Raw genomic sequence first — 55095 nt, forward strand, 5'->3', positions numbered from 1 at the left:
CAAGCCGGACGGGGAGCTCGAACCGGCGTTCGTCGACGACCTCGTCACGGAGTCGTACCTCCTCGTCGTGGAGGGGCTGCCGAAACGCCTGCGGCCGGTCGATCCGGCCACCTTCGGGCAGCGCGGCGGCGACTGAGCTCAGGCGGCGCGCGTGCCGCCCGGCAGCGCGCTCAGACCGGGATGCGGCGAGCGCCCGTGCCGGTGTCGCCGAGTTCGTCGTCCGGGTTGAGGAGGGTGCAGGCCTTCATCGAGAGGCAGCCGCAGCCGATGCAGCCGGTGAGTTCGCGTTCGAGCTGTTCGATGCCGCGTCGGCGCTGTTCGAGGACCTTCTGCCAGCGACGTGAGGCCCGCTGCCAGTCCTCGTGGCTGGGGGTGCTGGTGAGTGGGACGTCGGCGAATGCTTCGGCGACGTCTTCGAGCGGGATGCCGAGGCGTTTTGCGACCGAGATGAGGGCGACGCGGCGCAGCATGTGTCGTGGGTACCGTCGCTGGTTCCCGGTCGACCGCTCGGAGGCGATGAGGCCGAGGCGTTCGTAGTAGTGGAGTGCGGAGACGGCGACCCCGGTGCGGCGGCTCATCTCGCCGACACTCAACAGCTCGCCGGGACGGTGCACGTCGCACCACCCGCCTTCCTCGATCCGACCTCAAGCCGCCTTCAGGTTCGGCCCGCTGTCGACGGTACACCAGCCCAGGGTGACGGATGGGCACCCCTCCCCATGCTCGATCCGGACCGATCCGGGCCGACGCCTGTCGCTCATCGGCGTCCCGCTGGCAGGATGGTCGGCATCTGACACGGACCGTGGGGGGACGAGATGACACAGGACGGGGACTTCCTCGAGGTGATCGCTGCCGAGGTGGCGCAGGATCCACAGAACGCGGCACTACGCGAGGACTTCGTCACGCTGCTGCTCCAGCACGACGTGGACCGCGCGGCCGAGGAGGTGTCGACCTTCGAACGGTTCGGCGGGGACCCCGCGCGCGTGCGCCTGCTCCGAGCGCGGGTGATGGCGGCACGGTTGCGCGGTGGCACGACGGGCGGTGCGCCCGCCGAGACCCCCGGGGGCGACCCGACAGCGGGCTCGTCGACGCCGAACCGGCCGACGGCGGTCCCGAACGCGTCGACACCCGACCAGGCGCCCGTCCGGATCGGGCAACCGAGCCTTTGGGACGCGGAGCGGCCCGCGATCACCCTCGCCGACGTCGCGGGTCTCGCCGACGTCAAGCAGCACCTCGACTCGACGTTCCTCGCTCCGCTGCGCAACCCCGAACTCGCCGCCGCGTTCGGGCAGAAGCCGGGCGGGTCACTCCTCATGTACGGGCCGCCCGGGTGCGGGAAGACCTTCATCGCGAAGGCGATCGCCGGAGACCTGGGCGCCTCCTTCATCCACGTCACCCTCGCCGACCTCCTGAGCAAATGGCTGGGCGACAGCGAGAAGGCCATCCAGAGCGTCTTCCACGACGCCCGCGCAGCCGCGCCCTGCGTCATCTTCTTCGACGAGTTCGACGCCCTGGGTGGCCGACGCACCTCGGGCGGCGGGTCGCAGTCGATGCGCACGATCGTGACCCAGCTGCTCGAAGAGCTCGACGGTGTCGCGAACGAGAACGACGGCGTGTATTTCCTGGCCGCGACCAACCGTCCCTGGGACATCGACCCGGCGCTCCGTCGTCCGGGGCGGATCGACAAGACGGTCCTCGTGCTCCCGCCGGACGCCGTGGCTCGGGCCGCCATCCTCCAGGGCGACCTCGAGGGCAAGCCTGCCGAGGGGGTCGACGTCATCGCGGTGGCTGCGGCGACCGAGGGGTTCTCCGGTGCCGACATCGCGCAGGTCTCACGGGTCGCCCTGCAACGGTCACTGACGGCGTCGATGGAGGCGGGCGCGATCGTGCCCGTCACCACGGAGGGGTTGCTCGAGGCCGCCGCCGGCCTCATCCCGTCGACGGCGTCCTGGTTCGACCAGGTCGCGCCCGTGCTCGAATACGGCGTGGACGACGGCACCTTCGCCCAACTCCGGACCTACCGCGTGCAGCACGGTCTCCGATGAGCGAACCCGTCGGCGTCGAACGCGAGGCCATCGAACACGACCGCGACCTCGCCTGGGAACTCTTCGAGTTCCAGCCACAGCACCCGCGGATCCCCGAACTCGCGATGAGCGTCCTGGCCCGGGCGCCGCAGTTCACCGGGATGATCATCCTGCTGTCCATGCACCGCGAGGCGTGCGGCGACGTCGAGGAGGCCCGACGGCTCCTGCGGGAGCTGCTCGGACGACGGGACCGGCAGTTCCTCGGGGCACTCCGGCGACTCCGCGACCTCGAGGCGTCCGCCGGTGACTTCACGGAGGCCATGCGCCTCGGCGAACTCGTGCTCCGAGAGGATCCCGACGCGGACTGGTTCGACCACATGGACCTCGCGGCCGCCGTCGCGATGGCCGACGACCCCGAGCGCGGTTGGACGTCGATGGACGGCGCCGTCGAACTGGCCGGTCGGACCGCGCCGGAGGCGTACGCCGGGGCGCTGGGGCTCCGAGCCCTCCACTTCCTGTCGACCGGTGCCCCGCCGGCACGGTTCCTCGTGGCCGCGCAGCAGGCGATCGAAGCGGATCCGAGCGAGACGACCCTGTCGACCGCTCTGGCCTTCGCCTACCTCTACGACTACCGTCCGCAGGAGGCGGCCGAGCTGCTGGCCCGCGTGCTCCGCGAGGACCCGACGGACGAGGTCGCCCAGGGCGGGATGATCGTCGCCCGCGGGTTCCTCGACCCCATCGAACGCGGGGCCGGCACCATGGACGACCTGCGACGAGCCGGCATGGGCGAGATCGCGTGGCGGATCCTGCGCGACAAGGTGTTCGGAGCCGGGCTCGCCGAGGCGCTCGCCGCGCTGGACCCGCTGCTGCCGGCGGAGCTGGCGGCGTCGCTGCGCCCGCCCCTCGACCGTGATGCTGCGCGTGCCAGCGGCGGAGACGACAAGGTCCTCGCCTGGCGCGACGGACAGCGTCCGGGATCGGGCGGCCTGTGGGGTGACGGTCGGCCCTTCCGACTGCTCAGTGGCGCCGAGGTCGCAGCCCTGGACGCGGCGATCGAACAGCATCCTGCGGCATGGCCGCAGTGGGACGCGGAGCACGAATACTTCACCCTGCTCTTCACCGACGATGCGGACGCCTACCTCTTCGAGGGTGCCGGTGGCCGCTTGTACCGACGCGGCGCAGGCAGCGACGACGAGGAGATCGCGTCCAGCCTGACGGACTGGCTGTGGGACCGCGTCGCCGCGTTCGGTGGAGCCGATGCCCGCCCGGGACGCTCCGCGGTCGTGACGGGCCGACCGCCGACGGACGAGTCGTGAAGCGGGAGGAGTTGACGGCGCTCGGCGTCGCGGCTGCCGACCGGGGGAACGCGCTGTTCCTCGACGAGGGCGACACGGTCGCGCCGCAGTCGGTGGTCTTCGCCCCGATGGACGGTGGGTGGACGGTCTACACGACCGACCATACGTCGAGCCCCGTCGAGACCACCCGGCGATGGTTCACGACCGAGGAGGCGGCGTTCGACGACATGTACGAGCAGCTCCGCGAGCAGTCGACGCAGCGGATCCAGCCGAGCATCGTCGAGAGCCTTCGACGCATCGGGGTGCTCGGCACGGTGACCGCCGTCATGTGGCTCGTCACGGGAGCAGGGTGGCTGTGGATGTCGCCGTTCACCTTCTCCCGGGCGGAGACACGAGGCACCGGCAACTCGGGCGACCTGGGCGAATTCATCTTCCCCGCTGAGACGGGCCTCCCGGTCGTCGCGGCCTGCTACAGCCTCGCGTTCATCAACGTCCTCCTCCAGTGGGGCATCGGGCGTCGCGACCACGGCGCCGTCCGCACCCGCGCCGTGCAGATCGCCGGTGGAACCGCCTTCTTCGCGGCGGTCGCCCTCGTGTGCATGGCGATCCGCGCCGCCGAAGTCGATGATCTGTCGTTCTGGTTCCCGCCGATCCTCGCTGTGGTGGCCGGCATCGTGGTGTCGCTCGCACTCTTCGCCGCTCGCACCGCCGACTCCGAACGAGATGCGGCACCGAACGAGATGCGGCACTGAACGGCTCGACTCGACCGGACCAGCCGCGCGGAGCCGCCGCCGGTCAGGGCACCTGAGCCAGGTCGGCCGCCGGCCACGACCAGACGACGTCCACCGCCGACTGCTCCTTCACCGCGGTCCGGCGACGGGACGCCTCGCGCTTGGTCGCGGGCTCGGACGGCCCATTCCAGATCCAGTCCTTCGGCACCAGGTGGAAGGCGAGCGTCGCCTGGCCGCGGGCCTCGTCGACCACGAGGACGAGCGCCGCGCCGCGATCGCGGACACGCCACACCACGACGCCCCGGGGTGTGGTCGTGAGCGCGCCCACCTCGGCGAGGCGTCGTCCATACGGATCCTCCTCGGGGTCGAGCGTGGACTCCCCGTGGATGAAGTCGCCGCCGTGGACGTGGATGCAGTCGCGTTGGAGGGCGGCGCAGACCTCGCGCAGCCGCTCGAGCGCTGATCGGTCCGTCGCGCTGATCGTGGCGACGGCCAGGGGAAAGATCACGAGCGCACCCCGGTCGATCGCCGGCACACCGAGCAGCGGCCAGAGCGAGGGGTGCGTCGCCGCCTGCCGAGGCGGGAGAGCCGAGATCGTGTCGAGGATCCGGAGACCGTCAGCGAGCAGTTCGAGCCCCGGCGCTTCGGCGATCGGTTCGTTGATCGATTCGGTCATCCGCCCAGGCTACCGAGCCGTCGGCGGTGTTCCGTAGGCTTGAGGGGTGAAGCTCATCGCCACCCTCCGCGACCGCGCGACCATCACCACCGAAGCCGCCGCACCCGATGTCGCGGGTCTGCGCGCGGCCGTCCTCGCCGCCACCCCGCCCGGCCACACGCTCGCAGCGTTGCACGGTGGCGGACGGGTGAACGGCGACCTCGTCGGCACCGCCGTCTACCGGCCTGTCGCCACACGGACGATCGAGGCCGAGGGTCGCGACTACCCGACCGCGCGGAAGGCGCTCGAGGCGCTCGTCCCGGAGGAGCAGGTCGTGCTCTCGGTCCACGCCGTGGACCAGTGAGGGCACCGGCATGAGCGGACACGCGTTCGCCATCGGGTCGATGGTGCGGTTCCAGGAGATCGTCTCGCCGCTCCCGCCGGCCGACACCCTGGCGGCCATGCTGTCGGCATTGCAGGCGGACGGCTTCGCCGTGGCACCCGAGTCGTTCGCGGCCGACGCCTGGAGCATCCGGTACGCCGTCATCGGCGACGACCGCGCATCGAGCCTGAGCTCCTACGCCTTGGAGCTCGTCCCGCTCCTGTCGCTCGTCGGTGTGCGTCGGCCCTATGCCCGCTGCGCGGCGCCCGTCGCGGTCCGGGCGACGGAGCACGGTTCCGTCCTCCACACGACGACGGTCTGGGGGTTCCGCGGCGACGGCGGGACGGTCGGCCTCGTCGCGCAACGGGTCGCCGCCGCCGCCGAGCGGGCTGCGCAGCTGGTGGGCGGGACGCGCAACGCCTCCGTCTCGATGATCGACCGGACCGTCCCGATCGACGGCAAGCGGTTCGAACGGCTCACCGGTTGGAAAAGCCGGGGGCGCTCCTAGGCCGCCGGATCACACCGGATCAAGCTGGATCAGGCAGGATCACACGGACCTGCGCGGCGATCTCCTCCACGATCTCGTCGACCGTCCGGGCCGCGTTCACCGTCGCCGCCATGCTCACGAACATGATCGCGGAGACGACGTGGGCGAGGGTGCCCGCGACCTCGGTGGCGATACCGCCGCGGTCGACGAGGACGTCGGCGATGAGCGCCTCGGTCTGCTGGGTGAGGTCGAGCGCCACGCGGTGGTGCGGTTCCTCGGGGTCGCCGAACACGATCTCCCGGAGGTAGGTGCGGCCGTTGTCGATCTGCTTGCGGTTGCACTCGACGACCGGGCGGATGACGGCGAGGACCCCGTCCGTCATCGTCCCGGCGGCCGCGGCAGCCTCGCGTCCCTCGGCGAGCGCGTCGGCGTACGTCGAGTTCTGCACGAGCAGCAGCAGCTCGCCCTTCGTCTTCGCGTAGAGGAACAGCGTCCCGGTGCCGATGTCCGCGCGGTCGGCGATCTCCTGCGTCGTCACGTCGTCGACGCCGCGCTCGGCGAACAGCTCGCCCGCCGCCGCCGTGATGCGAGCGAGCTTGTCGAGCTTGTTGCGTTCGCGTCGGCCGAGCGTGCGGTCGTCGATGCTCATGGGGGGTTCCTTCGGCATGGGGCGTGGTGGAGGTCCGGCCCCATTCTCCCAGGCGGTGCTGGAGCTCAGCAGCACCGTGAACCGGGCGTTCGGTCCTGCTCCGCGAAGCGCTCCCGCCAGAAGGTGCGCTCGTCGGGGACCGGGGTGTCCGGGTGCACGCGTCGGTGGTGCTCGACATAGGTCGCGTAGGCGGTGTCGCCCATGAGCGAGGTGACGAACCACCGCACCGACGCCCAGCCCCGCCGGACCGCGAGCCCCACGGCTCCCGGTCCGGTCGCCGACCCGGTGCCGGACATCAGTGCCCCGACCGTGCTGGACGCTTGTCGGCGTCCACCGTCGACCACTCGCGCTCGAGAGCCTTCTCCGCTTTCGTCGCGACGATCCCCGCCGGCGCGAAGCGACGCGACGGGAGCGCCGGGTCCTCCGAACTCGGCCCACCACCTGTGCGGAACGACCGGACGGTGTGGAGGATCGCGAAGAAGATGACGATGATCGCGAGGGTCACGAACAGGATCGACAGCACGCCCTGCACGGTGGTGTTCCGCACGACCGCCTCCATCGCCGCCCGCGTCGGCGCGTTCCCGAAGCTGTCTTCGCCGGCGGCGAGCGCCTCGCGGAACGCCGCGTTCTGCGCCCAGTAGCCGACGGCGGGGACGGGCGAGAAGATCTTGAACATCGACGCGGTGATCGTCACGACCGCGGTGAAGGCCAACGGCACGGCGACGATCCACAGCCACCGGAAGTTCCCGCGTTTCGCGACGATCGCCATGCAGACCGCGAGCGCGATCGCGGCGAGCAGCTGGTTCGCGATGCCGAACAACGGGAACAGGGTGTTGATGCCGCCGAGCGGGTCGGTGACGCCCATGATGAGGATCGCTCCCCACGCCGCGACCATCACGGCCGTGCAGATCCAGGCGCCGAGTCGCCAGTCGGGGTCGCGGAACTTCGGGATGATGTTGCCGAAGGTGTCCTGGAGCATGAAGCGGGCCACACGCGTGCCGGCGTCGACGGCGGTGAGGATGAAGAGGGCCTCGAACATGATCGCGAAGTGGTACCAGAACGACATGAGCGCGGTGCCGCCGATGAGCTGCTGCATGATGTGCGCGAGGCCGAGGGCGAGCGTCGGTGCACCGCCGGTGCGGGACACGATCGACTCCTCCCCCACGTTCGCTGCGGTCTGCGTGAGCACGTCGGGGGTGAGGTTCACCCCGGCGAGCCCGAGCGAGTTCACGAAGGCGACCGCGCCCTCGACGGTGCCACCGGTCGCCGCCGCGGAGGAGTTCATCGCGAAGTAGATGCCGCGGTCGATGGACAGGGCGGCGACGAGGGCCATGATCGCGACGAACGACTCCATGAGCATGCCGCCGTAGCCGATGAACCGGGTCTGGCGTTCCTTCTCGACGAGCTTCGGCGTGGTGCCGGACGCGATGAGCGCGTGGAAGCCGGAGAGGGCGCCGCACGCGATCGTGACGAAGAGGAACGGGAAGAGCGAGCCGCTGACCACCGGGCCGGCGTCACCACCGGCGAACTCGCTGAACGCGGGCACCGTGATCTCCGGCCGCACGAGGACGATCGCCCCGGCGAGCATCACGATCGTGCCGATCTTCATGAACGTGGAGAGGTAGTCGCGCGGTGCGAGCAGCAGCCACACCGGCAGGATCGCGGCGACGAAGCCGTAGACGATGATGCCGACGGCGATGACCGTGCGGTCGAGGGTGAACGCCGCGGCGCCCCACTCGGTCTCCGCGACCCAGCCGCCCGCGACGATCGCGAACATGAGGAGGACGAAGCCGATGATGGAGATCTCGGTGATCTTGCCCGGCCGGATGAACCGCAGGTACACACCCATGAACAGCGCGATCGGGATCGTCATCGACACGCTGAAGACGCCCCAGGGGCTCTCGCCGAGGGCGTTGACGACGACGAGGGCGAGGATCGCGACGATGATGACCATGATCGCGAGCGTCGCGATGATCGCGGCCGTCCCACCGATCACGCCGAGCTCGTCGCGCGCCATCTGGCCGAGGGAGCGGCCGCCGCGGCGCATCGAGAAGAAGAGGACGAGGTAGTCCTGCACGGCTCCGGCGAGGATCACGCCGATGATGATCCAGATGGTGCCGGGCAGGTAACCCATCTGCGCGGCGAGCACGGGGCCGACGAGGGGGCCGGCACCGGCGATCGCGGCGAAGTGGTGCCCGTAGAGGACGCGGCGGTCGGTGGGGACGAAGTCCTTGCCGTTGGCGAGGTACTCGGCCGGCGTCGCCCGCCGGTCGTCGGGGCGGAGCAGTTTCCGTTCGATGAGCTTCGAGTAGAAGCGGTAGGCGATGAGGTAGGTGCAGACCGCCGCGAAGACGAACCAGATCGCGTTGACCGTCTCGCCGCGGACGAGTGCCAGCATCGTCCACGCGAACCCGCCGAGGAGGGCGATGGCGACCCAGAGGACCACCTTGGCGGGGGTCCAGCGCGGGGCGTGCTCGGCCTCGTCGACCGCGGTGGGTGGGAGCTCCGGATCCTGGACGAGGACGGGTTCCGCCTCACCCCCACCGGCGGGCTGCTGTGCTCCGCGCCGGTTCGATCCTGCGCGTGCTCGGTCCTGTCGTCCGGCGTCGTTGCCCATGACGATTCCTCCCTCAACGGTGGTGTTCGTGCGTCGAGGGTAACAGCGACCCGCCGGTGGGCGCTCGACCGGATCCGGCCTCACCGGGCTGGAACGGGACTCGCGCGATCAAGCACTTGCAGGGTTGGTTCCGGGGTGGTTTCCAGCCGCCGGACGCCTTGCGCCCAGGGTTCGGCGCAAGACTGATCCGGTCTTTGCTGTTCCGATCGACCACCCGCCCCTTGACCACCGGATCCCCATGACCCTGACGTTCCCCGTTCCGTCGTCCGACGACAGCGTGCAACGACGTGGGTTGCGCGAGGCGCTCTCCGATGCCGTGGTGCAGGACTTCATCGACGACCTCCCGGTCCCGACCCGGCCGTCCGACCTCGCGACCCGGCTGCTGTACCCGCGCTGGCAGGTGTACTCGGACATCCACGAGGGCAAGCTCATCGCCGAGCGGGTGCGGCGCAACACGCGCCTGTTGAAGGTCGACGTGGAGCGCAACCGTGCATGGATCGCGCACGGACTCGCCACCCGACGGGCGCGGGCCGGCTCCGGCGTCGACACACCCGAGCAGGAGACGCCCGTCTCCGTCGTCATCGTGGACCCCGAGGCCTTGGCGCAGCTGCACGCGATCACCGCGAGTGGTCTGAGCATCCGCGAGGCGGTCGAACACGCGCTGCGGTCGATGAGCACCCCACCGGAGGCCGAGGACGGGCGGCGGGTCACCCCGCCGGTGGCGAAGATGCTCCCCGACCTCGACGCCCACCGTCGGCAGGCGCGGGTGGGCTGACGCCGCGCCGAGCCTCAGCCGAGCACGCCGCGCGTCAGAGGGACGAGCGCATCGCCCGCTCGAACTGCTCGACGAACTGCGCGCCGGGGTCGGACCAGTCGGCGGCCGTGATCGACGCCGAGATCCGCTTGGCGTGCTCGATCGCATCGGGACGCTCGACGATGTCGACGAGTCGCCTGGCGATCGCAGCGGGCGACAGCGGCACGTACTCGATGTGCTGGCTGTCGAGCACCCCGGTCGTGTTCGGGCTGTCGTTGACGACGGGCACCACCCCGGAGGACATGATCTCCAGCGGGAGCAGCGACATGTCAGTGAGCGACAGCACGAGGCCTGCGGCGCAGCGGTTGTACACGGCGTTCAGCTCGGAGATGTCCATGGCCGAGCGGTTCACGAACGGGAACCCCGTCTCGTAGCCCGACATGTCCCAGCCGACGAGGTTGATCGTGATGTCCGGGCGCAGCCGGTGGAACTCGGTCAGCGCGAGCTCACCGATCTCCCAGCCGCGCCGAGGCGTCGGCGGACGGGCGTAGAAGAGGATCTCGGTGCGGGGTGCGTCGTTCACGTGCGAGTAGTGTTGCTTGTCGACCGAGTAGTCGAAGTGGTCGCAGCTCATGCCGTACTCGTCGGCGACCTTCCTGGCCAACCACGGTCCGGCCGAGAACCCGTGGAACCCGAAGCGGTAGGTGTTCTCAGCGAGGACGTACTCACTGCTGGCCGGGTAGAACCACGGTTCGAAGTCCTGCACGAAGGAGAACCGCTTCGCCGGCCCCTGGTAGCGGAACGCGGGGTACGCCGTCTGCCAGTCGGAGGACACGACGACGTCGGCCCCAGGCGCGATGCCGGTGACGGGGTCGTACCGGACGATGTCGGCCTGCAGCTCCGGGTAGGCGCTGCTCGCCGCCATCATCGCGCGGATCCCGGCGATGTCGACGGCGGGCTGCGCGGACGCCTGGTACAGGTAGATCGTGAGGCGGTGACCGGCGCGTTCGAGGAACTCCATGAAGCGGAACGCGTTCTGATGCCCGCCGGAGGTGCGGCTCGGCGGTGAGATCAACCACGCCACGTCGTAGGGGCGCCGGGGGAACTCGGCGACGTTGAAGTGCCGCGGCACCGTCCAGTCGGCGGCGATCGCGTCGCTCGGGTAGAGGTCGGTCGGCTTCCGACGCATCGGGTTGAATCGTCCGTCGGCGAAGTGCGCGGCACGCCAGAGCGTCGACCGGACACCCTCGCCACGGATGGCGCGGAGCCCCTGCTCGATCATGCCCATATGGAATCCTGTCCCGTCGATGCCGTCGTCGCCGCCGTGAGGTCGGGTGTCGCCCCGAACGCGCGGACCGCGGCGACGACCCGGTCCACCTCGGCGTCGGTCATCGCCGGCCACAGCGGCAGCCGGACGAGGCGTTCGGCGAACCGGACCGCGTGCTGCGGTTCCGACACCACCCGACCGTATCGCCGACCGGCCGCACTCGAATGGAGCGGCACGTAGTGGAAGGCGGCACCGATGCCGTGCGCCTGCAGGTGGCGGAGGAACTCCTGTTGCACCTCGGCGTCCGGGAGCAGCAGGAAGAAGAGGTGTGCGGCGTGCACGCCGCCGGGCGGGTCCATGAGCGTCGCGCCACGATCGTGCGCCCACTCGGCGAGCTCGGCCGCGTACCGGTCCCAGATCCGGTGCCGGTGCGCCTGGATGACGTCGAAGTCGCGGAGTTGGGTGTCGAGCACCGCGGCGTTCAGTTCGCTCGGCAGGTAGCTGGAGCCGAGGTCCGCCCAGCTGTACTTGTCGACCTGACCTCGGAGGAACTGGGCGCGGTCGGTTCCCTTCTCGCGCATGATCTCGGCGCGGAGCAGCACGGACTCGTCGTTGATGAGCAACGCACCGCCCTCGCCGCAGTGCACGTTCTTCGTGTCGTGGAAGCTCTGCGCGGCCATCGTCCCGACCGTGCCGAGCCGGACACCAGCGCCGCTGACGCCGAGGCCGTGCGCGTTGTCCTCGAGCAGGTGCAGTCCGTGTTCGGCGGCGAGACCGAGGAAGGCCGGTACATCCACGGGGACGCCGCCGTAGTGCATGACCGAGATCGCCCGCGTGCGGGGTCCGATGGCGTCGGCGACGTGCTGCGGGTCGAGGTTGCCCGTCGTCGGGTCACTGTCGACGAAGACCGGCGTCGCCCCGGCGAGGACGACCGCGTTCGCCGCCGAGGGGAACGTGAAGCTCGGGAGGATCACCTCGTCACCCGGCCCGACGCCGATCAGCCGGGTCATCATCTCGAGCGCGTGGGTCCCCGAGGTGGTGAGGAGGACGTGCTGGGCGCCCGTGAGGTGCCGGAGTCGGTCGGAGGCCGATGCCGTGAACCGGCCGTCGCCGTGGACGTGGTCCGAGGCGAGCACCTGCTCGAGCTGTTCGAGTTCACCGGCGGCACGGTAGGGCTTCGACAGCGGGATGCGCGGCGAGATCCCGACCTCCGCCATCATCGGCCACCCAGCAGCAGCGCGACGATGAAGACCGCTGCGACGATCACGACCGCGACGATGACGATGGTGGCGATGATCCCGATGCCGACCGTCGGTGAATCCTCGACGGTGGCGCGACGCTCACCGTCCCGTCGTCTTGCGCTCACGTGTCGTTCCTCATGCTGATCCCCCCGGATGTCGATCGGGCGGTTCGCACCGACCCACCGGGCACGTTGGAGCCCGCCCGGGTGCTCCAGTATCGGTCGCGCGACGATCGGCCCACATCCTGCTGCGGGCTACTCCACCCCCGCCACCTGGCGGGTTCCGAAGCCGGACCGTCACCGCTCCATCCCGTGGGCTCGTAGGGTGAGAGTCGAGCTGAGGAGACCCCGTGATCAGAGTGGCCGTCGTCGACGACGAGGCGTTGGTGCGATCCGGGTTCGAACTCATCCTCGGCGCGGTCGAGGACATCGAGGTCGTCGCCTCGGTCGACGGGGTCGCGGCCGTCGACGCCATCCGCGCGAGTGGTCCCGACGTCGTCCTCCTCGACGTCCGCATGCCCGGCCGGAACGGGCTCGACATCCTCGACGAACTGCAGACCTGGGACGACCCGCCCGTCGTCGCGATCCTGACCACCTTCGACTCCGACGACTACATCGCGCGCGCCCTCCGCAGTGGCGCCGCGGGGTTCCTGGTGAAGGACACCGACCCGGAGCAGCTCCCCATGCTGCTCCGCTCGCTGTCGGCAGGCGGCATCGTGCTGTCGCCGCAGGTGTCCCGGACCCTCGTCGGCGGCTTCGCCAGGAGCGCCGACCGCGAGGCGGCCCGGCGATTGTCCGGCTTGACCGGCCGCGAACAGGACGTGCTGGCGGCGCTGCGGACGGGCGCGTCGAACACGGAGATCGGCGAGGCGCTGCATCTCAGCCGGGCGACGGTGAAGGACCATGTGAGTGCGATCCTCGGCAAGCTCGACGTCACCACCCGGCTCGAGGCGGCGATCATCGCGGAGCGCGCCGGTGTCCGCGTCGACGAGACGGATCACGCATGACCCGCCGATCCCGGCTCTGGTCGGTCCTCATCGAACTCGCCATCATCGCGGCGGCCGTCGTCGAGAGCCTCGCGACGCTCGAATGGGCGTCGCCCTGGGAGTCGGGGCTGGCGATCGCAGCGGCGGTCGGACTGATCTTCCGGCGACGGTGGCCGTGGATCGCGCTCCTCTTCGCCGTGCCGGCGTTCACCCTCAACCTCGCGACCCTCGCCGGCCTCGCCTCGCTGTTCTCCGTCGCGGTCCGGGAGCGCCGACGCTGGCGGCTCGTCGCGACGGGCATCGTCGTCTTCGTCCTCGCGGCCGTGCCGTGGTGGGGGTGGAACTCCGCCAACTACACGATCCTGTCCATCGTCTACGCCGGCCTGTACGCGGCGGCGCCGATCGCTTTGGGCCTGCTCGTGCGCACCAGACGGGAGCTGTTCGACCGGATCCGCGATCTCGAGCAGGTCCGCCGGACCGAGCGCGCGCGCATCGCCTCCGACGTCCTCGTCGAGGAGCGCACGCGCATCGCGAGGGAGATGCACGACGTGGTCTCCCACCAGGTCAGCCTCATCGCCGTCCAGGCTGGGGCGATCCAGGTGCAGACCGAGGAGCCGGGGACGAAGCGGATGGCGGTCACGATCCGTTCGCTCGCCTCGCGCACCCTCGACGAGCTCCGCGACATGGTCACCCTGCTCCGCGCGGAGACGGGGCATGCACCGTTGGCGCCGCAACCGACGGTCGAGGACCTCAGCCGGCTGATCGCCGACAGTGGGATCGACGTCACCACGGGGATCGAGCTGCCGGACGGGCTTCCGGCGCCGCTGCAGCGGGCGATCTACCGGACGGTGCAGGAGGGCCTCACGAACGCCCGCAAGCATGCCCCGGGAGCGCCCGTCGAGCTCCGGGCCAGTGCCTCACCCGACGAGGTCACCGTCGTCATCCGGAACGCTCGTCCGGCGCGGTCGGCGGGGACCACGTGGTCGTCGGCGGGCCACGGGCTCGTCGGCCTCACCGAGCGGGCGGAACTCCTCAACGGGACGCTCCTCACCGAGGACGCGCCCACCTCCTTCACGCTGACGTTCCGCGCTCCGTACTAGCGGGTGCTCGAGCGGTCGTCGGTGGAGAGCACCGACATCAGGATCGAGTCGACCCATTCGCCGTCCCAGCGGAGGGTGTGGCGCTGACGCCCCTCGACGACGAACCCAGCCTTGACGTAGGACCGCTCCGCGCGCGGATTGAACGAGTACACGTCGAGGACCACCCGGTGCAGCCCGAGGACGTCGAACGCGTGGTCGAGCACCGCCGTCGTCGCCTCCGTCCCGAAGCCCTGCCCGGTCCGGCCGGGAGCCAGCGCGATCCGGAAGTTCATCGAGGCGTTGTCCTCGTCGAGCTCGTTGAGCACCACTTCACCGAGGTACTCGCCCGAATCGATCGCTGTGATAGCCCAGTCGGCCCGGTCGTCCCGCGCGCCGACGGTCGCAAGGTGCCGCTCGATCGCCTCGCGCGGGATGGGTTCAGGCGTCCCGGTGAGACGCAGGGTCTCCGGGTCGGCCAGGCCGCGAAGGGTCGGCTCGAGGTGGACCGGGGCGAGCGGGACCAACCGGAGCCTCGGGGTCGTGAGGGTGTCGAGCTTCGCGAGCTTCGAGGTGTCCACCGTCGGAACGGTCATGCCTGCGACTCCTCGTCGCGCTCGTCGCCGAACAGCGGCCGCTGGAACCGGCGCTCGAACCGCAGGATGCAGCCGGTGCCCCGCACGAGCTCGTAGGCCTCGATGCACTCGGGGTCCGTCTCGGCCGCGATGCGGTACTGCTCGTACGCGGCGAGCGACGGGAAGGTGAACAGCGCGAACGCCTCGTCGTTGTCGCCCTCCGCGGGGAGGAAGTAGCCGTGGTGATCACCACCGAGCCGGTTGACGAGACGGATCCAACGCCGCCCATACTCGGTGAAGGTGTCGAGCTGCTCAGGGTCGATCCGGTAGCGCAGGTGGATGGTGATCATGGATCCCAGTCTGGCGGTTCCCCGACGACCGTCGTCATACGGGGCTTCCTGGACCGCCCGACACCTACGCTGGAACGGTCCCCAGCACGCCACGGAAGGTGATCGAGATGAGTTCCGAGTACGACGACGCGGCCGCGAACGGGCTCGCCCGCGCCCTGCGTGTGCCGGCCTCCTCGGACCGGCTCCAAGCCGCGCTCGCAGCCGGCACCACGCCGAAGCCTGCCTACATCGAGGTGCTCGTCGACCGGTGCGCCGTCGAACCCGACTTCTTCGTGCGCGACATGCTCACCTGGGCCCTCGTGCGGCACGACCCCGAGGTGACCGTGCCCCGCCTCGTCGAAGAACTCGGCTCGGTGTTCCCACAGGCCCGCAGCCAGGCGCTCCACACCCTGTCGAAGACCGGCGACCCGCGCACCTGGTCGGCGATCACCCTCGCACTCCTGGAGGACGACGAGGATCAGGTCGCCCGAGCCGCATGGCGCACCGCCGCAGGTGTCGTCCCCGAGCGCGAGGCGCCGGCGCTCGCCGAGTTGCTTGCGCGGCAGTTCGGACGCGGCGACCGTGACGTGCGACTCAGCCTGACCCGTGCGTTCCTCTCCATCGGCGAGCTCGCGGTGGACGCCGTCGAACAGGTGACGGATGCCGAGCAGTCCGAGCGCGAGGCACGGGTGCACGCCCGCGCGACCGCCCGGATGCTGCGCGACCCGGAACTCGACTTCGACGAGGCGATCCAGGAAGCCCAGCACGCCCTCCGCCAAGGACGCTGACGGCGCGGATCCGCCGCGCCGACCTCAGCGCAGCCGGGCGGTGCGCAGGGTCGCCGTCGCACTGTGCGCGGCCATGCCCTCCGAGTCGGAGATGACCTGCACCGCATCGGCCAGCTCGGGCGTCGCCGACTCCGCGATCCGCTGGTAGGTGAGCGGCTTCAGGAACCGCGACACCGACAGCCCGGCACTGTGCTTGGCACCGCCGGCCGTCGGGAGGACGTGGTTGGTCCCCGCCATGCCCTTGTCCGAGTACGCGACGGTGCTCCACGCGCCGAGGAAGATCGAGCCGTAGTTGAGCAACCGCTCGTGGTACCAGGCGTCGTCGGCCGTGATGACCTCGAGGTGCTCGGGGGCGAGGTCGTCCATGAGCGCTGCTGCGGTCTCCCGGTCCGCAGCCACCGTCACGGAACCGTAGTCGCGCCAAGCCGGCCCGCAGATCGACTCGGTCGAGAGCGTCGGCAGCTGCCGTTCGACCTCGGCGACGACCGCCCGGCCCAGCTCCTCCGATGTCGTCACGAGCGCGGCCGGCGAATTCGGCCCGTGCTCGGCCTGCCCGAGGAGGTCGGCGGCCACGAGGATCGGGTCGGCGGTCTCGTCCGCGAGGACGGCGACCTCGGACGGACCGGCGAGGAGATCGATCGCGACCGTGCCGAACAGCTGCCGCTTCGCCTCGGCCACGAAGGCATTGCCCGCGCCGACGAGCATGTCGATCGGCAGCTCGCCGAGCAGCCCGTAGGCCATCGCGGCGAGCGCCTGCACCCCGCCGAGGACGAAGACGCGGTCGACACCGGAGACGTGCGCGGCGTAGACGACGGCGTCGTTCGCGCCGCCGTCCGGCTGCGGTGGCGTGCAGGCGATGACCGTCGGCACCCCGGCCTGCTTGGCGACGCCGACCGTCATGAACGCGCTGGCGGTGAGGGGGAAGCGGCCGGCCGGGAGGTAGGCGCCGACGCGGGAGACGGGCACGTACTTCACGCCCGTGACGAGTCCGGGGACGAGCTCGGTCTCGAAGTCCTGCAGGTGCGCCCGCTGCTCCTGGGCGAAGGCGCGGGTGCGCTCGCCGCCGAGGTCGATGGCGGCTCGGAGGTCGGCGGGGAGGCGGTCGCCGCTGGTCGCGATCTGCTCGCGCGTCAGCTCGACGTCGCCGCCCTCGTACCGGTCGAGACGCTTGGCAGCGTCGAGCACGGCGTCCATGCCGCGACGCTCGATGTCGAGCAGCATGGCCGAGACGGTCTCGATGACGGCCGGGTCGCGCTGCGCCGGTGGAGCGTCGACGAGCGGTGTCTTGAGGTGGTGGAAGGAGCCGGCGAGGGACTGGAGCACGGGAGGACTGAAACGCATGCTGCGAGCGTACGAACGCGGTGCGCGGGCGACAACGGGGGACGTGCCTGCGCGAGCCATCGGGTCATCCGATACGCCGACGCGGGCTGGTGATCAGCGGCCAGCGGTCTGCGATCAGCGCCTCGGTGTCGTCGCGATCACCTGGTCGGGCTCCGCCGCCGCGAGCAGGGTGTGCTCTGCGAGTTCGGCGATCCGTGCGGTGGCCGGCGACAGGTAGGCGCCCTCGCGCTGCACGAGCGCGATCGTGTCGTAGAGCGGTTCGGCGAAGGGCGTGAGGGTCAACTCCTCCGGGAACCCGCCGGTGCGGGCGACCGTGCCGGACACGATGGTGTCCGCAGCGCCGGTCGCCGCGAGGCTCAGGGCGGTCTCCACGTGCTCGACCTCGACGGCGGGCTCGATCGACCGGCCTTGGAGACGAGCGCGCTCCAGCAGTTGGAGGCGCGTGGGGTCCCGCCACCCGGCGTAGGCGTCGTAGAGCACGAGCTTGGCGTCCGCGAACTCGTCGATCCCGACCGGTCCCGCGACAGGATCCCTGGTGGTGGAGGCGTAGAAGACCTCGTCGCGGAAGAGCGGCCGGATGGCGAGGCCCGTCACAGGCACCGGGAGGACCACGAGCCCGGCCTCGATCTCGCCGCTCGAGACGGAGTCCGCGACGAGCGCGGAGTTCAGTCCCACGAGTCGCACGCGCACGTTGGGGTACCGCTGGTGGAAGCGCTGAACGAGGTCGGAGAGCTCGTAGTAGGCGGCGTTGCGGAGGACACCGAAGGTGCATACGCCGCCGTCGAGCGAGGTGATCGCGGACAGCGCGTCGAGTCCGCCGTCGATGGCGGCGACCGCTCGCCTGGCGTGCTCGCGGAGCTCCTCGGCGGCGGCCGTCGGGACGAGCCGACGCGCACCGCGGGCGAACAGCTGGAGGCCGATCTCGCGCTCGAGGCGGCTCACGAGTTCGGACACGGAGGCCTGGCTGCTGTCGAGTTCGGCGGCCGCGGCGGTGAACGACCCGCTCTCGTAGGCGGCGAGGAAGGCGCGGAGTTGCGCGAGGGTCATGCGGTCAGCCTAGCGATGGCGGTCGGAGGAGCCCTGGGCGGTGACCGCCCCGTACAGCTCCGGCCGCCGGTCCGCGAGCACGTCGTTGCGTGGACCGATCCGGGTCGCGCCCCGGTCGATCCGGACGGTCGCGTCCACCCGTCCCCGCGCGTCCTTGGCGCCGACGGGCCAGCCGTCGGCCGGGATGATCGTGGTGCCCTCGGTCCACGGCTTGCCTGCCTCGGTGCCGGAGCGGTCGCAGCAGACGATCGGGATCGCGGACGCACGCGCCGCGGCCATCGCCTGCACGACCTCGGGTGCGCGCTCACCGACCGGTCGATCGACCAGGGGCCAGTTCGTCGGGACGACGAGGAGGTCCGCTCCCCGGAGGGCCAGACCGCGCGGCACCTCGGGGAACTCGAGGTCGTAGCAGACGAGGACGCCGAGCCGGCCGATCGGCGTCTCGACCACCGGCTGGGTCTCGCGGCCGGCCACGAAGACGGTCTGCTCCTCGTCCCACAGGTGCACCTTCCGGTAGACCCCGAGGGTGCCCGATGCGCCGAGGACCAGCGCACTGTTGTGGATCGTCTCGCCATCTCGTTCGCAGAAGCCGACGACCACCACGGTGTCTTCGGGGAGCAGCGACGCCCAGTCGGCGAACACGGGCGCGTCGCTCGGGAGTGCGACCGCGCGGGCCACCTCCGGGCCGTCCAGGTAGTACCCGCTCGTCGCGAGTTCGGGCAGGACGAGGAGCTGCACCCCGTCCGCGACGGCGTCCCGGATGGCCGCCTCGATGGTGCGGAGGTTGCCGGCGAGGTCGCCGAGGACGGGGGCGAGCTCCTGGGCGCGGACCCGGACACTCCGCGCATCGGGGTCGGTGTGGTCGATGGCGCCCGTCGGGTCGGTGCTGGTCATCCAGCGATCATACGAAGCCGCCGCCGACGGGACCATCGTGTTCCCCGATGGCTGGGATCGGGGCATGGCCGATTGTGCCCGTCCGTGGGCGGCGGATACCGTCGTCGGCACGAGCGAGTCCCCGACCCGAGGCAGACCCCGCTGCCCGTCGCACTCCTCGACCGCCCGAGCCCCGGAGGCCAGCCATGGCGACACCCGCCGCATCCTCGTCCACGCCCGGCCCAGCCGCCGGAGCAGGTGACGCCCAGCCGTCCCTCGTCGAGTCCCGCTCCATCGACTGGGTCCCGCTCGACGAGCGCCACGGTCGCCCGCGTTCCTTGTTCTCGCTCTGGTTCATGTCGAACGCGCAGGTCACGACCTTGGCGACCGGCATGCTCGGTGCGGCGCTCGGAGCGAACCTCGCGACGTCCCTCCTCGCGATCGTGCTCGGCGTGGCCGTCGGCACCGTGTTCACGGCCTTCCACTCGGCGCAGGGCCCACAACTCGGCCTCCCGCAGATGATCCAGTCGCGCGCCCAGTTCGGCTACCGCGGCGTCGTCCTCATCTGCGCGATCGTCGTGTTCAGCCTCGTCGGCTTCAACATGTTCAACCAGATGCTCGGTGCGGACGTCCTCACCATGACGACCGGTGTCGACGCCGGCGCGGGCTGGTACGTGCTCATCAGTGGTGTCGCGGTCCTCCTCGCGATCTTCGGCTACTCATGGATCCACCGCACGCAGTCCTGGCTCACCGCGCTCTTCCTCGTCACCTTCGGACTGTTCACCGTCGTCGTCCCCTTCGTCGTGCCACTCCCGGCCGACGCACTGTCCTTCGCGGAATTCAACTGGATCGCGTTCCTCGTGCAGTTCGGCGGTGCAGCGGCCTACGCACTCGGCTGGGCCCCGTACGTCTCCGACTACTCGCGCTACCTCCCGCCGCAGACCAACCCCGGCCGCGCCCTCGCGTACACCTACGGCGGCGTCTTCGTCGGTGCCGTCTGGCTGATGGGCCTCGGCGCGTTCGTCGCCAGCGCGTTCCAGGGCGCCGATCCTCTCGAAGGGGTCCGCGATGCGGCCGACGCGATCCTGCCCGGCTCGGGCACCTGGTTGCTCGTCGCGGCACTGCCCGGGCTGATCAGCGTCATCACGGTCAACATCTACGCCGCCTCGATCGAGACGATCACGATCATCGACTCCATCCGGCCGGTGCGGCCGACGCGCGCCCTGCGGGTCATCACCTGTCTCGCCATCGCCGCGCTCGCGGTGATCGGCTCCGTGCTCAGCACCGGCGAGTTCCTCGCGAACTTCAGCAGCTTCCTCGTCGTCCTGCTCTACGTCCTCGTGCCGTGGACCTCGATCAACCTCGTCGACTACTACCTCGTGCGGAAGGGCCACTACGTGGTCCGCGACATCTTCACCCCGAACGGTGTCTACGGCGCCTGGGGGTGGCGGGGTCTCGTCGCCTACGCGATCGGGATCGTCGCGATGATCCCGTTCGTCGTGACGGTGTGGTTCACCGGTCCGATCGCGCAGGCGCTCGGCGGGGCCGACCTCGCCCTGTTCATCGGCCTCGCCGCGTCCGCGGTCTCGTATGTGCTCCTCTCCCGGTCGCTCGACCTCCGCGGCGAGCGTGCGGCCGCCGAGCGCGACGTCACCGAGACGGGCCACCAGGCCGTCGCGTTCAGCACCCGGCGCCGCTGACGCGCAGGCGGGTGCGCGCCCGCTCCGCGGCACCCGATTACACTCGACGACGTGATCGGATCGGACGGAACGGGCGAGCCCGGCACACCTGAGAGCACCGACGCACCTGACGGCACCGACACCCGCATCGCGGACCCGGCCCCGAAGCACACGCCACTGTGGACCGTCCTGTCCGCCTGGCTGCTGCGCGTCGAACGCTGGCTGCAGTCCCGCGGCGGCTCCCGACTGCGGGGCGTGCTGTGGCAGCTCTGGGGGCTCGTCGCGATCGGCGGGATCCTGCTCCTCGTCGGCCCGGTCATCAACCCGCCCCTGACCCTCGACGACCTCACCGACGAGGCGTCCGACGTCACGGACAGCTGGATCGCCCGCTCCTTCTCCGCCGACTACCACGTCACCACCGACGAGGACGGTCGGCTCGTCACCGACGTCGAGGAACGCATCGACGCCTTCTTCCCGAAGGACCTCGAGGACTCCACCATCGAACGGGTGCTCGCCACCGAGTACGAGGGGCACGCCCTCGACCCGTCCGGCATCACGGTGACCCTCGACGGCGTGCAGCAGGACGTCACCCGGGAGCGGGCGGCGGTCTTCCTGCGACTCGTGGTCGAACCCGGCGAGCGGCTCACGGGAGATCACGACCTCGTCATCCGGTACCGGCTCTCCGACCTCGCCTACGTCACCCAGGACACCGCCACCGGGCAGCCCGTCGACCTGCTCCGGTGGGACGTCTTCGGACCCGACCTGCAGCAGGCCGTCGCGAAACTCGACGTGCGGGTGACCATCCCGCAGGAGCTCGACGACCGGCTCGTCCGGCAGCCGCGGGGCTCCTTCGCCTGGACCCTCGTGGGTGCCGGGCAGTGGCTCACCCCCGAGCCCGACGCGCCACCGGGCGAGGTCGCCTACAGCTTCACGGTCGACGACACGGCCCCGCCCCACTCGCAGGCGCGGTTCACGATGCCGTTCGAGGCGGGCTCGATCAAGATGCCCCCGCAGTCGTGGATCTTCTGGCTGCAGACCTTCGGGCCGGTCCTCCCGATGCTCGTCCTCGCCGCGACGCTCCTCCTGTCGTTCGCCGCCCGGGCCGTCGCGTGGGGCGACGCCCGCGGACGCCCGTGGTACGTCGCCCAGTCGGAACCGCCTGCCGGCATCTCGCCGCACACCGCCGCACACCTCCTCCGGTCGCCCGCGACGATGGAACTCGCCGAACGCCTGAAAGACGCGGCGATCAGTGGAACCAAGCAGCAGGCCAAGCGACAGGCGCGCCTCATCGCGGCGGCGGGTGCCGCCAAGCGGGCCGGTCGTCTGGGCGATCGCCCCCGCGCCCTGCGGCGATACCTCACCGGGCCGGAACGCGCCGGCCAGGTGCGCGAGGGCCTGCGGCGGGTGCCGAAGGGCTTCGTCCGCGACTGGTTCATCGCCGCACCGATCGCGCTGACCCTCCTCCAGTGGGGCATCGTCCGGCAGCTGTCGCATCAGACCGTGCTCGCGGTGGTGTGGTGGCCGCTCGCGTTCGTCGCGCTCTCGACCGTCTTCGCCGTCATCGTCCTCGCGATCGCGCTGACCGCCCGGCCGTTGACCCGCAAGGGTGCGCTCGTGAAGCAGCACCTGCTCGGCATCCGGGTGTTCGCGGAGCGGACGCAGCTGCTCGACCGCACCAGCCTCCGCGACCGGCTCCTGCCCTACGCCGTGCTCGGCGCGCCGCCCCGCGCGACCGGCCGACGGGTGGCCGCACTCATCGCCCCGGAGATCACGATGCCGGCGGCCGCGGCCGCTCGCGCCTCGCGTGCCGACGGATCGGCGACCGGCTTCCTCACCGCGCCGCGCATCGCCGTCCGCGTGCTCGCCCTGCTCCTCGTGGCCGGTGCGATCGTCGCGGTGAACATCCTCCCCGCCCCCTCGACGGAGTCCGAGACACCCCGTTCGTACACCGGTGACCTCGCCGGATCGACCCTCACGCGGCTCGCCTCGGCCGAGTTCGACGCGGTCCTGGAGCAGACCGACCGCGACGGCGCCCGGCTGCGCACGACCGAACGGCTCGGCGTCGACTTCTCCGACGAGGGTGCGGTGCCCGGACAGGTGGTCCGCGAGTGGCCCGCCGTCGTCGACGGGCAGGACCTGGGGCTCGCGGTGGACTCCGTCACGATCGACGGCGAGGATGCACCCTTCACGACGGAACGGGAGGACGGACGACTGCTGCTCCGCACGACGTTCGGCGAGGTGCTCACCGGTCTGCACGACGTCGTCATCCGGACGACCGCCACGAGGCCCGCGGTCGCTGCGTCCATCGACGGCCGCGACGTCGACCGGATCCACTGGGTCGCCCTCCTCGACGGCTGGTCGAGCAGTACCGGGTTCGACGAGGACGACCCGCCGGAACCGTTCCGGTTCAGCTTCACCGCCGACGACGCGTTCCTCGACGATGCCGTCAGCGCCGGCTGGACCCCGCCCGAGGCCGCGGCCTGGCGACCCGCGGCGGCCGAGGACGGATCCGGGCAGGAGACGGCAACGCTCGACCTCGCGCCTGACGACGGCAGGTGGCCGCTCGACGCCCGCTACGACGACCTCGGCGTGGCCCTCGACCTCCCCGCCGGCACGGTCGCCGGTACCGACGCCGGCGCTGCGGCCTGGGCCCGGACGGCGACGCTGGCACCCGGGCTCCTCACCCTCCTCTTCGCCGGTGTCTCGATCCTCGGCTGCGCGATCGGCGCGATCGGTACCGTCCGAGGGCGTGGTCGGGTGCGGGAGCCGGGGCTGCTCCGTGACGCGGTGCGGTGGCTGACCCCGGCGGCGCTCGTCGCCGCGATGGTGCTCGGCATCCGTGAGCTGGACGCCATCGACGGTGACGACCCCTTCGGCGGCCTCCTGCTCGGCGCCCTCGTCGCCGACGTCGTGGCGATCCTCGCCTGGTACTTCCTCGCCCTGCGGGGAGGGAAGCGCGCCTAACCGACGAGCGTCGCAGGCCGCGGAATAGCATCGTCGGATGTCGACCACCGCACCTCCCGAGATCCTGCGCCTCACGGCCTTCGCCGCCGAACCGGGTGGTGGGAATCCTGCCGGAATCGTCCTCGACGCCTCACAGCTGTCGGACGCCGAGATGCAGGAGATCGCCACCGAGGTCGCGTACCCCGAGACGGCGTTCGTCGTCGACACAGGTGTCGACGGCGACGACCGCCACGTACGGCTGCGCTACTTCTCCCCCGGTGCTGAAGTGCCGTTCTGTGGCCACGCCACCATCGCGACGGCCGTCGTGCTCGCCGAACGCCGAGGTGTCGGTCGGTTCACGCTCGAGACGAACGTCGGACCCCTCGTCGTCGAGACGACGAACGACCCCGAGACCCGCTCGATCACCGCGTCCTTCACGAGCGTGGAGCCGACCGTGCGTGATCTCGACCCGGAGGTAGCCGACCGGCTGCTGTCGATCCTCGGGCTCGAGCGGTCGGACCTCGACGAGCGGTGGCCGCTCCGCGAGTCGTTCGCCGGGAATCGGCACCCGGTCGTCGCGGTCCGCGAGCAGGACGTCTTCGACGGCTTCACCTTCGACCCGGCCGCGCTGCGCGGGCTGATGGACCAGCAGGGGTGGGCCGGCACCGCGACGGTCGTGCACAGCCACGGCTTCGACGACCGCGGCATCCTGCACGTGGAGGCCCGAAACCTCTTCCCCGTCGGGGACATCACCGAGGATCCGGCCACCGGTTCCGCGGCTGCTTCCCTCGGCGGCTACCTGCGTGCGCTCGGTCTCCTCACCCCTCCGGCTCGGATCCTCGTCCGGCAGGGCCACCATGTCGGCGCGCCCAGTCTGCTGACGGTCGACGTGCCGGCGACCGGCGGCATCACCGTCTCGGGGACGGCGAGCCCGATCGGGTGAACGTGACCACCGGGTAGCCGCGCTCGGCGTCCAGCGTCACCTCGGCCGCGACGCCGTAGACGTCGGCGATGAGGTCCGCCGTGAGCACCTCGCTCGGTGCGCCGGCGGCGACCACCCGACCGCCCCGCAGCACGACCACGCTGTCGCAGTACATCGCGGCCAGGTTGAGGTCGTGGATGGCGATCACGGTGGTCAGCGGGAGCGCGCAGACGAGGTCGAGGAGCTCCAGCTGGTGTCGGATGTCGAGGTGGTTCGTCGGCTCGTCGAGGAGCAGCTCGCGTGGTTCCTGGGCGAGGGCCCGTGCGATCTGCGCGCGTTGACGCTCGCCGCCGGAGAGGGTGTGCCAGAGGCGCCCGGCCTGGTCGAGCAGCCCGACATGCGCGAGCGCACGCTCCACGGCGACGTCGTCGGCCGCGGTCTCGCCGCCGAGTCCCGAGCGGTGCGGGATCCGTCCGAGCCGGGCGATGTCGCGCACGGTGATGTCGACGTCGGTCTCGGCGTGCTGGGTCACCGAGGCCACCGAACGCGCGATGCGCCGCCGCCCGACCGAGGCGAGGTCGACGCCGTCGAGCGTCACGAGTCCGGCGGTCGGCTTCACGAGGCCGTGGAGCACCCGCAGGAGGGACGACTTTCCCGAGCCGTTCGGGCCGAGGAGACCGACGGTCTGTCCCGGTTCGGGGTGCAGGGTGACGCCGTCGACGACGAGCGCACCGCCGCGGTTCCAGGTCACGTTCTCCGCGTGCAGCGTCATCCCCGCTTCCTCCTCCGCGCAAGCAGCGCGATGAACACGGGCACCCCGACGAGTGCCGTCCCCACGCCCACCGGCAGCGGTGTCGGCGAGAACGCGACCCGCGAGCCGGCGTCAACCCACACCATGAAGATGGCGCCGATGATCGCGGTCGCCGGGATGAGCCGACCGTGCCGCGGTCCGACGAGCAGGCGGGCGGCGTGCGGGAGGACGAGGCCGACGAAGCCGATCGCCCCGGCGACGCTCACCAGGGTCGCCGTCATGAGGGCGGTGGCGATGAGGAGGACCGCCCGCGTCCGCCCCACGTGGATGCCGAGGGACGCGGCGACGTCTTCACCGAATGCGAAGGCGTCGAGCGCGTGGGCGTACCGCAGGCACAGCAGGGAGCCGGCGACGACGACGATCGCGCACAGGATCACGTCGTCCCAGCGCACGCCCTCGAGTGAGCCGAGCAGCCAGAACATCACGCCGCGGGTCTCGTCGGAGTCGGCGAACGCGAAGATGACGAGCGACGTCAGCGCCGAGAACAGCTGGGTGCTGGCCACTCCGGCGAGCACGACCCGATCGGTGCCGCCGCCCGACAGCCGGGCCAGCAGGAGCACGAGTCCGAACGCGACGAGGGCTCCGATGAACGCGCCACCCGAGAGCCCGATCGACACCCCGCCGAGTCCGAGGATCCCGATGGCGACCGCGCCGGTCGATGCACCGGAGGAGATGCCGAGGATGAACGGGTCGGCGAGGGGGTTCCGGAGCAGCGACTGCATGATGACGCCGCAGAGCCCGAGTCCGGCTCCGCACGCGGCGGCGACGAACGCCCTGGGCAGGCGCTCCTCCCACACGATCGCGTCCTTCGACAGTTTCACCGGGATGTCGGTGACGCCGAGGTGGTTCGTGACGATGTCGCGCACGTTGACGAGCAGGATGTCGGCCGGGCCGAGGGTGATGGCCGCCCCCACCGAGATGAGCAGCAGCAGCACGCCGGCGAGGACGAGGACCGCGGCGATCACCGCCCGGCGGGCTCGGGGTGCAGGCCGCCGGGCGGTGTCGACGCGGGTCGCTGTATCCGGATTCGTCACCGTGTGGGGGTTCAGAGCTCGTCCTCGTGCTCGACCCACCACGCCTTGATCTTCTCGAGGCCGTCGACGAAGCGGATGGACGGGTTCAACTCGGCACCGTGGAGGGCGATGTACCGCTGGTTGCGGACCGCGTCGATGGTCTTCGTGAGTGGGTCGGACTCGAGGAACGCGATCTTGTCGGCGAGGCGGTCGCCGGGGAACCGGTCGCGTTGCAGGTCGCCGAGGACGAGCACCTTCGGGTCGCGGTCGACGAGGTCCTCCCAGGTGGTCGCCGGCCAGTCGTCGGTGGCTTCGGTGAAGACGTTCTCGAGGCCCGTGGTCGAGGCGAGGAGCGCGGCCGAGCCGAGTCCGCCGCCGACGTAGGGCGTCTTCGTGTCGGCGAACCAGAACGCGACGGTCGTGCCGTCGAAGTCGACACCCTCGGTCGCCTTCGCGGCCCTGGCCTGCAGATCGGCGACGAGTGTTGCTGCGCGGTCGGACACGTCGAAGACCTCGCCCATCTCGGTGATCTCCTGGTACAGCGCGTCGATGGTGAGCGGCGTCGTACGAGTGCCGCCGCCGTTGATGCTCGTGCCGTTGTCGCAGTCGGTGGGCGAAAGGTAGCTGGGGACACCGGTCTCGGCGAAGCGGTCGCGTGGGGCGACGCCGCCCTCGTTGAAGTGGCGGCCGAAGGAGGCGGTGACGAAGTCCGGGTCGGCTCCGAGGACGACCTCGTAGGTGGGGGCGTTGTCGGCCAGGCGTGGGACGTCGGCGTTGGCGGCGGCGAGGGTGTCGAGGACGGGGTCCGTCCAGGAGGCGGTGCCGACGATGCGGTCCTCGAGGCCGAGGGAGAGCAGGATCTCGGTCGAGTTCTGGTCGAGGGAGACGACCCGCTGTGGTGCGGCGTCGATGGTGACCTCGGTTCCGCAGTTGTCGAGCGTGAGCGGGTACTCGGTCGCGCCCTGCCCTGCGGCGGCGGTCGACGCCGGTTCGACGGCTTCGGAGGCGCCACAGGCGGAGAGTCCGAGGGCGAGGACGGCTGCGAGGGCGAGACTGCTGGCGGCGCGCTGGTGCACGTCGACTCCTTCGTTCAGGGCGGGGACCTAGGAAGGATAGCCTTACCTGACTGGTGGGGGCGAATCGGCCCTGTACGGTCCTCCGAGCACCCGACTGAGCGGGTCGACGACCCCCGGGCTGATGCCCAGCACTGACCGCTCCTCCAGATACGCTCGCGGCATGACCCAGGCACGTTGGCAGAAGCTCACTGAATGGCCTCTCGTGATCGCTGCGGTCGTCTTCCTCGCGGCGTACTCGTACGAGGTGATCGCCGAACCCGGCGGAAGCGTCGCCGAGGTCATCATTGCGGCGACGTGGGTGGTCTTCGTGGCCGACTACGCGGTCAATCTGGTGCTCGCGAGACCACGATGGCGATGGTTCTCCACACACCTTCTCGACCTCGCGATCGTCGTCCTCCCGATGCTCCGGCCGTTGCGCCTGCTCCGGCTCGTCACGCTCCTGGCGATACTGAACCGGACCGCCGGCGCCGCCTTCCGAGGACGGGTCATCATCTATGCCGCGGGCGCGTCCACCCTCCTGGTGTACGTCGCAGGTCTTGCGGTCCTTGATGCCGAACGCGGCGGTGACGGCTCGATCCAGACACTCGGCCAAGCCCTCTGGTGGGCATTCGTGACCATCACCACCGTCGGCTACGGCGACTATTTTCCCGTGACGTACACCGGACAGTTGGTTGCCGTCGGAGTCATGATCGGCGGGATCGCCCTCATCGGTGTCGTCACTGCCACCCTCGCCTCATGGATCGTCGAGCGCGTCGAGCAGAAGGAGGCCGCATCCGAAGCGATCACCAGTGCGCACATCGAAGCACTCACGACCGAGATCGCGTCGCTTCGGCAGCTCATCGAAGGGACAGTGAGCGAGACGCTTCCGGACGACGCATCATCGAAGTAATTGCAGACCCACTACATTCCTTCTGAGAGCGCGCAGCATGAAGAGCCCAGAGCAACGTGAAGAGTGGCGCCGCCAAGCGCGCGAGCCAGACCCCAGCGTCCGCTGGAACCTGACATCCCGCGAGAATCTCCCCGAAGAGATCTTCGCCATCCTCACCGCGGACGATGACTTCATGGTTGCGTCAGGTGTGGCCCACAACTACACCGCTCCCGCATGGGTGCTCGACGAGTTATACACACGCGCAGGTCTCCACGAGATCGCTGCCACGAACCCGAACGCACGGCCCGAGCTCAAAGACCAAGCCCCCATCGGTTCGTTCAGTCGAAACTCGATCGACCGGTACCTCGAGCAACGCAACGCCTCGCTCGCTCGTCGACGCCAACTCACTAGCTTGTACGAGCACGGCGTTCATCCCGGCGGCCCGCTCCTTGGGACGGTCTGGGCCTCGATTCATGGGCAATCCGTTTTCTCAGAAGACTGATACCGGCACCCTGCCCAATGGCGTGAGTCATCGGGCACATCTGAGACGTGTCGGAAAAAGCAACAGGTTTACAAGACACACGGGGCGTCGATGACTGCGGCGAGCTCAAGTGCAGAAAGCTACAGATCTCAGCGGTGGTCACTTGTCTCAAAAACTTGTCTCAACTCTTGGTGTGTCTCATCGAGACTCGCACCGATTTCTGAGACAGGCTGACGCCATGAGGCAGATCGGGTACACCAGAGTCAGCACGGCCGGCCAGGGCGCGCAGCTGCAGCTCGACGCGCTCATCGATGCCGGCGTCCAGAAACGTGACGTGTTCGCGGACGTGACCTCTGGCAGCAAGACCGCAATCGAGCGTCCGGGCATGACGAAACTGCTCGAGTACGCCGAAGCAGGCGACACCGTGATTGTTTGGCGCATCGACCGCCTAGGCCGATCTCTCATCGACGTCCTCAACACCGTCGAGCTCCTGCGCGGCCGCGGCGTCCACGTACGATCACTCTCCGATGGAATCGACCCCGCGACGTCGACGGGCCGACTGATGCTCCATATGCTCGCCACGCTGGCCGAGTATGAGCGCGAGCTGATCGTCGAGCGCGTGAACGCGGGCATCGCCGCGGCGCGCGAATCGGGCACCCGATTCGGACGCCCGCCGGTGAACCCTGATGTGATCGCCGAGAAACTCGCGATCGTTGCCGAAGCCCGCAGCCGCGGCCGGACCGCCGCAGAGGCGGCCTCTCTCGTGGGCTGGAGCCGAGCGACGCTCTACAGACATCAGGTCGGCTTCAGAAACGAAACTGCTCACTCTGCTGAGGCTTCGAGTGGCTCGGGTTTCCGCGACTAGTTCTAGCATCCGACGCACGCAGGACGCCCTACCGGCTGGGGCCGCTCGGAAGGTACCGAATCCTGCAGTCCTCGCTCGCGCTCATGGCACCACCGTCCTGTGCTGAATATCGCCTACCAAAGCGATGGCCACACCCTTTCGCGCGACCACGACAGGCCGGCGCCGCAAACAGGAATGCTGCTTTCGCAGATGACGTGCTTTTTTGAGAGCCGCAGGGAAGAATCGACATCATGAGCGTTATCTATCGGTCCCTATGGTCAGACCAAATCGAATCAGATCGGGGAACTGGCGTTAGTCGGCTCAAGCTCCGTGTTGCAGCCTGGACCCAGGAGCGGACTTCACCAGCAGAAATCCCGGAGGGGCAAAGCTCGTACGAGGTCTCTCAGGGGAGACAGCGGTCGGTTTTTCTAAGATCCTTCGCCGACGACTCATTCGAATTGACAGCGACCGACCATATTCCGACCGACCCCACGGAGTGGATAACGACCGTTCGAGTTGTTCGAGATGGCAGCAGCGTTCATACATCTGTCGAGCTGAGCATGTCATCCGACGATCTCGCCCTGAGGGTGTCGGTTGGCAGACCCCGGATCGTTCATGAATTGCTGGACGCATCGAAAAGACCCCACCTGGGAGCGAGTCGCATTTTGCAGGAGCACCTCTCGGTTCCAGAGAACGGGATTGGGATCCTCACGGATTTGCTTGCGAACCAAGATCGCACGCTTCCGGTCATCGTTTGCGCCGAACCGGCCCATTCGAAGGACGATACGTGGCTGCTTCTCGCAGCGAAGATCGCCGCACGAGCCGAAGGTATCGCAACCGTGGTAACCATCAGTGACAGCGCCGCAGCAGCGTTCAAGAGCGAGTTCGGCTCTCTCGCAATTTGGGATGGAGGTGTACGTATCTACGCCCCCGGCTCGGTGACCAAGGAGTCGGAAGGTTGGCGACACCGCTACTACGTTAGGTCCCGAGTGGAGTCGGCCAAGCAGCAGACCATCGATCGCATCGTCTACTCCGTCGCACAGCTGTCAGCTAGACGTCGTGTACCCGAGGTGTTCCGGATCTTCGGACATCAGTCGGAGGTACCGTCGGGCACACCGGACGGGATGGTGCCTGAGAGCGAGCTGCTCAGCGCGCAGGAACGGTGGGAATTTGACCTCGAAGTTGCCAGGGACGAGCAGAGTGCGCTCGAGCGCGAACTCTCCAGTGCCAATGGTCACCTAGCGCGCCTAAAGGCCGCCCTCATTGACGGAGGCCACGCCGATTTGCTCTGGGGAACCGAGCATGAAGAGTTGACCTCGATTCCAGACTCCGTCCAGTACACGTCCGAAGCGGCGATGGCAGCTCAGGCCTACTTGTCTGAGTGGCTTACTCTGCCTGACTCGGCAATCCGCGAGCTTGAGGACGTGGACAGCGCCCCGGAAGCCTACAACTGGGGAAACAAGACCTGGCGTGGACTCCGCGCTCTGGCCGCGTACGCTGAGGACCGTGCTGGCGGTTGGGACAAGGGTGGATTCTGGGAGTGGTGCGCGTCGGGGCCACTGCTCGGCTGGCCGGCGACAACCAAAAAGCTGTCTATGACTGAGAGCGAGTCCGTTCAGAACAGTGACAAATTGAAGCGCGCACGCATTTTCAAGATTGATCGTGCCGTCCATGGATCCGGCGAGCTAAAGATGCTCGCCCATCTGAAGATCTCGGAAGGTGGGGGAAGTTTGGCACCCAGAGTGTACTTCCACGACGATACCGGTGGGCCCACGAAGAAGGTTCATATCGGACTCGTCGGTCCGCACTATCTTGTCCCGAACAAATCAACCAACTGACGCCAGTTCGGTAGTCGGCGCTTGCACATGGCCAAAGCGAAGATGCAGGCGAATGCGTCAGCGAGCATGGGGTGGGGTCGGCGAACTGACGGCACGCAACAACATTCGTTCGAGTGTTCGACCTCCGGAGGCTAGGAGCCAGCACCCGTCACAAGAATGATGCCGGCCTCATCACGCTCGGGTGAAATCAGCGACCGTTCCACGTAGGTCGCGCACCGGGATTCTCTAGTGCCTTCATCAGACATGATTTCGTGGCGACCTGGGGCCCTGCGGGGCCTGCAACGTTTCAGCTCCGATGCGGTCATGACGTCCGTTCACGTTTCCGCGACCGCCGAATGGTTTCGACACGAGCGGGACGTCAGATAACTCTTGCGCGATGTCGGTGGTCGGTGGTGTGATCGACACCGTCGGTGCAGTTCTGACGTACAAGAGGAGTGATCATGAGAACGGGATTCGTTCGCGTCCGTCACGCTTCGCCTCCGGTTCCGAGCGGTTGCCGCTGGTGTGGCCGAGAGCGAGGCAGCCATGGTTTGTACTTCACCCGGTCGGTCGGAAACCACTTCTTCATTGAGCCGACGTCGCAGCAGCGTCTGGCACGGATGCGGGCTAGGCGGGCTACTTCGCGAGGCTGACGAGCGCGTCGAACTTATCCCGCAAGTCCAGCGGGACGTCGTCCGATGTTTTCAGGCTCAGTGCCAAGCCGACGAGCATGTCTGGCTTCCCTGAAGGCGCGGTCGCCTCGTCAGTACCAGTGCGAACCATCTGCAGGATGTCCTGGCTGAACTTGCCTACTCGGTGTGCGTTGAAGTCATCGGCCATCCACGTGCGAGTGGGCGCGTCAGCACGTGGCCAAGAGTCGTTTGCCGCTGCAGCCCACTGTTCGTCCGAGAAGATTTCCTCAATCTCGGCCGGATCACCGAGATAGAAGCACTGCCTCTCCGGGTCGAGTCCGGCGCGGCGGAGCTTATTCGGACTGAACACGTGCTTCGCGTTGGTCCGAGAGTCCTCGTCCACGAGGAACACGACGTTGCGATCGTGGCTGTGGAGAAATTCAGCGAAGTACCGGGCTCCTTCATTGTTACTGCATGGCCAGATCGCGATACCGCAGGACTCGAGGTGGCGACCGGTGGCGAGCTTGAATAGGACTGGGAGCGCCCGCGCCTCGGAGGCGCCCTCTACTCCGACGAACAGTCGCTCGTGGAGGAGGACCGTATTGCGAAGCCCCACGCTCGCAGCTATCGCCCCGAGATGCGACCCAACTGCAGAATCATCGGCGAGGCGTTCGATCACCGTCCGGTGGTCTTCATGTCGGACGTGCACGACGTCGCTGATGTCGGTGCCGTCGATCAGATTCATAGAGTGGGAGGCGATGACGACGGTCACCTTCTCGTTCTTGGTTTGTTCGTGAATGAGGGCCATCAATTCGCGCTGGTGCCCGTAGTCGAGGTGAGTGTCAGGCTCGTCATACAGCAGCACCACGTCGTCCCCAGACTCGGCGAGGAGCGTCGCGTTGTACTCCCAGATCGCCAACGCAACACGCCGCGCCCGCCCGGCACCGGAGAGCTGCAAGTTGATGTCCTCGCCGGCTTGATTGGTGACGGTGATGTCGGTCGACTTCAGGCCGTTGGCGCTGGTGAAACTGACCGTCGGCCTGATCTGCACGTCCCCGATGTCTCGGACCTTCTCCATGATGTGCTGCCGGATTGTGTCTGCGTCTTCGACCAGGCGTGTCTCGAGGTCTGCTTCGATTGTGCGGACGTTGCCTCTAAGGTCGTCGGATTCGAGGTGTTGCCGATAGGCGGTCGTCAGAGTGTCTTTAATCGCCACCTCGGCGTCGACTGCGCTAGTTGCGTCGAAACGACGCCCTGCTGGCAACGCTTTACCGAGGGCAGGAGTCGCGTTCACCCATTCCGTAGTCTGTGGCGCGGCAGCAGCGGCAGCTTCCAACCTTTCGAGAAGTTCCGCTTTTTTGCCCTTTGATGTGTCCAGGTCGAGCGTCTTCAACCGGTCCTCGAGCTGAGCTACTCCGAGCGTCTCCAAATCACGCAGTCGCGTGTCGGTCGGTACTGAACACTGCACCTCTAGCACTGCTTTCGCTTCGGCTCGAACTATGCGACGAACCTGCAATGACGAAGCACCGAATGTGGTCGCCTCATCCTTATCGAGCATGAACTCGCCTGCGACCCAGGTTTCCGGAACGCGTTCGATACCACCGTCTGACGCAGATCTGAACGTCTCGTCGGCGATGCTCAAGTAGGTGCGATCCGATTCAGTGAGTGTATAGCCGTCGAGGAGGAACAGAATCGCGTGGATGATTGCAGACTTGCCCGCATCGTTGTGTCCAGCGAGCACGGTCGGAGATCCGAGCTCAAGCTCGGAAAGCTCCCGGATCGATCGGAACCCCGCAACAGAAACACTCCGCAACCGCACGTTACTCCCCCCATCCGACGACAATACTCCCGAGTCTACGAGCACCAGCGCGGCAGCCGACACACCCCGTTCGGGTGCGAACTCCTCGGTTATCCGTAGAGTCCCGCTCGGAGCTCGGCGGAACCTATGGCGATAGATTCCACTCAAGGCCTTTCCTTCGATCGGCTTAGCGATTGTCGGCATGCCGCCGCGTAGCACTCTGTTCTATCGATTCTCCGACTGCTGGCGGATGCGGTGGGAAGTACCACCGCTAGCGATTGGCCGGATTGACAAATCTGGCGATTCTAAGCGATCGCGCCGCTCTCGCTCCCAGCAGCACCCTTGCGGGTAACTAAGTCGGGCAGGGTATACGGGCATCCCGGCAATGGCGCGACGGCGACTCGAAGCTGGCGACGGTAGCGCCCGGTGACCGACCTGCTAGCGGGCTGCCGGGTTCTCGCCTAATGCAGAGGCAGGCTCGGCTCGAATCACAACTGTGCAGCCATCCACTCGTGTGGTGCTATCGAATGTCGGTACCCGTATGTACTGTTAGATCCCCGAAGCAGGGCCATCTCGAGATCCGGGGTGGAGAGCAGCCGTCGAATGCGCAGCCAGGATGACAGTGCACTCGCTCTTCCCATAAAAGGCGACACGTCAGCTGCTTCGGTCCGCACGGGGGAGCGGCGCACCATGACGACACAGTTGACGAAGAAGCCCATCGAGGTCACGGAACGCGACACCGCAGTGCTTCGGAAGGATGTACCGGAGAGCACACGGCTGCGCCTTTGGGCCAAAGCGGCGGGACGGTGCGTACTCTGTGCAACCTATCTCTTGGACGCCGCCGATTGGTCCTGGCACGCGATCCCCCACGGGCAGATCGCACACATCGTTGGAGCAGGATCGGGCAAGGAGTCCCCTCGAGGCGATTCTGCGCTGGCCGCCGATGAGCGCGCGGACGAAGAGAATCTGATGCTCCTCTGCTACTCGTGCCACAAGAGGATCGACGACAAGGCCTACCGCGACCAGTACACGGTTCAATTCCTGACCGCCAAGAAGCTGCTCCATGAGAAGCGGGTGCGGCAAGTCACCGACTTCGCAACGCTGCGGCCGACATCCGTCGTGACGGTGAGCGCCGACGTCCGCGGGACAAGAGCACCGATATCGCTCCCGCAGGTTGCGGAAGCGCTACGTCACGACGGCTACACGGGCATGGGGGAAGACACACGCAATGGGGCGTTCACCATCCACCTCCCCGGGAATGACAACGACGGATGGGCGTGGGACGCCCATCGCTCGGAGATCGACCGGTTCGCGGCTCGCATCGCGGAGGCGGTGACCGCCGGCGACGTCGAGTCGCTCAGCGTTTTCGCTCTCGCCCCCATCCCGTCGCTCGTCTACCTGGGCTCCAAGCTCGACGACAAGACGGAGACGCGGCTCTTCGCTCGGAAGCGCACCGATGAGGTGACCGCCTGGGCATGGAGTCATGGAGACGGTAACGTCCCCGCATTCGACACCGTCATGTGTGCCGGCGACTCGAACGAGGCCGCAATTCTCGTCGAGCTGAGCGCACCTGTGAGAGAAGAGCGTCTTCCCGATGGCCTGAGGAATCTCCCCAGGGTCACCATCACGCCGAGGGGCCAGCCGCCGCGTCCGGACCTGCTGGGCAGCCGCGCGGCCCTGGAGTTGTTCGCGCTCGCATGGAGGGACGCACTCGCGCGCATCGAAAGCGAGCTTCCGATTGTGCGCGTCCTGCACCTGGTCGCCGCCGTACCCGCGCCGGCGGCCATCACGATGGGCCGGCATCGGATGCGCGCGGCGCAGCCGAACATCGTCGTCTACCAGCTTCGAACCGAGGCATACGAGGCGGCGATGGAGGTCGGCGAATGACCCCGCGCATCAAGGAGTTCAACCTCTTCCTCCGCGACTACGTCAACCTCAACCAGACTCGTCTCGACCTCCTCCACACCCGAACGTCCTCACTGGACACGGCGCTGGAGGAGAGCGCGCTGCTCGAGGACAAGCTCGACGGAAGCCTCATCCCGCAGGGCTCGTTCGCTCACGGCACCATCATCAAGCCGCTCTCCGGCAACGACTTCGACGCCGACGTCCTCCTGCCGATGGTCGAGCAGGTGGACTGGGAACCGAAGAAGTACACCGTCGAACTCAAGAAAGCGCTCGATGCGGTGCCGCGCTACGCCGACAAGACCGTTCTCGGCAAGCGATGCGTGACGATCCAGTTCGCGAACAGTTTCCACATCGACGTCGTACCGTTCGTGGAGCGCGCCGACGGCAAGACGTACATCACTCACCGCACGAAGAACGAGTACCTGCTTCAGGATCCGACGGAGTTCACCCGCTGGCTCAAGGAGCAGAACAGCACGACCAACGGCCATCTCATTCGCGTCATTCGCCTTGCAAAGTGGCTTCGCGACCGCAGTTCTATCGACTGCCCCTCCGTTGTGCTTGGTGCACTGCTGGCCGAGCGGGTGAAGAGCTTCGCAGGAGTCGATGATTACGGCAACGTCGCGACGACCTTTACTGCCCTTCTTGAAGACCTCCGCGACTACCTCGACACGCACGCCGCCCCGCCGTGGGTGGATGACCGCATCGGCCAGAACCTCGCGGACCGTCTCACCCAGACAGGGTTCGACAACCTCAAGAGCCAGCTGAGGAGGTGGGCGCGGCTCGCTCGCGAAGCCCTCGACGCTGAAGCATCCGACAGCGTCGAGAAGTGGCAGAAGCTGTTCGGGGTCTCGTTCAGTGCGAGCACGACATCGTCTCTCGCCCTGTCCGCCTCGGCCGCCACAGCCACTCTGCCCACGTACGAGCATCAGATGGTTCCTGGAGAGAAATCGCTGACCGAGCAGTACGGCTTCCCGGAGCGGCAGGATCCCACGTCGACGTTCCGAATCGTCGGGAAGATGTCGCCGACAAAGAGGGGCCGGGGTCGTTTCCGTCCACTGGCGACGAATGGAAACCTTGTCCCCATCGGCCGGGCCCTCGAGTTCCAGATCACGGACTGCACGGTGGACGGCCCCTACGACGTGTACTGGAAGGTGCGCAATGCCGGACCTGAGGCTGCCAGCAAGAAGGCCTTCCGTGGCGAGATCCTCAAGCGCGGCGAGCTCATCAGTGAGACCAGCGACTTCCCTGGCGCTCACTGGGTGCAGGCGTGGATCGTGAAGGACGGAGTCGCCGTCGCCACCGCCACGCAGGACGTCATCATCATGTCGCGGTGACCCGAGGCAGCGCCTGTGGCACGTGTTGCGCACTGAACTGGCGCTCATTGACAACTACTCGGAGCGCATCGATGAAGCCATCCAAGAGCACACGCTTCTGCGACTTGCATCGCAGCACACGCTGGTCTCGACACGATTCGCAGGCGACGCAGTCGCGGTCGGCGCCAGAACTTTTCCCCTCGAGGCACTCATCCGAACTGGTTGGACGGTCCGCCCGTAACCCTAAGTCTGGCGATCCGACCCGTCATTGACGGTGGGTCGGTGTGACCCCTCCTGAGGCTGCACCGGGTGGAACAGGTGTCCGCGTCTCGAGCAGCAACTGGCCTCGCTCGAAAAGTAGAACGTGGCACCGACACCGTTAAGGTCGGACGAGGAACTGACTACCGAAACGACCCTCCCGCGCGGTGGGGCGCCTAGCTATGCGCGGCGAATTCATGGGAACAAGAGCGGCTGCTCAGAGCAGACCAGAAATTATCCGAAAATATACAAAATTTCGCCCTTGCCGCTCTCTGCCCAGCGTCAATGAAGTTCGCCATCCTCGTGATTCCGCCCGCTGGAGCGACGCGCGTCAGATGCGGACGAGCGCTCGGGTTGGGGGTGCGAAGTACAGGTATGGACGCCGACCCTCGCCCCGCCTTCGCCATCTTCGAACGGTCACTGCCCATCCCCCCCGCGTCGATGCATCAGGAGACCGGAGCGCCGCCGGCACCCACCCCTCACCGCGGGTCGACGAGCCCCGCGCGGATGCCCCACAGCACGGCCTGCAACCGGTCGCGCGCGCCGGTCTTCTGCAGCAGACCGGCCAGGTGGTACTTCACCGTGGTGGGTTCGACGAAGAGCCGGTCGGCGATCTCCGCGTTGGACAGGCCCTCCGCCAGCAGGTGGAGCACGTCGAACTCGCGGTCGGTGAGCGGTGACTCGGCCGGAGACGTCGCAACCGGCACGGTCGTGCTGCGGCGCTCCGAGAACTCGCGGAGGATGCGTCGGGTCAAGCGTTGATCGAGCGTGCCCTCCCCCGCTGCGATGGACCGGATCGCCGCGAGCAAGGTCGCCTCGTCCGCACCCTTCAGCAGGAAGCCCGCCGCCCCGGCTTCGAGCGCGGCGAACACGTCCGCGTCGACGTCGAACGTCGTGAGGATGAGGACGTCGGCGTCGAGCTCCGGGTCGGCCGTGATCGTGCGGGTCGCCGCGATCCCGTCCGTGCCCGGCATCCGGATGTCCATGCAGATCAGGTCCGGACGCAGCTCCCTCGCCAACCGCACCGCGTCGGCGCCGTCGATCGCCTCACCGACGACCTCGATGTCGGGCTCGGCACCGAGGATCACCGAGAGGCCGGCACGGACGACGGCCTGGTCGTCGGCGATGAGGAGGCGGATCATGTGTCACTCCGGGGCTGGTCGGGACGCTGTTCGTCGGGGATGGTCAGGCGGTTGCGCCACCCGCCGTCGTCCGTCGGCGCCGAGGTCAGTCGCGCCCCGATGAGCTCGGCCCGCTCGCGCATGCCCCACAGGCCGTACCCGTCACGGGACGGCGACGCAGGCCGCTGCGACGATGGGGCGTTCGTCACGGTGAGCTCGATCGCGTCCGCCTCGAACCGCACCAGGACGTGAGCAGTGGCTCCGGGAGCATGCCGGGCGGCGTTCGCCAGCGACTCCTGAACGGTCCGGTACGCGGCCGTCTCCGCGAGCGGACCCAGCACGCGAGGCTCACCGGTCACGGTGTACGCGACGTGCTGCCCCCGTGACCGCGCCGCCTCGACGAGCTCCGGGATCGCCGCGATCGTCGGGATGGTCGCCGGCCCGAGGGTCGATCCGTCGCCCCCGCCCTCGGAGTCCGCGTCGTCGCTGCGCAGCAGGCCGACCGTCCGCCGCAGGTCGACGAGGGTGGTGCGGGCGTCGGACTGCACCGTCTGGAGCATCGCTCGAGCACGTTCCGGGTCGCGCTCCATCAGCGCGGTCGCCGCCTGGGCACTGACGATGATCCCCGACAGGTGGTGCCCGGCGATGTCGTGCAGTTCTCGAGCGAGGGCGGTGCGTTCCGAGCGGAGGTCGTTCAGGGCACTGATCCGGCGCTCGTTCTCAGCCATGCGCGCCTGGTCCTCGATCGCCGACAGCAACCGCTCGCGACCCCTGGTGTACTCGGCGACGCCGGCCGGGAGCACGTACTGCAACACGATGCGCGCGACGGCTGCGAAGACGAGGAGGAGCGGCTGCTCGGACGACCCGAAGGCCATGGCGATGCCGCCGACGACCGTCGTGGCCACCGCGCCTGTCACCAGCGCGGTCGTCACCGTCCGACGCTCCTCGTGACGGGCGAGCGCATAGGTGGCGAGGATCACGCCGAACGAGCCGATCCCGAGTTCGCCACCACTGGACCCGAGGATCACGAGGTCGAGCAGGACCGCCGCGCCGAACACCGCGACGGGGTGCCGACGCCGGAAGAGCAGGGCGACGGCCTGGAGCACGACCAGCGCCGCGTGCGCCCACGGCGACACCTGTCCGGGCACGGCGTGCAGCTCGTCGACCCACGGGACGACCCCGAGGTACACCACCGCACCGGCGAGGACCAGGACCGGCGGGAGCGCCGCGCGCAGCCGGGCCGCGACAGGTGCGGGCCGAGCGGACGAGGTCATGGGTCGAGTCAACCACGCCGAGCGCCGACCCCGGAGGGGGTCGACGCTCGACTGCCGGTGGGAGACGGTCATCGCTCGCAGAGGCTCGCGTCGAGGGCGTCGACGACGATCCGGTACTGCTCCATCAGTCGCTCGTTGTCGTCGGGCGAGACGACCGCCCACGGCAACGAGGTGACGGCGATGGTGACGGCCGTGCCGTCGGGACCGACCGCGTTGCGCGTCTGGGTTCCGGGGATGTCGCCGCCGTGACCCCAGGCCACGCCACCGCAGCTCAGCGGGTAGCTCTGGAGGCCGAGCCCGTAGCCCGCTCCCGGCCACAGCTCGTCGCCCGCCGGAACCGTGGTCTGCATCTCGGCCAGGGTCTCCGCGTTCAGGAGTTCCCCGTCGAGCAGCGCCTTCATGAAGACGTTGAGCTCGTGCGGCGTCGAGACGAGTGCACCGGCGGACCAGGCGAACGAGGTGTCGAGGGCGGCGAAGTCCACGAGCTCGCCGGCGGTCTTCGCGTGATACCCCTTGGGGTGCTCCCCGCGCAGCTCACGCTCGCCCGGCGCCGGGAAGTAGGTGTGCTCGAGGTCGAGCGGCTTGACGATGCGCTCGTCGATCTGCTGGCCGAGCGCCCGATCGGTGACGTGCTCGATCATGAGCCCCAGCACGAGGTAGTTCGTGTTGCTGTACGCCCACCGCTCCCCCGGCGCGAACACGGCCGGCTTCGCGAGGGCGATGTCGAGCATGTCGCGGGGCGAGGTGTAACGCTCCTGTGCGGCGAACGCATCGGCCGCGATCTGGTCGGCGTACTCGGGGAGCCCCGCCGTGTGCTGGAGCAGCTGCCGGACGGTGATGCGGGTGCCGTCGACGCCGTCGCCGGTGATGAGCCCCGGGAGGTACGTGTCGATCGGGGCGTCGAGCGCGACCTTGCCCTCCTCGACGAGCTGGAGGACGACGGTCGAGACGAACATCTTCGTGTTGCTCGCGATCCGCACCTCGCCGTCGACCTGGGCGGGCTCGTCGGTCGCGAGGTCGCCGATACCGGCCGCGACGTCGATCGACGTGCCGTCCGGTCCGATCACCGAGGCGAGCGCCGCGGGGTAGCCGGCATCGACGAGCGACTGCATCCGGTCCTGCAGCGCGCCCGACTCGGAGCCCGTACCGGCGGTCTGCTCCGTGGCACTGGTGCAGGCGCTGAGGGAGACGGTCCCGGCGAGGAGCGCGGCTGCGGCCGAGACGGCGATGAGGGTGCGGTGACGGTTCGGGGTCTGCGTCTGGTTCTGGTTCTGGTCGTTCATGTGGGTGGGTCCTTTCAGATGTCGCGGCGCGAGAGCGCAGCGGATGCGGCCGCGGTCAGCGCGGCGGTGAGGGTGACGAGGGCGATGATGACGACGGACGGTCCGAGCCCGGCCGCGCCGCCGTGGATGACGCCCTGCGCCAGGGCGACGGGCAGGAATTGGGTCCAGACCGGCAGCACCCCGCCGGTGATGAGCTGGATCATGGAGACGACGACCGGTTCGAGGATGAGGATCGCGATCATCGTCAGGACGCCGGCGAGCTGCGTGCGGACGATGAGTCCGACCGCGAGACCGATGACGGCCAGGGCGGTGACCGCGAGGATGCCGAGTCCGAACCGTGCTGCGAGGTCAGCGAACCCCAGGACGAACGGCGTCCCCGAGGTGGCGAGGGTGATCAGCAACGTCACGAGGCTGACGAGGCCGAGGACGACACCGAGTGCGGCACCGATGAGGGCGACCGCTCCCGCCTTCGCGGCGACGATGCGGAACCGCTTCGGCGAGGCGAGGACTGCGCCGACGATGCCGCCGTAGCGGTCGTCGCTCGTACCGGCGAGGACGCCGAACAGGGTGATCGCGAGGAGCGCGACGCCGATGGAACCATTGCCCATCGACGCACCGAGGGGGTTGAGCGCGTCGAGTTGGACGGCGCGGGACGCAAGGTCCAGGACGGGGAAGTCGCTGCCGAGGGCGTCGAGCCCCGGCCCGATGTCGCCGTCGGCGAGGGCGGGCATGAGGGTGACGAAGGCGAGCTGGGTGACGATCAGTCCGACGACGGCCACCAGGGCGGTGACCTTCGTGGCGGTCGTGGTGACGAGCCCGAGGAGTTCGGCGCGGAACATCAGCGCACCTCCCCGTTCCCGGCGAGCTGGGCGGTTCCGGTGACCTGGAGGTAGTAGGCCTCGAGGTCGCCTTCCGATGCGGCGAGGATCTCGTCCATCGACGACTGGGCCAGGACGCGCCCGTCGGCGATGACGACCACGTCGTCCGCGATGTCCTGCACGTCGGAGAGCAGGTGCGACGAGAGCAGCACCGTTCCACCCGCGTCGGCGAACGCGCGCAGCCGGAGTCGCAGCCACTGCATGCCGGCCGGATCGAGGCCGTTCGAGGGCTCGTCGAGGATGAGCACGGCCGGCTCGCCGAGGAGTGCTGCGGCGATCGCGATGCGCTGGCGCATGCCGAGCGAGTACCCGCCGGCGGGGCGGTCGGCGTCGCGGCTCATCCCCACCTCGGTGAGGACCGCGTCGATCCGGGCGGCGTCGGCTCCGATACGCGCTGCGGCGATGCGGAGGTGCTGCCGCCCGGTGCGGGCCGGGTGGAGCCCACCGGCGTCGAGCACGGCTCCGACGGCGCGTGCCGGCTGGTCCAGCTCGCGGTACGGTCGGCCGAGGATGCGGGCCTCTCCGGCATCGGCGCGGGCGAGGCCGAGCAGCAGGCGGATGGTGGTGGTCTTCCCGGCACCGTTCGGGCCGAGGAGTCCGACGACCCGGCCAGGGTCGACGGTGAAGGAGACGTCATCGACGCGGGGGCTGCCGTGGAAGGACTTCCGGAGCCCGTGCGCCTCGATCGAATGGGGGTGTGTCGTGGTCATGTCTTCAGCCTCCGCGCTGGCAGCTTCCGGCACCCCCGCCCGACGTCCAGTCCACGCCTGGCCGAATGGACAGTCGTCGACGACCTCTAGGCTGCTGGCATGGATGCTCCCACTCGTCGCTTCGCCCTGCGTGGGGCAGTCCTCGCGGTCGCGCTGAGCTGTCTGCTGTCCGGATGCGCGCCATCGCTGTCGCCGGACCGCACGACCGCGCCATCCGCATCGGCGTCGGATGCAGCCACCCGCTCGGGCACCGGGGAGATCCGGCACGACCTCGCCCCACTCACCGAGCGGTTCCCGCAGCTCGAGGGGGCGACGGACGCGACCTGGATGTCGGGGACCCTCGGCGACGACCGGGTACCCGGGCCCAGCACGTACTGGATCGATGCCGTCGTGACCCTCGACGAGGCGAGCTACGCCGCGGTGCGCGCGGAGGCGGGGTCGACGGAACTCGACGAGGACGCCCAGCTCCCCGAGCTCGACCCCGGCCTCGACGACGCGCTGCCGAGTGGGCCGTTCGTGCGCTCGCAGGCCATCGACGACGCGTTCTCGGTGGACGGACGTTCGACGGTCGTGGTCCTCGTTGACGCGACCCGGACCGCGATCCTGACGAGCCGGTTCCAGTAGCGGCGAGGCCGGGTCGGGTCCGACCGGGCCCGCACGAGAGCACGTTCTCCGGCGGACCGCCACCGCTTCCCAGCACGGATGGAGCGGGGTTGACTGGACGCATGTCCGATTCTGCTGACACCACTGAGACCACCGACACCAACGTCCCCGACAACACCGACGACCGCATTGCGGTCCTCTTCGACATCGACGGCACGCTCGTCGATTCGAACTACCTGCATGTCGACGCGTGGGATCGCGCGTTCGCCGATGCCGGCAGACCCGTCGACGCGTGGCGGATCCACCGGTCGATCGGGAAGGACGGCGGTGAGCTCCTCGAGTCCCTGCTGGACGGTTCCGAGGAGGTCGAGCAGTACGGCGAGCGGGCGAAGGAGCTGCACAGCGAGTACTACCTGCAGAACACGTCCCGGCTGCGGGTGATCGGCGGCGCGCGCGAGCTGCTCGGCGAGCTGGCGGGACGCGGGATCGCGGTCGTCCTGGCGACCTCGGCGCCGGAGAACGAGCTGGAGATCCTGCGGGAGCTGCTCGACGTCGACGAGGCGGTCTTCGCTGCGACGTCCTCCGGTGACGTCGAGACGGCGAAGCCGGAGCCCGACATCGTCGAGGTCGCTCTCGATCGCGCAGGGGTGCCGGCGTCGCGGGCCGTCATGGTCGGCGATGCCGTCTGGGACATCGAGGCGGCCGCTCGGGCCGGTGTGGAGTGCATCGGGGTGCGGAGCGGCGGGTTCGGCGAGCAGGAGTTGCGTGATGCCGGTGCGGTCGCGGTCTACGGTGACGTCGCCGAGTTGCTCGCGAACCTCGAGGACAGCCCGATCGGCAAGCTCAGGGCGTAGCGGGCGCCGTCGCCACCGTCTCGTTCAGCGGCTGGCGCGGCTGCGGAACCAGCGGGCGAGTTCGCGAAGGGCGCGCATGGTGGCGGTCGGGTCGTCGCGGTCGAGGTCGTCGAAGGTGTCGCGGTAGCCGTCGAGGTCGGCGGCGGATCCGCTGTCGGCGCGTTCGAAGCCCATGGTCCAGTCGGCGAACTGGCGTTCGCGGATGGGTTCTTCGAACATCACCCGGATGCCGGTGTGGCGGGGGTCGGCGCTGAGGGTGTCCATGAGCCCGCGGACGGCGGCCTCTGGTCCTTCGAGGACCTGCAGGAACCGGCCGTCGCGGTGGACGAGCATGCCGGTGAGCCCGCTGCGAGCGTTGTTCTCGCGGCTGGTGGCGAGCAGGGCGGTGAGGTCCTCGTCGCTGAACGGCTGTGTCGCCGTACTCGCGTACACGAGTGACAGCATCTGGTCTTCGTCGGTGCCCACCGTTGGAGCCTACCCGGCGGGGTGCGGAGGCGGTCCCGGAAGCAGCTCCCCACCCACGGAGCGTGCGCATCTCGACCACCCTTCGACAGGCTCAGGGACCGGGGGTGGTCAGAACGGTGCGGGATCGGGTTCCGTCCGATGATGTTTGCCGTCGGGTGTCGTCCAGTCCAGGACGCCACCGGGCCCGTGGTCGAGGTTCCATCCCGGCAAGTGCTTCATCCGGTGATGATGTCGGCACAGGCACGCGAGATTCCCGACATCCGTCGTGCCGCCGTCTTCCCACGCGACCGAATGGTCGAGGTCACACGCTCTGGCGCGTCTCCCGCAGCCGGGTGCTCGACAGGTGCCGTCTCGGAGACGGACCGCGCGTTGCAGGTCGGTCGGGACCCGGTACTGGTCGCGGCTCACAGAGAGGACGGCACCGGTCTCGGGTTGGACGAGGATGCGAGTCATGCTGGGCGCGTTGACCGCGATGCGAGCTGCGGTCTCAGGGTCGATCGGCCCGTAGCCGTCGAGCGTGGCGGGTGCGTCGGAGACACCGGCCAGGCTGAGCGCCGGCACCGTGATCTGCACGGTCGGCGTGATGTGCTCCTGGACCTCGATCGGATGCGGCACCACCGGGCTCGACATGACGTCGTCGGGGGTCACTCCAGTGAGGGCGAGTGCGGCGAGGGCGTCCGCCTGCAGCTGGGCGCAGCTGCGCGTATCGCCGGCCTTGCGCGACTCCGTGGCCGCTGCTTCGACCCGCTCGATGATGCCCTGCGCGATGGGTGCGGTGGTGAACAGGTGCACCCACGCCATGCCATCCGTCGCGGGCTCGAACTCGACGCGACGGTCTGCCTCCGAGCGGACCGCACGTGCGGTGATGGACTCCGGGTGGAGGCGCTCCCGCAGAACGCGGGCACGCTTCCGCAGGTTCGCGTTGGTCGTTTCCTCCGCGACCGGCAACACTGCCGCCAGGAATGCCGCCCGCCCGGCGGTTGGCACGTCGCTGAGTTGATCGATGATGGTCTGCGCGTGCTGGGCGGAGATGCGACCCGCCTCGAGCGATGCGAGCACGGACGGGGCTTCGTTCACGAGACGCTCCGCGTCGTTCGTCGCGCGCTGGACGGTCTGCTCGGGCGTCCGCGTCGCCATCGCAAGGGCTGCACAGGTCGACCGGCGGGAGAGCGCCTGTCGTTCGGCGGGCGGATACACGGCCGGGACGACCGAGTCGGCGAGGGCGTCCGCGTAGGCCGCCGAGCGGGCGAGGAGGCGCGCTTTGCGTGCGTCCAGAACGGCCTGCTGCCGGTGAATCTCAGCCCACTCATCCGAGAACTCCGCGAGCTGCGCGGCGTACTCGTCGCCAGCTCGAACTGCGGACGTGGTGCTCTCGGTCATGGATCAAGTCCACCATGGACCACTGACATTCCAGATGCTGAGTTGCGCTGGTTGCGGACGTCCACTCGTGGGCCCTTCGACAAGCTCAGGGACCGGGGCTTGGCCCTTCGACAGGCTCAGGGACCGGGGAGGGTTCCTCTCGCCGGTCGCCTCGCCGCAGGAGACGCCCCGTCCGAGGTGCTCGCTGCGGTCCAACGCCGCCGCGAGCGACCGGTCAGGATCATGCAGCGCATCCAGCGGGCCGGGCATCGGGTCATCTCCCGCACCACCACCGGCGAGCGCATCGCACCGCGGTGGGCGATCCGACTCCTGCGGCTCGCGACCCCCCTCGTCCGACCGCTTGCGGCGAGGTTCATCGGGATCGGGCTCCGGCCCGAGCACGTCACCGAGCCAGCGCGCGAAGGATAGGGCAGCGGTCGAAGGTCCTCAAGGTTGGACGATCGTCGACCGGCGGTCGTAGCGTGGACGTCGCAGACGAGACCTGAACGTCTGTGCCGGCGCTGCTCCTCAACCTGGCGCCGGCGCGGCTGTGGGGCGTCGCTTCCGCCACGCCCCACAGCCGTCACCCGGCGCCGGTCATCCGCGCATCACTCGTAGCGGAGCGACTCCACCGGATCGGCCTTCGCGGCACGGGCGGCGGGCAGGGTTCCGGCGAGGAACGCGATCACCATGACGACCAGGACGATGATCGCGAGCGACGCCGGGTCGAACGCGATGAGGTCGAGGCCCGGCAGGTCGGCCAGGAGCGATCCGGAGAGCGCAGCACTGATGCCGGTGCCGGCGAGCACCGCGATGCCGACGCCGATCGCGCTGCCGAGGAAGCCGATGAATGCGGCTTCGAGGCTGAACAACCCGAAGACCTTCCCACTGCCCATCCCCATCGCCTTCATCAGCCCGATCTCGCGGGTGCGTTCCTGCACGGACATGAGCAGGGTGTTCACGATCCCGAAGCTCGCGGCGAGGAGGGCGATGATCGCGAAGGCGTTGAGGACGAGGACGATGCCGTCGATCACCGTCTTGATGGTGCCGAGCTGGTCCGCGACGGTCGTTCCCGTGTAGCCCGCGTCGGCCAGTCGGTCCTTCAACGCCGTGACCTGCTCGTCGGTGGCGTCCGCGCTGAACCGGATGGACGCCTGCGCGTACCGCTCGACCTGGTCGGACGGGACGCCGATGTTCTGCGTCTCGTAGAGCAGGTCGGTGAGCGCGGCGTTCGGCACGATCGAGGCACCGGTGGGCGAGGCGAGGCTCTCCTCGGCGACCCCGACGACGGTCGCGTCCACGGTGTGCTGCGTGCGCTGCGCATCGGTGATCGCGACCGTGACCGTCTTCCCGACCGCGTCGGCGTCGCTTCCGAAGCCGAGCGGTTCCACGTAAGACGTGGGGAGCACGAGCTGGAGCGTGTCGGAGTCGTCGTCGGGCTGTGCACCGTCCAGCAGGGTGACGCTCTGCCCGGAGATGAGTCCGCCGACGCCGACGACGTACTTCGTACCGCCGCCCGCCTCGATGTAATCGGTCGAGATCGACTTCACCGCCTGCACGTCGAGGACGCCGTCGATCCCGCCGAGCTCGTCCAGGTCCGCCGGCGTGAGGGCCACGACGGTCGATCCTGGCGCTCCGGCACCGGTGGTGGCGACCGCGTCCGGGTCGTACTCCTTCGGCCCGCTCGTGGCCGCGCCGATGCCCGACCCGGTGTCGGCCGTCTTCGTGACGGTCATCGTGTCGGACGCGCCGACACTCGACACCGTGTCGTCGATGTAGGCGTTGATGCCGGTACCGAGCCCGTTCGTCAGCGTGAGCGTGAACGCTCCGACGAAGATCGCCAGGATCGTCAGGATGGTGCGGGTCTTCGATCGGAAGGTGTTCGCGACGGCGGTCCCGATGAGGTCGACGGTTCTCATGCGGCCACCGCCTCGTCCTCGACGAGCAGACCGTCGCGGATGAGGATCCGCCGATCACACCGTGCCGCCAGCTCCTCGTCGTGCGTCACGACGATGAGCGTAATGCCGTTCTCCCGGTTGAGGGAGAAGAGGATGTCCTCGACGACGGCGCCGGTCGCCGTGTCGAGGTTGCCGGTCGGCTCGTCGGCGAAGATGATCCGCGGGTTGTTCACGAGCGCACGGGCGATCACCGTCCGCTGCTTCTGCCCACCGGAGAGGTTCACCGCGCGATTCCGCGCCTTGTCCTCGAGCTGGAGCTGCGCGAGTGCGGCGAGCGCCCGGCGACGTCGGTCACCGCGTCGGACGCCGGCGATCTTCATCGGCAGCAGGACGTTCTCGAGCACCGTCGCGTTGGCGGTGAGGAAGAACTGCTGGAACACGAACCCGAAGGTCTTGTTCCTGGTCGTGTTGAGGCGGCGTCCGCGGAGAGTGCTCGTGTCGACCCCTTCGAGTTCGACGGTGCCGGAGCTCGGTGCGTCGAGGAGCGCGAGCACGTGCATGAGCGTGGACTTGCCGGAGCCGCTCTTCCCGACGATCGCGACGCTCTCGCCCGCGTGGATGTCGAAGCTCACCCCCTTCAGCGCGTCGAACCGGTTCTGGCCGCGGCCGTAGGAACGCCGGACGTCCCGGACCGAGATGATCGGCGGCGCTGTGGTGCTCTGCATGGTGTCTCCTCGTCTGGGGCCGGGTGCTCCGGCACCAGTCCAGACTCGCCGCGACGCGGGGCCGGCGCGTCCCCCACCGGCGGACACCCGTGTACCGCGTCCGTGGTACCGCGCAATGCCACGTGCGGAGGAGTCGCCTGGCGCGGGTTCCCGGCAGACTGGGGCCATGACCACCGCGACGCAGGATCGCCGGGTGCGCGATCCGCGTCCTCGACCTCCGGCATGGGTGGGCGACGTGGTCGCCGCGGTCCTCATCATCGCCTCGGCCTTCATCCCGTTCCCGAACGCGGAGTTCCGGCCGGGCAGCCCACTCGTCATCGCCCTGGTCGTCGCGCCGGCGATCCTGCTCCCCCTCCGGCGACACTGGCCCATCCCGGTGCTCGCGGCCGTCATCGCCTGTTACGGGGCGGCGGCGATCACGGGGACCCTCGCTCCCGGGGTCGTGATCGCGGCCGCCATCGCGATGTTCGGGGTGGCCGTGCGCTCCGCGCGGCGGACGACCCTGATCACGGCCGTCGCGACGATGGTCGCCGTCGCCCTCCTCAGCCTGCTCGCGTCGATCGGCAGCTTCGATCCGCGGACGGTCCAGTTCGCGGTGATGATCGCGTTCGCCGCTGCGGCCGGGGACGGGACGCGCTCGCGCCGCGCGTACATCGTGGCGATCACCGAGCGCGCGGAGCGGGCCGAGCAGACCCGCGAAGCCGAGGCGAGGCGTCGGGTGACCGAGGAGCGGCTCCGCATCGCCCGCGACCTCCACGACACCGTCGCCCACCAGATCTCGGTGATCAGCCTGAACGCCGGGGTGGCATCGAGATCCCTGGAGTCGCGGCCGGAGAAGGCGAAGGAGGCGCTCGTCTCGATCCGACGGGCGTCGCGGACGGTGCTCGGCGAGATCGGTGATCTGCTCGAGGTCCTGCGCAGCGACGGTGGGGACGCTGGCGCAGGCTTCCGTGGAACGCTGCCGCAGCCGGGACTCGACCGACTCGAAGCGTTGATCGCCGAGTTCACCACCGCAGGCCTCGACATCACGACACGGATCGCCCCCGACGCACCGAAGCTGTCGACCGCCACAGACACCGTCGCGTACCGCGTCGTCCAGGAGGGGCTGACGAACGCCCTGAAGCACGGTCCCGAGCGTCGTGCGCACGTGCTCGTCGAGAGCGGCGACGGCAGGATCGTCGTCAGTGTGAGCAACCCGACGGCGCCCGGCGTCCCGAGTGGGCAGCTCGACGGAACCCCGACCACCGGGCACGGGCTCCTCGGCATCCGCGAGCGTGTCGCCGCCGTCCGCGGGACCGTCGACGTCGGCCCGACCCCTGGCGGCTGGCGACTGTCCGCGACGCTCCCGACCACCGATGCGACGCACCCCGATCCGACGCACCCCGAGGAGTCCTCCGCATGACCACCGTGCTCGTCGTCGACGACCAGTCGCTCATCCGACAGGCCGTCTCCGACATCCTCGCGTCGGAGTCGGACCTCGGCGTCGTCGGCGAAGCCGTGGACGGCGCTCAGGCGGTGGCGCTCGCCCGGGAGTTGCGGCCGGACGTCGTGCTCATGGACATCCGCATGCCCGTGCTGGACGGCATCGGCGCGACCGCGGCGATCTGCGCGGACCCCGAGCTTGCGGACACGCGCGTCCTCATCCTCACGACGTTCGAGGAGGACGAGAACCTCATCGCGACGCTGCGGGCCGGCGCGAGCGGGTTCATCGGCAAGGGCTCGGAGCCCGAGGAGATCGTCCGAGCGGTGCGCGCGGTGCACGCCGGTGACGCACTCCTGTCCCCCGCGGCGACCCGGAGTCTCATCACCAGGTACGTCGTCGTCGCAGACGGGCCGTCGAGTCCGCGCTCGGTACCCGCCGAGCTGGCGCTCCTCACCGAGCGGGAACTCGAGGTGCTGCTCCTCGTCGCCCGCGGACGCTCCAACCAGCAGATCGCCGACGAACTCGTCATCTCACCGCACACCTCGAAGACCCACGTGAACCGCATCATGACGAAGGTCGCCGCCCACGATCGCGCCCAGCTCGTCATCCTCGCGTACGAGAGCGGTCTGCTCCGGCCGGGCGCCGACGACTGAGCACCCTGCTCCGGCCAGGCACCGACGGCTGAACCGGTACTGTCGTCCTGTCCACGACGCCGTTCGGCGTGCGGGCCCAGCAGACGAGGAAGTGCGATGGCCGGATCCCCCACAGCTCGACGGACGGCGAGCACGCTGCCGCCCCTCACCCCCGGCCCGCACCGGCGACACCTCGGCCTCATCTCGATCGTCGCCTGTTTCGGTGGCCTGCTCTTCGGCTACGACACCGGCGTGATCAACGGGGCGCTGCGTCCGATGACCGCGGAGCTCGGGCTGACCCCGCTCACCGAGGGTGTCGTCACCAGCTCACTCGTCTTCGCCGCCGCCGTCGGCGCGTTGCTCGGCGGTCGGGTGTCCGACGCGTGGGGCCGCCGCCCGAGCATCGTCGCGCTGGCCGTCCTCTTCTTCGTCGGCACGCTCGCGGTCGTCTGTTCACCGAACGTGGAACTGCTCGTCGCCGGCCGCATCCTGCTCGGCCTCGCCGTGGGCGGCGCGTCGGCCGTGGTCCCGGTCTACCTCGCCGAGCTCGCCCCGTACGAGATCCGCGGGTCCATCACCGGCCGGAACGAGGTCGCGATCGTCATCGGCCAGTTGTCGGCCTTCGTGATCAACGCGGTGATCGGGAACGTCTTCAGCGAGCACCCGAGCGTGTGGCGGATCATGTTCGCCGTCTGCGCCCTCCCCGCGGTCGCCCTCTTCGTCGGGATGTTGCGGATGCCCGAATCACCGCGATGGCTCGTCGACCACGGACGCCGCGAGGAGGCGCTGGAGGTCCTGCGGACCGTCCGTTCCGACGAGCGCGCAGCTGCCGAACTCGAGGACGTCGAGGCGGCCTCGATCGAGCACCGGAACGAACACCGGATCGGGCTGCGGGCCGTCCTCCGCAACCCGTGGCTCGTCCGCATCCTGCTCGTCGGCGTCGGCGTGGGCATCGCCCAGCAGCTCACCGGTATCAACTCGATCATGTACTACGGCCAGACCGTGCTCGTGGAGTCCGGCTTCGATGAGAGCAGCGCGCTCATCGCCAACATCGCCCCGGGGATCATCGCCGTGATCGGCGGGTTCATCGCCCTCACCTACATGGACCGACTCGACCGACGGAAGACCTTCATCATCGGGTTCTCCCTCACCACCGCCTGCCACCTGCTCATCGGCTGCGCGTCGATGCTGCTCGCGCCCGGCGACCCGGCCCGCCCCTGGGTGATCCTGTTCCTCGTGGTCGTGTTCGTCGGCTCCATGCAGACGTTCCTCAACGTCGCCGTGTGGGTCTATCTGGCCGAGGTGTTCCCGCTCGGGATGCGCGGCCTGGGCATGGGCGTCTCGATCTTCATGCTGTGGGTCGGCAACGGGTTCCTGTCGCTGTACTTCCCGTCGCTGGTCGACGGGCTCGGCATCACGGGCACCTTCTTCCTGTTCGCCGGCGTCGGGGTGCTCGCGCTCCTCTTCGTCGCCACCCAGGTGCCCGAGACCCGTGGACGCAGCCTCGAGGCGCTCGGTGCCGACGTGACGACGGGGGCGATCTTCACCCGGCGGTGAGGTGGTCGATCAGGATCTTCGTGCCGATGAGGATCAGGATGACACCGCCAGCGATCTCGGCCGGCTTCCCGAAGCGCTCCCCCACCCGGCGGCCGATGAAGACGCCGAGGAAGGCGAGCACGAACGTCGTGAGTCCGATGAGGACGACGGCCTCGATGATCGATCCGGGCAGGAACGCGAGCGTGATGCCGATGGCGAGGGCGTCGATGCTCGTCGCCAGTGCCAGGACGAGCAGTCGGCGGATGTCGATGCGGTCGGAGTCGACCTCGGTGTCCTCATGGCTCGAGAACGCCTCCCAGAGCATCTTCCCGCCGACGAGGGCGAGCAGACCGAAGGCGACCCAGTGGTCGACCTCCGTGATGTACCGCGCGAACTGCGTGCCGAGCACCCAGCCGATGAGCGGCATGACCGCTTGGAAGAGTCCGAAGGTGCCGGCGATCACGAGCGCGTGACGCACGTTGAACCGTCGCATGTGCAGGCCCTTGGTGAGGGCGACGGCGAAGGCGTCGGCTGAGACGCCGAGCGCGATGAGGAGGAGCGGCCAGAACGTCATGTCGCGGGGGTCTTTCTCTGCGGGGCGTCCTGCACGCGGAACCGTGGTCGGGCGGGGCGCCTCGAGGACCCGTCAACGTTGCCAGGGCGACAGGTGAGCGGCAAGCCGAGATGCGTGATTGTCAGCGTTTCGGCTCGCCTAACGCGGCAGTTCGGGCCACCGTGAGCTGTTGTCAATACAGCCAAGCGTGTACTGTTTTCTCCGTGACCGACACCATGACACCGACCGCGACCCTGACGCACACCGCTGCGCTCGCGAGACTCGGGCACGCCCTGTCGGACGAGACGCGGGCCCGCATCCTGCTCACGCTCCGAGAGGCCCCGGCGTTCCCGTCCGACCTCGCCGACGCACTCGGTGTCTCGCGACAGGTCATGTCGAACCAGCTCGCCTGCCTCCGTGGTTGCGGGCTCGTCGAAGGCGTCCGTGAGGGACGGAACACCTGGTACCGCCTGGCGGACCCGCATCTCGCACCGGCGCTCGACGACCTCCTGCGCCTCGTGTTGGTCGTCGACCCCGACTGCTGCTCCGGCGAGCAGTGCACCTGCGCATGAGCGCCGTCGGCCTGCCGAGCCCCCGCCTCCGGGCCCAGCTGACCCCCGCCAGACGTGCGACCCTGCAGCGGCGCATCCGGTGGATCGTGGCAGCGACGATCGCGTACAACGTCGTCGAGGCGGTCGTCGCCCTGTCCGCCGGGGCCGTTGCGTCGTCGGCTGCACTCATCGGATTCGGTTTCGACTCGATCGTCGAGGTGCTGTCCGCCGCAGCGGTCGCCTGGCAGTTCTCGAGCCCGGAGCCTCATCGTCGCGAACGGGTCGCCCTCCGGGTGATCGCCGTGTCGTTCTTCGGCCTCGCGGCCTTCGTCACGATCGACGCGGCCCGATCGCTCGTCGGCCTGTCCACCGCTGAGCATTCGACCGTCGGGATCGTCCTCGCGGCGATCAGCGTCGTCATCATGCCCGCGTTCTCACTGTTCGAGCGCCGGACCGGGAACGAGCTCGGCTCCGCGTCCGCCGTCGCCGACTCGAAGCAGACGCTCATCTGCTCCTACCTGTCGGCCGCGGTCCTCATCGGACTGGTCCTCAACAGCACCCTCGGCTGGGCCTGGGCGGACGCCGTCGCCGCCCTCGTGATCGCCGGCTTCGCCGTCAAAGAGGGGCTCGAGGCATGGCGAGGCGACGCGTGCAAGCGACCGGTCTCCTCGCTCACCTCGGAAGGCTCGGACGCCTGCGACTGCTGCTGAACACGTGCAGGACCTCACCGGGGCGGGATAGCCTGCAATCATGCCAGCAGCCGACGCCGCAGACGCTCCCGACATCGAAGCCCTCCTCGCCGCCGCGGCGACCGACCGTTCGCAGGCGCCGGCCTTCGTGACGGCACTGCTCGAGAGCACGGTGATCGTCGCGGGGACCGTGACCGACGACAGCATGGCGACCCTGGCTGACCTCCTCGACGCTGACGGCAGCTCGGTGCAGCCGTTCTACACCTCGAAGGAGCGCTTCCAGGAGACGCTCCAGGTCGTTCCGACCTTCGAACGCAACATCCTCGCGCTGCCCTGCCGGGTCCTCTGGCAGATGACCCGAGGCCGCAGGCTCGTCCTCAACCCGCACTCCGCGCACGGCAAGGAGTTCCTCCCGGGCGAGATCGCCCAGCTGCTCGACGGCGAGGCGGTGCTCACCCCACGCGTGGTCGAGCGCGAGACCGAGGTCATGGTGGGACAGCCGGCCCGCGTCCCACCGGGGATGACCGAGGCACTGACGGCGGCCCTCGCCGAGTACCGCGAGGTCGACGAAGCGATCCTGGGCTGGAAGGTCACCCCGCAGGAGGGCGGTTCCTTCGACGAGAGCTACCTGCTCGTCATCGTCGGCGCTCCGAACGCACGCGAGGTCGTCAGTGGCGCCCTCGCCCGGGCGCTCGCGACGTACTCGGCGAGTGTGCCGATCGACGTGATGTACGCCGCGCCGGGCGCGAAGCACCTGCTGCAGGGCGTCCCGCCGTTCCACCGCCGCAAGCGCGGACTGTTCCGGCGAGGATGAGCGGCGAGCGGACCAGGAGGCTCGTGGCGGCCGGGCGTGTGGGACGTCTCGGACGGGCGGCCCTGGTCGCTGGCATCACCCTCGCGGTCCTCACGGCGTGCGTCGGGCCGTCGCCACACCCGGCATCCTGGGGCCCGACGGCAGGCTCGACTCCCTCGGAGCCGCCGTCGAGCGACCTCCCGGACCTACCGGTCGCCGACTTCCCCGGGCTCGCCTGCGAGCAACTCGCCGAGCCTGACGCCGTCGCCGCGCTC

The 55095-nt window shown here is 69.1% G+C and carries 56 protein-coding genes (2 of these 56 cut by a window edge); 29 read left to right on the top strand and 27 right to left on the bottom strand.

Translation table 11 applies throughout. The features are described from left to right. On the top strand, positions 1-136 hold the final stretch of the coding sequence (locus ASF68_RS09070; protein ID WP_056009462.1) for an MmcQ/YjbR family DNA-binding protein. 254 nt of this gene lie to the left of the window's left edge; only the last 136 of its 390 coding nucleotides appear in the window; its start codon lies beyond the left edge, outside the window; it ends in the stop codon at positions 134-136. A gap of 34 nt (positions 137-170) precedes the next feature. Here ASF68_RS09070 and soxR read toward each other — a convergent pair whose 3' ends face one another. Further along, positions 171-614 (bottom strand): redox-sensitive transcriptional activator SoxR, encoded by a 444-nt coding sequence (gene soxR / locus ASF68_RS09075; RefSeq protein WP_255353627.1) that lies wholly within the window; start codon positions 612-614, stop codon positions 171-173. A gap of 198 nt (positions 615-812) precedes the next feature. On the opposite strand from soxR, the gene ASF68_RS09080 reads away from it, so the two are divergent. From ASF68_RS09080 to ASF68_RS09090, 3 genes are read left to right on the top strand one after another with little or no spacing between them, the layout of a single operon-like run. After that, positions 813-2042 (top strand): 26S protease regulatory subunit, encoded by a 1230-nt coding sequence (locus ASF68_RS09080; protein ID WP_056009464.1) that lies wholly within the window; start codon positions 813-815, stop codon positions 2040-2042. Continuing rightward, positions 2039-3337 carry a hypothetical protein gene (locus ASF68_RS09085; RefSeq protein WP_056009466.1) on the top strand — a complete coding sequence of 433 codons (1299 nt, stop codon included), beginning with the start codon at positions 2039-2041 and terminating at the stop codon, positions 3335-3337. The genes ASF68_RS09080 and ASF68_RS09085 overlap by 4 nt, the downstream gene beginning before the upstream one ends. Beyond that, positions 3334-4068 (top strand): hypothetical protein, encoded by a 735-nt coding sequence (locus ASF68_RS09090; protein ID WP_056009468.1) that lies wholly within the window; start codon positions 3334-3336, stop codon positions 4066-4068. Before ASF68_RS09085 ends, ASF68_RS09090 begins: the two co-directional genes overlap by 4 nt. 43 nt (positions 4069-4111) lie before the next feature. Here ASF68_RS09090 and ASF68_RS09095 read toward each other — a convergent pair whose 3' ends face one another. Continuing rightward, positions 4112-4723, bottom strand: coding sequence for a hypothetical protein (locus ASF68_RS09095; protein ID WP_056009470.1), 612 nt, complete (start codon positions 4721-4723; stop codon positions 4112-4114). A gap of 46 nt (positions 4724-4769) precedes the next feature. Between ASF68_RS09095 and ASF68_RS09100 the strand changes: the two genes are divergently transcribed. Together ASF68_RS09100 and ASF68_RS09105 are read left to right on the top strand one after the other, a co-directional pair. Further along, on the top strand, positions 4770-5066 hold the full coding sequence (locus ASF68_RS09100; RefSeq protein ID WP_056009472.1) for a hypothetical protein: 297 nt from the start codon (positions 4770-4772) through the stop codon (positions 5064-5066). Positions 5067-5076: 10 nt separating this feature from the next. Continuing rightward, entirely contained in the window at positions 5077-5592 is a 516-nt protein-coding gene (locus tag ASF68_RS09105; protein ID WP_056009474.1) for a hypothetical protein, read from the top strand. 19 nt (positions 5593-5611) lie between these two features. Here ASF68_RS09105 and ASF68_RS09110 read toward each other — a convergent pair whose 3' ends face one another. The 3 genes from ASF68_RS09110 to ASF68_RS09120 form a co-directional block, all read right to left on the bottom strand. Next, positions 5612-6220 (bottom strand): TetR/AcrR family transcriptional regulator, encoded by a 609-nt coding sequence (locus ASF68_RS09110; protein WP_056009476.1) that lies wholly within the window; start codon positions 6218-6220, stop codon positions 5612-5614. 65 nt (positions 6221-6285) lie between these two features. Beyond that, complete coding sequence (locus tag ASF68_RS09115; RefSeq protein WP_056009478.1) at positions 6286-6516, bottom strand: YbdD/YjiX family protein; 231 nt, start codon at positions 6514-6516, stop codon at positions 6286-6288. Then, the gene (locus tag ASF68_RS09120; RefSeq protein ID WP_082455968.1) at positions 6516-8837 is read right to left on the bottom strand and encodes a carbon starvation CstA family protein; all 2322 of its coding nucleotides are present in this window, start codon (positions 8835-8837) and stop codon (positions 6516-6518) included. Before ASF68_RS09120 ends, ASF68_RS09115 begins: the two co-directional genes overlap by 1 nt. Positions 8838-9075: 238 nt before the next feature. Here ASF68_RS09120 and ASF68_RS09125 point away from each other — a divergent pair, with 238 nt between their 5' ends. Continuing rightward, positions 9076-9612, top strand: coding sequence for a hypothetical protein (locus ASF68_RS09125; RefSeq protein WP_056009480.1), 537 nt, complete (start codon positions 9076-9078; stop codon positions 9610-9612). A 34-nt stretch (positions 9613-9646) separates the two neighbouring features. On the opposite strand, the gene ASF68_RS09130 is transcribed toward ASF68_RS09125, so the two are convergent. The 3 genes from ASF68_RS09130 to ASF68_RS18740 are packed head-to-tail and all read right to left on the bottom strand — an operon-like array spanning position 9647 to position 12224. Continuing rightward, positions 9647-10873 (bottom strand): glycosyltransferase family 1 protein, encoded by a 1227-nt coding sequence (locus ASF68_RS09130; protein ID WP_157580277.1) that lies wholly within the window; start codon positions 10871-10873, stop codon positions 9647-9649. Further along, on the bottom strand, positions 10870-12078 hold the full coding sequence (gene rffA, locus ASF68_RS09135) for a dTDP-4-amino-4,6-dideoxygalactose transaminase (RefSeq protein ID WP_056009484.1): 1209 nt from the start codon (positions 12076-12078) through the stop codon (positions 10870-10872). Before rffA ends, ASF68_RS09130 begins: the two co-directional genes overlap by 4 nt. Next, complete coding sequence (locus tag ASF68_RS18740) at positions 12075-12224, bottom strand: hypothetical protein (protein ID WP_157579901.1); 150 nt, start codon at positions 12222-12224, stop codon at positions 12075-12077. Before ASF68_RS18740 ends, rffA begins: the two co-directional genes overlap by 4 nt. Positions 12225-12448: 224 nt before the next feature. On the opposite strand from ASF68_RS18740, the gene ASF68_RS09140 reads away from it, so the two are divergent. Together ASF68_RS09140 and ASF68_RS09145 are read left to right on the top strand one after the other, a co-directional pair. Then, positions 12449-13105 (top strand): response regulator transcription factor, encoded by a 657-nt coding sequence (locus tag ASF68_RS09140; protein ID WP_056009486.1) that lies wholly within the window; start codon positions 12449-12451, stop codon positions 13103-13105. Then, positions 13102-14184, top strand: coding sequence for a sensor histidine kinase (locus tag ASF68_RS09145; RefSeq protein WP_056009488.1), 1083 nt, complete (start codon positions 13102-13104; stop codon positions 14182-14184). Before ASF68_RS09140 ends, ASF68_RS09145 begins: the two co-directional genes overlap by 4 nt. On the opposite strand, the gene ASF68_RS09150 is transcribed toward ASF68_RS09145, so the two are convergent. Together ASF68_RS09150 and ASF68_RS09155 are read right to left on the bottom strand one after the other, a co-directional pair. After that, positions 14181-14756, bottom strand: coding sequence for a GNAT family N-acetyltransferase (locus ASF68_RS09150; protein ID WP_056009490.1), 576 nt, complete (start codon positions 14754-14756; stop codon positions 14181-14183). The two genes, ASF68_RS09145 and ASF68_RS09150, sit on opposite strands and share 4 nt — an antisense overlap. Next, the gene (locus ASF68_RS09155) at positions 14753-15085 is read right to left on the bottom strand and encodes an NIPSNAP family protein (protein WP_056009492.1); all 333 of its coding nucleotides are present in this window, start codon (positions 15083-15085) and stop codon (positions 14753-14755) included. Before ASF68_RS09155 ends, ASF68_RS09150 begins: the two co-directional genes overlap by 4 nt. A gap of 107 nt (positions 15086-15192) precedes the next feature. Here ASF68_RS09155 and ASF68_RS09160 point away from each other — a divergent pair, with 107 nt between their 5' ends. Then, complete coding sequence (locus tag ASF68_RS09160) at positions 15193-15852, top strand: HEAT repeat domain-containing protein (protein ID WP_056011671.1); 660 nt, start codon at positions 15193-15195, stop codon at positions 15850-15852. Positions 15853-15876: 24 nt separating this feature from the next. Here ASF68_RS09160 and hisD read toward each other — a convergent pair whose 3' ends face one another. From hisD to ASF68_RS09175, 3 genes are all read right to left on the bottom strand, one after another. Then, on the bottom strand, positions 15877-17193 hold the full coding sequence (gene hisD, locus ASF68_RS09165; protein WP_056009494.1) for a histidinol dehydrogenase: 1317 nt from the start codon (positions 17191-17193) through the stop codon (positions 15877-15879). A 114-nt stretch (positions 17194-17307) separates the two neighbouring features. Then, complete coding sequence (locus ASF68_RS09170) at positions 17308-18240, bottom strand: LysR family transcriptional regulator (RefSeq protein WP_056009496.1); 933 nt, start codon at positions 18238-18240, stop codon at positions 17308-17310. 9 nt (positions 18241-18249) lie between these two features. Then, the gene (locus tag ASF68_RS09175) at positions 18250-19134 is read right to left on the bottom strand and encodes a nitrilase-related carbon-nitrogen hydrolase (protein WP_056009498.1); all 885 of its coding nucleotides are present in this window, start codon (positions 19132-19134) and stop codon (positions 18250-18252) included. A gap of 185 nt (positions 19135-19319) precedes the next feature. Between ASF68_RS09175 and ASF68_RS09180 the strand changes: the two genes are divergently transcribed. The 3 genes from ASF68_RS09180 to ASF68_RS09190 are packed head-to-tail and all read left to right on the top strand — an operon-like array spanning position 19320 to position 24678. Beyond that, positions 19320-20813, top strand: a complete 1494-nt coding sequence (locus ASF68_RS09180; protein WP_082498556.1) for a cytosine permease — start codon at positions 19320-19322, stop codon at positions 20811-20813. Between the two features lie 51 nt (positions 20814-20864). Further along, positions 20865-23756: a hypothetical protein gene (locus tag ASF68_RS09185; protein WP_056009499.1), complete on the top strand. Its 2892-nt coding sequence runs from the start codon at positions 20865-20867 to the stop codon at positions 23754-23756. Between the two features lie 37 nt (positions 23757-23793). Next, on the top strand, positions 23794-24678 hold the full coding sequence (locus ASF68_RS09190) for a PhzF family phenazine biosynthesis protein (protein WP_056009501.1): 885 nt from the start codon (positions 23794-23796) through the stop codon (positions 24676-24678). Here ASF68_RS09190 and ASF68_RS09195 read toward each other — a convergent pair. The 3 genes from ASF68_RS09195 to ASF68_RS09205 are packed head-to-tail and all read right to left on the bottom strand — an operon-like array spanning position 24644 to position 27557. Beyond that, a complete protein-coding gene (locus ASF68_RS09195) occupies positions 24644-25429 on the bottom strand; it encodes an ABC transporter ATP-binding protein (RefSeq protein WP_056009503.1) in 786 nt (261 codons plus the stop codon). The genes ASF68_RS09190 and ASF68_RS09195 overlap by 35 nt on opposite strands. After that, positions 25426-26502 carry an iron ABC transporter permease gene (locus ASF68_RS09200; RefSeq protein WP_056009505.1) on the bottom strand — a complete coding sequence of 359 codons (1077 nt, stop codon included), beginning with the start codon at positions 26500-26502 and terminating at the stop codon, positions 25426-25428. Before ASF68_RS09200 ends, ASF68_RS09195 begins: the two co-directional genes overlap by 4 nt. An 11-nt stretch (positions 26503-26513) precedes the next feature. Beyond that, on the bottom strand, positions 26514-27557 hold the full coding sequence (locus ASF68_RS09205) for an ABC transporter substrate-binding protein (protein ID WP_056009507.1): 1044 nt from the start codon (positions 27555-27557) through the stop codon (positions 26514-26516). 160 nt (positions 27558-27717) lie between these two features. On the opposite strand from ASF68_RS09205, the gene ASF68_RS09210 reads away from it, so the two are divergent. The 4 genes from ASF68_RS09210 (at position 27718) to ASF68_RS09220 (ending at position 31588) form a co-directional block, all read left to right on the top strand. Beyond that, positions 27718-28446 carry a potassium channel family protein gene (locus ASF68_RS09210; RefSeq protein WP_056009509.1) on the top strand — a complete coding sequence of 243 codons (729 nt, stop codon included), beginning with the start codon at positions 27718-27720 and terminating at the stop codon, positions 28444-28446. A gap of 37 nt (positions 28447-28483) precedes the next feature. Next, the gene (locus ASF68_RS18745; RefSeq protein WP_157580279.1) at positions 28484-28927 is read left to right on the top strand and encodes a hypothetical protein; all 444 of its coding nucleotides are present in this window, start codon (positions 28484-28486) and stop codon (positions 28925-28927) included. A 217-nt stretch (positions 28928-29144) separates the two neighbouring features. After that, positions 29145-29771, top strand: coding sequence for a recombinase family protein (locus ASF68_RS09215; RefSeq protein ID WP_056009511.1), 627 nt, complete (start codon positions 29145-29147; stop codon positions 29769-29771). A 230-nt stretch (positions 29772-30001) separates the two neighbouring features. Further along, positions 30002-31588, top strand: coding sequence for a hypothetical protein (locus ASF68_RS09220; protein WP_235526773.1), 1587 nt, complete (start codon positions 30002-30004; stop codon positions 31586-31588). A 615-nt stretch (positions 31589-32203) separates the two neighbouring features. On the opposite strand, the gene ASF68_RS18750 is transcribed toward ASF68_RS09220, so the two are convergent. After that, positions 32204-34201 carry an ATP-dependent endonuclease gene (locus ASF68_RS18750; RefSeq protein ID WP_157580281.1) on the bottom strand — a complete coding sequence of 666 codons (1998 nt, stop codon included), beginning with the start codon at positions 34199-34201 and terminating at the stop codon, positions 32204-32206. 486 nt (positions 34202-34687) lie between these two features. Between ASF68_RS18750 and ASF68_RS09230 the strand changes: the two genes are divergently transcribed. Together ASF68_RS09230 and ASF68_RS09235 are read left to right on the top strand one after the other, a co-directional pair. Continuing rightward, positions 34688-35884: an SAVED domain-containing protein gene (locus ASF68_RS09230; RefSeq protein WP_162239350.1), complete on the top strand. Its 1197-nt coding sequence runs from the start codon at positions 34688-34690 to the stop codon at positions 35882-35884. Then, positions 35881-37236, top strand: a complete 1356-nt coding sequence (locus tag ASF68_RS09235) for an SMODS domain-containing nucleotidyltransferase (RefSeq protein WP_056009517.1) — start codon at positions 35881-35883, stop codon at positions 37234-37236. The genes ASF68_RS09230 and ASF68_RS09235 overlap by 4 nt, the downstream gene beginning before the upstream one ends. Before the next feature lie 716 nt (positions 37237-37952). Here ASF68_RS09235 and ASF68_RS09240 read toward each other — a convergent pair. The 5 genes from ASF68_RS09240 to ASF68_RS09260 all read right to left on the bottom strand — a co-directional run bounded on the left by ASF68_RS09240 (position 37953) and on the right by ASF68_RS09260 (position 42739). Next, the gene (locus ASF68_RS09240; protein ID WP_056009518.1) at positions 37953-38615 is read right to left on the bottom strand and encodes a response regulator transcription factor; all 663 of its coding nucleotides are present in this window, start codon (positions 38613-38615) and stop codon (positions 37953-37955) included. Next, positions 38612-39868 carry a sensor histidine kinase gene (locus ASF68_RS09245; RefSeq protein WP_162239351.1) on the bottom strand — a complete coding sequence of 419 codons (1257 nt, stop codon included), beginning with the start codon at positions 39866-39868 and terminating at the stop codon, positions 38612-38614. Before ASF68_RS09245 ends, ASF68_RS09240 begins: the two co-directional genes overlap by 4 nt. Before the next feature lie 68 nt (positions 39869-39936). After that, complete coding sequence (locus ASF68_RS09250; RefSeq protein ID WP_056009521.1) at positions 39937-41151, bottom strand: serine hydrolase; 1215 nt, start codon at positions 41149-41151, stop codon at positions 39937-39939. Between the two features lie 14 nt (positions 41152-41165). Next, positions 41166-41990, bottom strand: a complete 825-nt coding sequence (locus ASF68_RS09255; protein WP_056009523.1) for a hypothetical protein — start codon at positions 41988-41990, stop codon at positions 41166-41168. Next, a complete protein-coding gene (locus ASF68_RS09260; RefSeq protein ID WP_056009524.1) occupies positions 41990-42739 on the bottom strand; it encodes an ABC transporter ATP-binding protein in 750 nt (249 codons plus the stop codon). The genes ASF68_RS09255 and ASF68_RS09260 overlap by 1 nt, the downstream gene beginning before the upstream one ends. A gap of 99 nt (positions 42740-42838) precedes the next feature. On the opposite strand from ASF68_RS09260, the gene ASF68_RS09265 reads away from it, so the two are divergent. Next, the gene (locus tag ASF68_RS09265; protein WP_056009526.1) at positions 42839-43363 is read left to right on the top strand and encodes a hypothetical protein; all 525 of its coding nucleotides are present in this window, start codon (positions 42839-42841) and stop codon (positions 43361-43363) included. Positions 43364-43464: 101 nt separating this feature from the next. Next, entirely contained in the window at positions 43465-44196 is a 732-nt protein-coding gene (locus tag ASF68_RS09270) for an HAD family hydrolase (RefSeq protein ID WP_082498558.1), read from the top strand. A 24-nt stretch (positions 44197-44220) separates the two neighbouring features. Here ASF68_RS09270 and ASF68_RS09275 read toward each other — a convergent pair whose 3' ends face one another. Together ASF68_RS09275 and ASF68_RS09280 are read right to left on the bottom strand one after the other, a co-directional pair. Further along, entirely contained in the window at positions 44221-44661 is a 441-nt protein-coding gene (locus tag ASF68_RS09275; RefSeq protein WP_235526774.1) for a BLUF domain-containing protein, read from the bottom strand. Positions 44662-44769: 108 nt separating this feature from the next. Beyond that, entirely contained in the window at positions 44770-46041 is a 1272-nt protein-coding gene (locus ASF68_RS09280) for an HNH endonuclease signature motif containing protein (RefSeq protein ID WP_056009530.1), read from the bottom strand. A 222-nt stretch (positions 46042-46263) separates the two neighbouring features. Between ASF68_RS09280 and ASF68_RS09285 the strand changes: the two genes are divergently transcribed. After that, positions 46264-46449, top strand: a complete 186-nt coding sequence (locus ASF68_RS09285) for a hypothetical protein (RefSeq protein ID WP_157580285.1) — start codon at positions 46264-46266, stop codon at positions 46447-46449. A gap of 179 nt (positions 46450-46628) precedes the next feature. On the opposite strand, the gene ASF68_RS09290 is transcribed toward ASF68_RS09285, so the two are convergent. Both ASF68_RS09290 and ASF68_RS09295 read right to left on the bottom strand, forming a co-directional pair. Continuing rightward, a complete protein-coding gene (locus ASF68_RS09290; protein ID WP_056009534.1) occupies positions 46629-47939 on the bottom strand; it encodes an ABC transporter permease in 1311 nt (436 codons plus the stop codon). Beyond that, a complete protein-coding gene (locus ASF68_RS09295) occupies positions 47936-48643 on the bottom strand; it encodes an ABC transporter ATP-binding protein (RefSeq protein ID WP_056009536.1) in 708 nt (235 codons plus the stop codon). The genes ASF68_RS09290 and ASF68_RS09295 overlap by 4 nt, the downstream gene beginning before the upstream one ends. Before the next feature lie 166 nt (positions 48644-48809). Here ASF68_RS09295 and ASF68_RS09300 point away from each other — a divergent pair, with 166 nt between their 5' ends. The 3 genes from ASF68_RS09300 (at position 48810) to ASF68_RS09310 (ending at position 52255) form a co-directional block, all read left to right on the top strand. Then, on the top strand, positions 48810-50045 hold the full coding sequence (locus tag ASF68_RS09300; RefSeq protein WP_056009538.1) for a sensor histidine kinase: 1236 nt from the start codon (positions 48810-48812) through the stop codon (positions 50043-50045). Continuing rightward, positions 50042-50719, top strand: coding sequence for a response regulator transcription factor (locus ASF68_RS09305; RefSeq protein ID WP_056009540.1), 678 nt, complete (start codon positions 50042-50044; stop codon positions 50717-50719). The genes ASF68_RS09300 and ASF68_RS09305 overlap by 4 nt, the downstream gene beginning before the upstream one ends. Positions 50720-50815: 96 nt before the next feature. Continuing rightward, entirely contained in the window at positions 50816-52255 is a 1440-nt protein-coding gene (locus ASF68_RS09310; protein WP_056009542.1) for a sugar porter family MFS transporter, read from the top strand. Here ASF68_RS09310 and ASF68_RS09315 read toward each other — a convergent pair. Further along, on the bottom strand, positions 52242-52808 hold the full coding sequence (locus ASF68_RS09315) for a manganese efflux pump MntP family protein (RefSeq protein WP_056009544.1): 567 nt from the start codon (positions 52806-52808) through the stop codon (positions 52242-52244). The two genes, ASF68_RS09310 and ASF68_RS09315, sit on opposite strands and share 14 nt — an antisense overlap. Before the next feature lie 215 nt (positions 52809-53023). Between ASF68_RS09315 and ASF68_RS09320 the strand changes: the two genes are divergently transcribed. The 4 genes in view from ASF68_RS09320 to ASF68_RS09335 are tightly spaced (at most 40 nt apart) and all read left to right on the top strand, a layout consistent with a single transcriptional unit that may run on beyond the window. Continuing rightward, positions 53024-53359, top strand: coding sequence for a helix-turn-helix transcriptional regulator (locus ASF68_RS09320; protein ID WP_056009546.1), 336 nt, complete (start codon positions 53024-53026; stop codon positions 53357-53359). Next, positions 53356-54048, top strand: coding sequence for a cation transporter (locus tag ASF68_RS09325; protein WP_056011683.1), 693 nt, complete (start codon positions 53356-53358; stop codon positions 54046-54048). Before ASF68_RS09320 ends, ASF68_RS09325 begins: the two co-directional genes overlap by 4 nt. A 40-nt stretch (positions 54049-54088) precedes the next feature. Next, a complete protein-coding gene (locus ASF68_RS09330) occupies positions 54089-54841 on the top strand; it encodes an enhanced serine sensitivity protein SseB C-terminal domain-containing protein (RefSeq protein WP_056009548.1) in 753 nt (250 codons plus the stop codon). A gap of 23 nt (positions 54842-54864) precedes the next feature. Further along, positions 54865-55095 carry the beginning of a hypothetical protein gene (locus ASF68_RS09335; RefSeq protein WP_157580287.1) on the top strand. 771 nt of this gene lie beyond the right edge of the window, so 231 of the gene's 1002 nt are visible here — the first part of the coding sequence; the start codon lies at positions 54865-54867; its stop codon lies beyond the right edge, outside the window.

The sequence above is a fragment of the Plantibacter sp. Leaf314 genome (genome assembly GCF_001423185.1).
Lineage (GTDB): Bacteria > Actinomycetota > Actinomycetes > Actinomycetales > Microbacteriaceae > Plantibacter.

Excerpts from the sequence above, each read along its gene's own strand:
- ASF68_RS09080 (WP_056009464.1), top strand. The coding sequence starts at position 813 with ATGACACAGGACGGGGACTTCCTCGAGGTGATCGCTGCCGAGGTGGCG.
- ASF68_RS09085 (WP_056009466.1), top strand. The coding sequence starts at position 2,039 with ATGAGCGAACCCGTCGGCGTCGAACGCGAGGCCATCGAACACGACCGC.
- ASF68_RS09095 (WP_056009470.1), bottom strand. The coding sequence starts at position 4,723 with ATGACCGAATCGATCAACGAACCGATCGCCGAAGCGCCGGGGCTCGAA.
- ASF68_RS09105 (WP_056009474.1), top strand. The coding sequence starts at position 5,077 with ATGAGCGGACACGCGTTCGCCATCGGGTCGATGGTGCGGTTCCAGGAG.
- ASF68_RS09110 (WP_056009476.1), bottom strand. The coding sequence starts at position 6,220 with ATGAGCATCGACGACCGCACGCTCGGCCGACGCGAACGCAACAAGCTC.
- ASF68_RS09115 (WP_056009478.1), bottom strand. The coding sequence starts at position 6,516 with ATGTCCGGCACCGGGTCGGCGACCGGACCGGGAGCCGTGGGGCTCGCG.
- ASF68_RS09120 (WP_082455968.1), bottom strand. The coding sequence starts at position 8,837 with ATGGGCAACGACGCCGGACGACAGGACCGAGCACGCGCAGGATCGAAC.
- ASF68_RS09125 (WP_056009480.1), top strand. The coding sequence starts at position 9,076 with ATGACCCTGACGTTCCCCGTTCCGTCGTCCGACGACAGCGTGCAACGA.
- ASF68_RS09130 (WP_157580277.1), bottom strand. The coding sequence starts at position 10,873 with ATGATCGAGCAGGGGCTCCGCGCCATCCGTGGCGAGGGTGTCCGGTCG.
- rffA (WP_056009484.1), bottom strand. The coding sequence starts at position 12,078 with ATGATGGCGGAGGTCGGGATCTCGCCGCGCATCCCGCTGTCGAAGCCC.
- ASF68_RS09145 (WP_056009488.1), top strand. The coding sequence starts at position 13,102 with ATGACCCGCCGATCCCGGCTCTGGTCGGTCCTCATCGAACTCGCCATC.
- ASF68_RS09150 (WP_056009490.1), bottom strand. The coding sequence starts at position 14,756 with ATGACCGTTCCGACGGTGGACACCTCGAAGCTCGCGAAGCTCGACACC.
- ASF68_RS09155 (WP_056009492.1), bottom strand. The coding sequence starts at position 15,085 with ATGATCACCATCCACCTGCGCTACCGGATCGACCCTGAGCAGCTCGAC.
- ASF68_RS09160 (WP_056011671.1), top strand. The coding sequence starts at position 15,193 with ATGAGTTCCGAGTACGACGACGCGGCCGCGAACGGGCTCGCCCGCGCC.
- hisD (WP_056009494.1), bottom strand. The coding sequence starts at position 17,193 with ATGCGTTTCAGTCCTCCCGTGCTCCAGTCCCTCGCCGGCTCCTTCCAC.
- ASF68_RS09170 (WP_056009496.1), bottom strand. The coding sequence starts at position 18,240 with ATGACCCTCGCGCAACTCCGCGCCTTCCTCGCCGCCTACGAGAGCGGG.
- ASF68_RS09175 (WP_056009498.1), bottom strand. The coding sequence starts at position 19,134 with ATGACCAGCACCGACCCGACGGGCGCCATCGACCACACCGACCCCGAT.
- ASF68_RS09180 (WP_082498556.1), top strand. The coding sequence starts at position 19,320 with ATGGCGACACCCGCCGCATCCTCGTCCACGCCCGGCCCAGCCGCCGGA.
- ASF68_RS09190 (WP_056009501.1), top strand. The coding sequence starts at position 23,794 with ATGTCGACCACCGCACCTCCCGAGATCCTGCGCCTCACGGCCTTCGCC.
- ASF68_RS09195 (WP_056009503.1), bottom strand. The coding sequence starts at position 25,429 with ATGACGCTGCACGCGGAGAACGTGACCTGGAACCGCGGCGGTGCGCTC.
- ASF68_RS09210 (WP_056009509.1), top strand. The coding sequence starts at position 27,718 with ATGACCCAGGCACGTTGGCAGAAGCTCACTGAATGGCCTCTCGTGATC.
- ASF68_RS18745 (WP_157580279.1), top strand. The coding sequence starts at position 28,484 with ATGAAGAGCCCAGAGCAACGTGAAGAGTGGCGCCGCCAAGCGCGCGAG.
- ASF68_RS09215 (WP_056009511.1), top strand. The coding sequence starts at position 29,145 with ATGAGGCAGATCGGGTACACCAGAGTCAGCACGGCCGGCCAGGGCGCG.
- ASF68_RS09220 (WP_235526773.1), top strand. The coding sequence starts at position 30,002 with ATGAGCGTTATCTATCGGTCCCTATGGTCAGACCAAATCGAATCAGAT.
- ASF68_RS18750 (WP_157580281.1), bottom strand. The coding sequence starts at position 34,201 with ATGCCGACAATCGCTAAGCCGATCGAAGGAAAGGCCTTGAGTGGAATC.
- ASF68_RS09230 (WP_162239350.1), top strand. The coding sequence starts at position 34,688 with ATGACGACACAGTTGACGAAGAAGCCCATCGAGGTCACGGAACGCGAC.
- ASF68_RS09235 (WP_056009517.1), top strand. The coding sequence starts at position 35,881 with ATGACCCCGCGCATCAAGGAGTTCAACCTCTTCCTCCGCGACTACGTC.
- ASF68_RS09240 (WP_056009518.1), bottom strand. The coding sequence starts at position 38,615 with ATGATCCGCCTCCTCATCGCCGACGACCAGGCCGTCGTCCGTGCCGGC.
- ASF68_RS09245 (WP_162239351.1), bottom strand. The coding sequence starts at position 39,868 with ATGACCTCGTCCGCTCGGCCCGCACCTGTCGCGGCCCGGCTGCGCGCG.
- ASF68_RS09250 (WP_056009521.1), bottom strand. The coding sequence starts at position 41,151 with ATGAACGACCAGAACCAGAACCAGACGCAGACCCCGAACCGTCACCGC.
- ASF68_RS09255 (WP_056009523.1), bottom strand. The coding sequence starts at position 41,990 with ATGTTCCGCGCCGAACTCCTCGGGCTCGTCACCACGACCGCCACGAAG.
- ASF68_RS09260 (WP_056009524.1), bottom strand. The coding sequence starts at position 42,739 with ATGACCACGACACACCCCCATTCGATCGAGGCGCACGGGCTCCGGAAG.
- ASF68_RS09265 (WP_056009526.1), top strand. The coding sequence starts at position 42,839 with ATGGATGCTCCCACTCGTCGCTTCGCCCTGCGTGGGGCAGTCCTCGCG.
- ASF68_RS09270 (WP_082498558.1), top strand. The coding sequence starts at position 43,465 with ATGTCCGATTCTGCTGACACCACTGAGACCACCGACACCAACGTCCCC.
- ASF68_RS09280 (WP_056009530.1), bottom strand. The coding sequence starts at position 46,041 with ATGACCGAGAGCACCACGTCCGCAGTTCGAGCTGGCGACGAGTACGCC.
- ASF68_RS09285 (WP_157580285.1), top strand. The coding sequence starts at position 46,264 with ATGCAGCGCATCCAGCGGGCCGGGCATCGGGTCATCTCCCGCACCACC.
- ASF68_RS09290 (WP_056009534.1), bottom strand. The coding sequence starts at position 47,939 with ATGAGAACCGTCGACCTCATCGGGACCGCCGTCGCGAACACCTTCCGA.
- ASF68_RS09295 (WP_056009536.1), bottom strand. The coding sequence starts at position 48,643 with ATGCAGAGCACCACAGCGCCGCCGATCATCTCGGTCCGGGACGTCCGG.
- ASF68_RS09300 (WP_056009538.1), top strand. The coding sequence starts at position 48,810 with ATGACCACCGCGACGCAGGATCGCCGGGTGCGCGATCCGCGTCCTCGA.
- ASF68_RS09305 (WP_056009540.1), top strand. The coding sequence starts at position 50,042 with ATGACCACCGTGCTCGTCGTCGACGACCAGTCGCTCATCCGACAGGCC.
- ASF68_RS09310 (WP_056009542.1), top strand. The coding sequence starts at position 50,816 with ATGGCCGGATCCCCCACAGCTCGACGGACGGCGAGCACGCTGCCGCCC.
- ASF68_RS09315 (WP_056009544.1), bottom strand. The coding sequence starts at position 52,808 with ATGACGTTCTGGCCGCTCCTCCTCATCGCGCTCGGCGTCTCAGCCGAC.
- ASF68_RS09320 (WP_056009546.1), top strand. The coding sequence starts at position 53,024 with ATGACACCGACCGCGACCCTGACGCACACCGCTGCGCTCGCGAGACTC.
- ASF68_RS09325 (WP_056011683.1), top strand. The coding sequence starts at position 53,356 with ATGAGCGCCGTCGGCCTGCCGAGCCCCCGCCTCCGGGCCCAGCTGACC.
- ASF68_RS09330 (WP_056009548.1), top strand. The coding sequence starts at position 54,089 with ATGCCAGCAGCCGACGCCGCAGACGCTCCCGACATCGAAGCCCTCCTC.